At 46.7% G+C, this 56,575-nt stretch carries 59 protein-coding genes, 1 tRNA gene and 1 pseudogene (1 of these 61 cut by a window edge); 37 read left to right on the plus strand and 24 right to left on the minus strand.

The window, feature by feature from the left end:
• The 7 genes and pseudogenes from V7Z69_RS03035 to V7Z69_RS03065 form a co-directional block, all read right to left on the minus strand.
• Positions 1-427: pseudogene (locus V7Z69_RS03035) on the minus strand (hypothetical protein); the annotation flags it as partial.
• 45 nt (positions 428-472) lie between these two features.
• A complete protein-coding gene (locus V7Z69_RS03040) occupies positions 473-1,360 on the minus strand; it encodes a DMT family transporter (RefSeq protein WP_014163650.1) in 888 nt (295 codons plus the stop codon).
• A gap of 6 nt (positions 1,361-1,366) precedes the next feature.
• Positions 1,367-2,041, minus strand: coding sequence for a GntR family transcriptional regulator (locus V7Z69_RS03045; RefSeq protein ID WP_334138486.1), 675 nt, complete (start codon positions 2,039-2,041; stop codon positions 1,367-1,369).
• Between the two features lie 122 nt (positions 2,042-2,163).
• On the minus strand, positions 2,164-2,328 hold the full coding sequence (locus V7Z69_RS03050) for a hypothetical protein (RefSeq protein ID WP_334138488.1): 165 nt from the start codon (positions 2,326-2,328) through the stop codon (positions 2,164-2,166).
• Positions 2,261-2,686: an ATP:cob(I)alamin adenosyltransferase gene (locus V7Z69_RS03055; RefSeq protein WP_334138489.1), complete on the minus strand. Its 426-nt coding sequence runs from the start codon at positions 2,684-2,686 to the stop codon at positions 2,261-2,263. The genes V7Z69_RS03050 and V7Z69_RS03055 overlap by 68 nt, the downstream gene beginning before the upstream one ends.
• Before the next feature lie 3 nt (positions 2,687-2,689).
• Positions 2,690-3,133: a DUF2703 domain-containing protein gene (locus V7Z69_RS03060; protein WP_334138491.1), complete on the minus strand. Its 444-nt coding sequence runs from the start codon at positions 3,131-3,133 to the stop codon at positions 2,690-2,692.
• 31 nt (positions 3,134-3,164) lie between these two features.
• Complete coding sequence (locus tag V7Z69_RS03065; RefSeq protein WP_014163646.1) at positions 3,165-3,584, minus strand: PaaI family thioesterase; 420 nt, start codon at positions 3,582-3,584, stop codon at positions 3,165-3,167.
• Between the two features lie 99 nt (positions 3,585-3,683).
• Between V7Z69_RS03065 and V7Z69_RS03070 the strand changes: the two genes are divergently transcribed.
• From V7Z69_RS03070 to tpx, 4 genes are all read left to right on the plus strand, one after another.
• Positions 3,684-4,466: a carbon-nitrogen family hydrolase gene (locus V7Z69_RS03070; protein ID WP_014163645.1), complete on the plus strand. Its 783-nt coding sequence runs from the start codon at positions 3,684-3,686 to the stop codon at positions 4,464-4,466.
• A 98-nt stretch (positions 4,467-4,564) separates the two neighbouring features.
• Positions 4,565-4,652, plus strand: a tRNA-Leu gene (locus V7Z69_RS03075).
• Positions 4,653-4,875: 223 nt separating this feature from the next.
• Positions 4,876-5,493, plus strand: a complete 618-nt coding sequence (locus tag V7Z69_RS09930) for a phosphatase PAP2 family protein (protein WP_416376409.1) — start codon at positions 4,876-4,878, stop codon at positions 5,491-5,493.
• A 78-nt stretch (positions 5,494-5,571) separates the two neighbouring features.
• Positions 5,572-6,090, plus strand: coding sequence for a thiol peroxidase (gene tpx / locus V7Z69_RS03080; protein ID WP_014163643.1), 519 nt, complete (start codon positions 5,572-5,574; stop codon positions 6,088-6,090).
• Between the two features lie 51 nt (positions 6,091-6,141).
• Here the strand turns inward: tpx and V7Z69_RS03085 are convergent, their stop codons facing one another.
• The 7 genes from V7Z69_RS03085 to V7Z69_RS03115 form a co-directional block, all read right to left on the minus strand.
• Positions 6,142-6,603 (minus strand): Lrp/AsnC family transcriptional regulator, encoded by a 462-nt coding sequence (locus tag V7Z69_RS03085; protein WP_014163642.1) that lies wholly within the window; start codon positions 6,601-6,603, stop codon positions 6,142-6,144.
• Between the two features lie 101 nt (positions 6,604-6,704).
• The gene (locus V7Z69_RS03090; RefSeq protein WP_334138493.1) at positions 6,705-7,892 is read right to left on the minus strand and encodes a cystathionine gamma-synthase family protein; all 1,188 of its coding nucleotides are present in this window, start codon (positions 7,890-7,892) and stop codon (positions 6,705-6,707) included.
• 196 nt (positions 7,893-8,088) lie between these two features.
• Positions 8,089-9,174, minus strand: a complete 1,086-nt coding sequence (locus tag V7Z69_RS03095) for an NAD/NADP-dependent octopine/nopaline dehydrogenase family protein (RefSeq protein WP_014163640.1) — start codon at positions 9,172-9,174, stop codon at positions 8,089-8,091.
• Positions 9,175-9,287: 113 nt separating this feature from the next.
• Positions 9,288-10,292, minus strand: a complete 1,005-nt coding sequence (dctP, locus tag V7Z69_RS03100; protein WP_014163639.1) for a TRAP transporter substrate-binding protein DctP — start codon at positions 10,290-10,292, stop codon at positions 9,288-9,290.
• Between the two features lie 47 nt (positions 10,293-10,339).
• Positions 10,340-11,437, minus strand: a complete 1,098-nt coding sequence (locus V7Z69_RS03105; protein ID WP_334138495.1) for an NAD/NADP octopine/nopaline dehydrogenase family protein — start codon at positions 11,435-11,437, stop codon at positions 10,340-10,342.
• Between the two features lie 13 nt (positions 11,438-11,450).
• Positions 11,451-12,752 carry a TRAP transporter large permease gene (locus tag V7Z69_RS03110; protein ID WP_334138497.1) on the minus strand — a complete coding sequence of 434 codons (1,302 nt, stop codon included), beginning with the start codon at positions 12,750-12,752 and terminating at the stop codon, positions 11,451-11,453.
• Positions 12,749-13,276, minus strand: coding sequence for a TRAP transporter small permease (locus V7Z69_RS03115; protein WP_014163636.1), 528 nt, complete (start codon positions 13,274-13,276; stop codon positions 12,749-12,751). Before V7Z69_RS03115 ends, V7Z69_RS03110 begins: the two co-directional genes overlap by 4 nt.
• Before the next feature lie 242 nt (positions 13,277-13,518).
• On the opposite strand from V7Z69_RS03115, the gene V7Z69_RS03120 reads away from it, so the two are divergent.
• The 16 genes from V7Z69_RS03120 (at position 13,519) to V7Z69_RS03195 (ending at position 29,129) form a co-directional block, all read left to right on the plus strand.
• Positions 13,519-14,235, plus strand: a complete 717-nt coding sequence (locus V7Z69_RS03120; protein ID WP_334138499.1) for a FadR/GntR family transcriptional regulator — start codon at positions 13,519-13,521, stop codon at positions 14,233-14,235.
• 112 nt (positions 14,236-14,347) lie between these two features.
• Complete coding sequence (locus V7Z69_RS03125) at positions 14,348-14,974, plus strand: V-type ATP synthase subunit D (protein ID WP_014163634.1); 627 nt, start codon at positions 14,348-14,350, stop codon at positions 14,972-14,974.
• A 2-nt stretch (positions 14,975-14,976) separates the two neighbouring features.
• Positions 14,977-15,324 (plus strand): hypothetical protein, encoded by a 348-nt coding sequence (locus V7Z69_RS03130; RefSeq protein ID WP_014163633.1) that lies wholly within the window; start codon positions 14,977-14,979, stop codon positions 15,322-15,324.
• A complete protein-coding gene (locus V7Z69_RS03135) occupies positions 15,324-16,415 on the plus strand; it encodes a V-type ATPase subunit (RefSeq protein WP_334138502.1) in 1,092 nt (363 codons plus the stop codon). Before V7Z69_RS03130 ends, V7Z69_RS03135 begins: the two co-directional genes overlap by 1 nt.
• A 34-nt stretch (positions 16,416-16,449) precedes the next feature.
• On the plus strand, positions 16,450-18,363 hold the full coding sequence (locus V7Z69_RS03140) for a V-type ATP synthase subunit I (RefSeq protein WP_014163631.1): 1,914 nt from the start codon (positions 16,450-16,452) through the stop codon (positions 18,361-18,363).
• 26 nt (positions 18,364-18,389) lie between these two features.
• Positions 18,390-18,803 carry an ATP synthase subunit C gene (locus V7Z69_RS03145; RefSeq protein ID WP_334138504.1) on the plus strand — a complete coding sequence of 138 codons (414 nt, stop codon included), beginning with the start codon at positions 18,390-18,392 and terminating at the stop codon, positions 18,801-18,803.
• 10 nt (positions 18,804-18,813) lie between these two features.
• Complete coding sequence (locus V7Z69_RS03150) at positions 18,814-19,128, plus strand: V-type ATP synthase subunit F (protein ID WP_244406314.1); 315 nt, start codon at positions 18,814-18,816, stop codon at positions 19,126-19,128.
• Entirely contained in the window at positions 19,125-19,745 is a 621-nt protein-coding gene (locus V7Z69_RS03155; protein WP_334138505.1) for a V-type ATP synthase subunit E, read from the plus strand. Before V7Z69_RS03150 ends, V7Z69_RS03155 begins: the two co-directional genes overlap by 4 nt.
• Before the next feature lie 83 nt (positions 19,746-19,828).
• Positions 19,829-21,553, plus strand: a complete 1,725-nt coding sequence (locus tag V7Z69_RS03160) for a V-type ATP synthase subunit A (protein WP_416376410.1) — start codon at positions 19,829-19,831, stop codon at positions 21,551-21,553.
• A 1-nt stretch (position 21,554) separates the two neighbouring features.
• Positions 21,555-22,931: a V-type ATP synthase subunit B gene (locus tag V7Z69_RS03165; RefSeq protein WP_014163626.1), complete on the plus strand. Its 1,377-nt coding sequence runs from the start codon at positions 21,555-21,557 to the stop codon at positions 22,929-22,931.
• Between the two features lie 102 nt (positions 22,932-23,033).
• Positions 23,034-23,477, plus strand: coding sequence for a universal stress protein (locus tag V7Z69_RS03170; protein ID WP_014163625.1), 444 nt, complete (start codon positions 23,034-23,036; stop codon positions 23,475-23,477).
• A 135-nt stretch (positions 23,478-23,612) separates the two neighbouring features.
• On the plus strand, positions 23,613-25,331 hold the full coding sequence (locus V7Z69_RS03175; RefSeq protein ID WP_014163624.1) for a DEAD/DEAH box helicase: 1,719 nt from the start codon (positions 23,613-23,615) through the stop codon (positions 25,329-25,331).
• A gap of 167 nt (positions 25,332-25,498) precedes the next feature.
• A complete protein-coding gene (locus V7Z69_RS03180; RefSeq protein WP_014163623.1) occupies positions 25,499-26,092 on the plus strand; it encodes a DUF4412 domain-containing protein in 594 nt (197 codons plus the stop codon).
• A 116-nt stretch (positions 26,093-26,208) separates the two neighbouring features.
• Positions 26,209-27,003, plus strand: coding sequence for a Spy/CpxP family protein refolding chaperone (locus V7Z69_RS03185; RefSeq protein WP_014163622.1), 795 nt, complete (start codon positions 26,209-26,211; stop codon positions 27,001-27,003).
• 33 nt (positions 27,004-27,036) lie between these two features.
• Entirely contained in the window at positions 27,037-27,744 is a 708-nt protein-coding gene (locus V7Z69_RS03190; RefSeq protein ID WP_014163621.1) for a response regulator transcription factor, read from the plus strand.
• A gap of 17 nt (positions 27,745-27,761) precedes the next feature.
• On the plus strand, positions 27,762-29,129 hold the full coding sequence (locus tag V7Z69_RS03195) for an ATP-binding protein (RefSeq protein WP_014163620.1): 1,368 nt from the start codon (positions 27,762-27,764) through the stop codon (positions 29,127-29,129).
• 2 nt (positions 29,130-29,131) lie between these two features.
• Here the strand turns inward: V7Z69_RS03195 and V7Z69_RS03200 are convergent, their stop codons facing one another.
• Positions 29,132-29,467 carry a DUF190 domain-containing protein gene (locus V7Z69_RS03200; RefSeq protein ID WP_014163619.1) on the minus strand — a complete coding sequence of 112 codons (336 nt, stop codon included), beginning with the start codon at positions 29,465-29,467 and terminating at the stop codon, positions 29,132-29,134.
• A gap of 16 nt (positions 29,468-29,483) precedes the next feature.
• Positions 29,484-29,873, minus strand: coding sequence for a fluoride efflux transporter CrcB (gene crcB / locus V7Z69_RS03205; protein ID WP_014163618.1), 390 nt, complete (start codon positions 29,871-29,873; stop codon positions 29,484-29,486).
• Between the two features lie 178 nt (positions 29,874-30,051).
• On the opposite strand from crcB, the gene tsaA reads away from it, so the two are divergent.
• The gene (gene tsaA, locus V7Z69_RS03210) at positions 30,052-30,474 is read left to right on the plus strand and encodes a tRNA (N6-threonylcarbamoyladenosine(37)-N6)-methyltransferase TrmO (RefSeq protein WP_041445798.1); all 423 of its coding nucleotides are present in this window, start codon (positions 30,052-30,054) and stop codon (positions 30,472-30,474) included.
• 23 nt (positions 30,475-30,497) lie between these two features.
• A complete protein-coding gene (locus tag V7Z69_RS03215; protein WP_014163616.1) occupies positions 30,498-31,052 on the plus strand; it encodes a DUF2284 domain-containing protein in 555 nt (184 codons plus the stop codon).
• 51 nt (positions 31,053-31,103) lie between these two features.
• On the opposite strand, the gene V7Z69_RS03220 is transcribed toward V7Z69_RS03215, so the two are convergent.
• The gene (locus V7Z69_RS03220) at positions 31,104-32,369 is read right to left on the minus strand and encodes a serine hydroxymethyltransferase (RefSeq protein WP_334138515.1); all 1,266 of its coding nucleotides are present in this window, start codon (positions 32,367-32,369) and stop codon (positions 31,104-31,106) included.
• Positions 32,370-32,708: 339 nt separating this feature from the next.
• On the opposite strand from V7Z69_RS03220, the gene V7Z69_RS03225 reads away from it, so the two are divergent.
• The 4 genes from V7Z69_RS03225 to V7Z69_RS03240 all read left to right on the plus strand — a co-directional run bounded on the left by V7Z69_RS03225 (position 32,709) and on the right by V7Z69_RS03240 (position 36,913).
• Positions 32,709-33,812 (plus strand): sodium ion-translocating decarboxylase subunit beta, encoded by a 1,104-nt coding sequence (locus V7Z69_RS03225; protein WP_041446116.1) that lies wholly within the window; start codon positions 32,709-32,711, stop codon positions 33,810-33,812.
• Between the two features lie 90 nt (positions 33,813-33,902).
• Positions 33,903-34,733, plus strand: a complete 831-nt coding sequence (locus V7Z69_RS03230) for a transketolase (protein WP_014163613.1) — start codon at positions 33,903-33,905, stop codon at positions 34,731-34,733.
• Positions 34,733-35,713 (plus strand): transketolase family protein, encoded by a 981-nt coding sequence (locus V7Z69_RS03235; protein WP_334138516.1) that lies wholly within the window; start codon positions 34,733-34,735, stop codon positions 35,711-35,713. The genes V7Z69_RS03230 and V7Z69_RS03235 overlap by 1 nt, the downstream gene beginning before the upstream one ends.
• 3 nt (positions 35,714-35,716) lie before the next feature.
• Positions 35,717-36,913 carry a pyridoxal phosphate-dependent aminotransferase gene (locus V7Z69_RS03240; protein ID WP_334138518.1) on the plus strand — a complete coding sequence of 399 codons (1,197 nt, stop codon included), beginning with the start codon at positions 35,717-35,719 and terminating at the stop codon, positions 36,911-36,913.
• Positions 36,914-36,953: 40 nt separating this feature from the next.
• Here V7Z69_RS03240 and V7Z69_RS03245 read toward each other — a convergent pair whose 3' ends face one another.
• The 7 genes from V7Z69_RS03245 to lysW all read right to left on the minus strand — a co-directional run bounded on the left by V7Z69_RS03245 (position 36,954) and on the right by lysW (position 42,852).
• Positions 36,954-37,544, minus strand: coding sequence for a LysE family transporter (locus V7Z69_RS03245; protein ID WP_334138522.1), 591 nt, complete (start codon positions 37,542-37,544; stop codon positions 36,954-36,956).
• A 96-nt stretch (positions 37,545-37,640) separates the two neighbouring features.
• Positions 37,641-38,702 carry a M20/M25/M40 family metallo-hydrolase gene (locus V7Z69_RS03250; RefSeq protein WP_014163610.1) on the minus strand — a complete coding sequence of 354 codons (1,062 nt, stop codon included), beginning with the start codon at positions 38,700-38,702 and terminating at the stop codon, positions 37,641-37,643.
• Positions 38,695-39,819 (minus strand): aspartate aminotransferase family protein, encoded by a 1,125-nt coding sequence (locus tag V7Z69_RS03255; RefSeq protein ID WP_014163609.1) that lies wholly within the window; start codon positions 39,817-39,819, stop codon positions 38,695-38,697. Before V7Z69_RS03255 ends, V7Z69_RS03250 begins: the two co-directional genes overlap by 8 nt.
• Positions 39,786-40,622: a [LysW]-aminoadipate kinase gene (locus V7Z69_RS03260; RefSeq protein ID WP_334138525.1), complete on the minus strand. Its 837-nt coding sequence runs from the start codon at positions 40,620-40,622 to the stop codon at positions 39,786-39,788. The genes V7Z69_RS03255 and V7Z69_RS03260 overlap by 34 nt, the downstream gene beginning before the upstream one ends.
• Before the next feature lie 15 nt (positions 40,623-40,637).
• Positions 40,638-41,690, minus strand: a complete 1,053-nt coding sequence (gene argC / locus V7Z69_RS03265; protein ID WP_334138526.1) for an N-acetyl-gamma-glutamyl-phosphate reductase — start codon at positions 41,688-41,690, stop codon at positions 40,638-40,640.
• 87 nt (positions 41,691-41,777) lie between these two features.
• A complete protein-coding gene (gene lysX, locus V7Z69_RS03270; protein ID WP_014163606.1) occupies positions 41,778-42,692 on the minus strand; it encodes a lysine biosynthesis protein LysX in 915 nt (304 codons plus the stop codon).
• Positions 42,685-42,852: a lysine biosynthesis protein LysW gene (lysW, locus tag V7Z69_RS03275; protein ID WP_014163605.1), complete on the minus strand. Its 168-nt coding sequence runs from the start codon at positions 42,850-42,852 to the stop codon at positions 42,685-42,687. Before lysW ends, lysX begins: the two co-directional genes overlap by 8 nt.
• Before the next feature lie 504 nt (positions 42,853-43,356).
• Between lysW and nuoE the strand changes: the two genes are divergently transcribed.
• The 11 genes from nuoE to V7Z69_RS03330 form a co-directional block, all read left to right on the plus strand.
• A complete protein-coding gene (nuoE, locus tag V7Z69_RS03280; RefSeq protein WP_416376411.1) occupies positions 43,357-43,851 on the plus strand; it encodes an NADH-quinone oxidoreductase subunit NuoE in 495 nt (164 codons plus the stop codon).
• 12 nt (positions 43,852-43,863) lie between these two features.
• Positions 43,864-44,295: a hypothetical protein gene (locus tag V7Z69_RS03285; RefSeq protein ID WP_334138530.1), complete on the plus strand. Its 432-nt coding sequence runs from the start codon at positions 43,864-43,866 to the stop codon at positions 44,293-44,295.
• Positions 44,295-47,435, plus strand: coding sequence for an FAD-dependent oxidoreductase (locus V7Z69_RS03290; RefSeq protein ID WP_014163602.1), 3,141 nt, complete (start codon positions 44,295-44,297; stop codon positions 47,433-47,435). The genes V7Z69_RS03285 and V7Z69_RS03290 overlap by 1 nt, the downstream gene beginning before the upstream one ends.
• Positions 47,436-47,447: 12 nt before the next feature.
• Positions 47,448-49,154: an NADH-quinone oxidoreductase subunit G gene (locus tag V7Z69_RS03295; protein ID WP_014163601.1), complete on the plus strand. Its 1,707-nt coding sequence runs from the start codon at positions 47,448-47,450 to the stop codon at positions 49,152-49,154.
• A 133-nt stretch (positions 49,155-49,287) separates the two neighbouring features.
• Positions 49,288-50,409, plus strand: a complete 1,122-nt coding sequence (locus tag V7Z69_RS03300) for a sensor histidine kinase (protein WP_014163600.1) — start codon at positions 49,288-49,290, stop codon at positions 50,407-50,409.
• On the plus strand, positions 50,394-51,053 hold the full coding sequence (locus V7Z69_RS03305; protein WP_014163599.1) for a response regulator: 660 nt from the start codon (positions 50,394-50,396) through the stop codon (positions 51,051-51,053). The genes V7Z69_RS03300 and V7Z69_RS03305 overlap by 16 nt, the downstream gene beginning before the upstream one ends.
• 144 nt (positions 51,054-51,197) lie before the next feature.
• Entirely contained in the window at positions 51,198-51,674 is a 477-nt protein-coding gene (grdA, locus tag V7Z69_RS03310) for a glycine/sarcosine/betaine reductase complex selenoprotein A (protein ID WP_081468114.1), read from the plus strand.
• A 73-nt stretch (positions 51,675-51,747) separates the two neighbouring features.
• Entirely contained in the window at positions 51,748-53,058 is a 1,311-nt protein-coding gene (locus V7Z69_RS03315) for a glycine/sarcosine/betaine reductase component B subunit (RefSeq protein ID WP_014163596.1), read from the plus strand.
• A 14-nt stretch (positions 53,059-53,072) separates the two neighbouring features.
• Positions 53,073-54,386 (plus strand): glycine/betaine/sarcosine/D-proline family reductase selenoprotein B, encoded by a 1,314-nt coding sequence (locus V7Z69_RS03320; RefSeq protein WP_334138533.1) that lies wholly within the window; start codon positions 53,073-53,075, stop codon positions 54,384-54,386.
• Between the two features lie 112 nt (positions 54,387-54,498).
• A complete protein-coding gene (locus V7Z69_RS03325) occupies positions 54,499-55,995 on the plus strand; it encodes a glycine betaine uptake BCCT transporter (protein WP_014163594.1) in 1,497 nt (498 codons plus the stop codon).
• Positions 55,996-56,052: 57 nt separating this feature from the next.
• Positions 56,053-56,575, plus strand: partial view of a hypothetical protein gene (locus tag V7Z69_RS03330; protein WP_014163593.1) — the 5' portion only. 476 nt of this gene lie beyond the right edge of the window; the window shows 523 of its 999 coding nt (coding positions 1-523); its start codon is at positions 56,053-56,055; its stop codon lies off the right edge, out of view.

A 56,575-nucleotide genomic window follows, 5' to 3' on the forward strand; every position in this document is an offset into this window, starting at 1 on the left:
TGGCAGCGGAGATAGGATATTTACCACCTCCGTAGCTTCCTGTGACTATTATGGGCCACTGGTTCTTTTGGGCGAGTAGGAAGGCTCCCACAGCTCTTTGGACAGTGTAGGGGCCTGGTTCGGTCTCTTCAGGAGTTTTGCCGTATCTGCATCCTCCATCCAAAAGGACTATTACGGGGTTTTGAGGAGCTTCAGGAAGTGACGGAGTGACAGCTTTCTCTAGGGGAAGCAATATAAACCTTTCTCCTATGGGAGTTGCCAGAAACCAAAAAGCCAAGGAAAGGATTAGTAACATTCCTCCCAGGGCTTTTCCCTTATGTTTTTTCAGAAGGCATGAAAGGCCCAATAATGCCAGAACAGTGGAAAAACATCCTGGAGGAACCAACAGACTTTTTATCAACTTGTAGAGAAAGAACTTAATAGCCATTGGTTGGTTTACCTCCTCTTTGGTAGAACACAGCCATTAATGGTTTTATATGGATATTAAAACAATACCTGCTGTCACCAATGATACTCCCGCTAACTTTATTTTTGTAAGTTTTTCATTGAGGACAAAAAAAGCCACCAGTGCGGCTATGAATGGCCTTGCAGAAACTATGCAGGTAGATACTTCCACGCTTATGAATTTGAAACTGTAGGTGAAAAGCAAGTTGCCTATGGTTAGTCCAAGAGCTCCAGCCAGGGCTATTTCCATAATGTTGCCGAAAGAGATGTTTTTGATATCTTTTGTGTTTTTATTTGCAATAAATATTGCCCAAGAGCCTATAGTTACTGAGACTGCCCGCCACCACTCAAGTTGTGGAGCTGATAGATACTCCATCAAAAGCTTGTTTGTGATTATACCGAAGGTCCAACAGCTCATAGCGAGCACTGCAGCAAAAAGTCCTCCAAAAGAGACAGCAGAAGGAATGATAGAACCCCTGCTACTGGAAAGAAGTATCACTCCTAGTACTATCAAGATTGCTGCTGCCAGGATCATTGCGTTGAAGGGTGAGTTCAGGAATATCCAAGATGCCGGGACAGCTAGCAGAGGGTAAGCAGAAGTTATGGGAACACATAGAGAAACCCCTAACCTGTGCAGGGCTGCGAAGTAGAATAGATCTCCTACAACCAACCATATATTTGAGCATATGAATACTATGGCAAAAAGTTTAATGCCAGGGAAAGCAAAGCTTTTTAATCCCATCGTTATGAACAGGAAAATTGCTGCGCTGACTATGTAGCCTATGCATCTTATTGCTCCAAGGCCAAAATAAGAAACATAGTCGATAGCTCTTCTGTAAAACACTGGAGCTATCGACCATGTGAATGCAGCCATGAATGCCAGTGCGAAACCTATAGAAGTGGTAGTAGGTGCCATTTTGGGTTATTTTTCTTTCATGTCAGGATGGTTTCTTAAGTAGGACAAAAGACCTTCCTTGGTGCGAGCCATATGAGCCTTCATTTCCTTTTCTGCCCTTTCCCAATCTTGATCCAGGATGGCGTCGATGATCAAAATATGTTCGTAGGCGAAGGTAGTGAGAGGGGTGCCTTCGACAGAGTAGTGACGACAGAGGTTGATCAGATCCGATATGTTGTTCAACATTTTATGGAGGTACTTGTTGCCCGATGCCTCGTAAAGCATGTTATGGAACTTTCTATCTTCTGTTAGGTAGTGTTTGGTTGGGGTTTTCTCGTTTATTGCCGCAAAGATCTCTCGATACTTTTCGAGAGTTTCACGTGGCGGGTTCTTTATGACGTACCTCAAAGCCATGAGCTCAAGGGTGGCTCTCAAGTCGTACAGGTCCTCTGCGTCTTTTAGTGTGGGGAGGGTCACAAAGGCCCCTTTTCTAGGTTCCAAGGTTACAAGCCCCGTTTGAGCAAGCTGTCGAATGGCCTCCCTTACAGGCGTCCTTGAAACGGCAAGCTTATCTGCTATCTCGACTTCAGAAAGACGCTCTCCCGGTTTTATAAGGCCTTCCACTATGGCTTCCTTGATTTTTTGATACACTATCTCCCTCAGATCCATGTTCTTTGCCGGAGTAAAAGGATTATTAGTCATTAAAAAAGAGCCTCCCCTCAAATATAGCCGTATACATAACCCATTATACAATAAACTTAATGCTTTGTTCTACGGGTTGTAAGTTAAAGTTGCAAGAGGTGTTTTTTTAACGGCTAATTATTTTAGTCGGCGCTGCTCTGTTTCTCCTCCATGTTGAGCCAAAGGGCAAGAGCGAATATGGCGTCAGAGAGGCGGTTTATGAATATGTAGCTTTTATCCTCAATCTTTCCCTCTCGGTAAAGCTTGACGGCCTTTCTCTCTGCCCTTCGGGCAATAGTGCGTGCCAAGTGGAGAAAAGAGCCTACTTTGGAGTCTCCAGGTCTTAAAAAGATATGTTTTTTTTTCGCCTACGATGGTTCCTACGTGAGATATTATTTTCTCTAGGGCCTGATATTCGGGACATGGAACACCTGGGAAAAGTGAGAGATGTCCCATTAAAGTGCCAAGCATGTTTTCTATCTCAAGTAGATGTGCATTTATTTCCTCAAAAGCACAGTGGGCCCTTGCTATACCTATGGCGGCTTGGCACTCATCTAGAGTTCCGTATAGCTCCACTCTGGGGTGATCTTTAGGTACTTTTTCACCGTTGCCCAGAGTGGTGAGTCCTTTGTCGCCCTTTTTCGTGGTTATCCATGGGATATCCATGTTTTATCCCCCACATCCGTGGCAGCCATCGCAGCTGTGGCCGCAACCTCCACCTAGCTGTTCCAGAGCAGAGAAGGCAACTCTCAATATACCATCTAGGATCAGCCCAGGTGGCAAGGATTGGAATGCTTTGCCTTCTACTACTAGGGCTCTACATTCTCCTGAGCTTTCTTGGCATGGGCAGAGCTCCATGTCCACGGGGACTCCGATGATCTCCTCCAGGGGAGTTTCTTCGAAGTCCATTTCTTGGCATGATAGAGTTACCTTGTTTATATCCTCCACTTTGCACTTATCATCCCTGATAAGCTCTAGCTCCAAGTTGAATCCTATGTTTTCGAGTTTCGGATTCATCTCGGAAACAACTTTTTGAAGGGTATCAATGGTCTGGTCAACTGGCTGGCATCTTGGGGCAGTCGCGCTGTAGTGCCTAATGATGATTTTGTTCATTTTTATAATCCTCCTAAGTTTGTTTATTCTGTTATTCTTTTTGCAGCACGAAAAGGGCCTTTGCGTCTACGTGTACTTTTCCCTTCTCGTCAATTATCCGGGCTTTGGTTTGGACTTTCTTCCCTTCTTGGTGATGGACTGTCCCTACGGCTGTATAGGAATCTCCTGCCTTCACTGGCCTAAGGTACCGTACTGATAAGGAAGCTGTGAAACCAAAGGATTTTGTGGTCTTTTTAAGTGCCCAAGACATAGCGTCGTCCACCAAAGCGGCTAGGATTCCCCCGTGCACTATCCCTTCAAAACCGCACCAAGTTTCATCAGGTCGGAAAGGAATGTTGATTTCTTGATTTTCGGGGTCCCAATATATGCTTACGCCAAGAGACCTTGGGTTTTTGCCCCTTTTGTCGCATACGAAGCAACCGTCGTAGCCTGGCATTTTTTCCAAGGGCATCTTCTTCACCTCCAAGGATAATAGATATATTCTAGCAGTACCGATGAATAGATGGTACAGTAAAAAATATATGATGCTAAATTGAAAGGAGGAAAAGCGATGAAAATTTCAATCATACAGATGAATATCGTAAAAGGGAATCCTGACGAGAATTTCAGGACGGTTGAATCGAAGATAAGAGAGGCGGCTTTATCGGGACCTGATGTTATTTTGCTGCCGGAAATGTGGAACACTTCTTACGCGTTGGAGGAGATTTTGGAGATAGGGGACTCCAATGGAAAAAGGACGAAAGATTTGATCTCCTCCCTTGCCAAGGAGTTTAAGGTTAACATAGTAGCTGGTTCTGTCGCGGCGATAAGGTGCAAGAAAGCCTACAACAGATTGATGGTGTTCAACAGGGAAGGAGAAAAAATAGCAGAGTACGATAAGATCCACCTGTTTGGCCTCATGGATGAGGATAAGTACATAACCCCAGGCAAAAAGGTCTGCCTTTTCGAATTGGATGGGATAAAATGCGGGGCCATGATTTGTTACGATCTGCGTTTTCCCGAACTGGCAAGGGAGTTGACGCTAAAAGGAAGCCAAGTCATTTTCGTTCCAGCCCAATGGCCCGAACCTAGAATTCACCACTGGAAAACCTTAATGACAGCCCGAGCCATAGAAAACCAAGTATTTATGGTTGCTGCTAACAGGGTAGGGGTGGAGGACCAGAACGCCTTTGTGGGAGGATCAATGGCGGTGGACCCCTTAGGGCAGGTCCTTGCGGAACTAACTGGTGATGAGGGTATAGTTGAGGCTCATATAGACTTTAGTGTGCTTGAAAAGGCAAGAGAGGCCATACCAGTTTTACAGGACAGACGGCCGGATGTGTATAAACTGTGATATTGTTTTCTTTGTGTGTGGAAGTTGTATTGAAAAGTAAAAAAATTCCCCTTAGAGGTTGACAAAAAGGCCAATGAATAACAAAATATTCTTGCGCTGCCGGAGTGGCGGAATTGGTAGACGCAGCGGACTCAAAATCCGCCGGACCTTGGGTCTGTGGGAGTTCGAGTCTCCCCTCCGGCACCAAAAAGACAGATAGCCCCGGGCATAGCCCGGGGTTTTTTATTTTCAGCATTGTATTGGATGTGTCACATCCATAGTATCAAGGCTGCCTTCAGCTTTGTTGTTTTTGTGTATTCGTTTGATAAAATATGTATCCATATGATATTGGAGGTTGCTAATGGGATATGTAGTCTCCTTAGATCATTACATTGCTATAAAAATGATGGAAATTAGGGACAGTTGGGGCATGGGGTTGTTCAGCAAAATCACCCTGCTGGGAAATTGGCAGATTATTTTATGTGGAACCATATTGGTGGCTTTGTATCTTCTTATTGAAAAAAGAAAGGATCTATTTTTTTCTTTCCTTGTCTCCATGGGGGGGTGTTCTGTCTCCACTGCTTTTGTTAAAGAATTAGTGAAAAGACAACGCCCCTTTGGGATCTCGGACATCTTAGGCTATTCCTTCCCGAGCGGTCACACATCTCATACGGCATGCTTCTACGGTTTTGTGTTTTTTTTATTATTGCAAAAAATAAGAAATCCGCTCTTTAGGGCGGGAGTATTCATTTTTTGGTTGGGAATAGTTTCTTTGGTGGGTTTTAGCCGTTTATATTTGGGTGTTCACTATTTTAGCGACGTTTTGGCAGGGGCCCTTTTAGGGAGCGTTTGGCTCCTGATAGGAATAGGCACGTTGACGTTATTTAAAGCTAAAAGCGAACCTGTTCATAATGCCCATCGTGTTCTTTTGACCCGTGATTCTGGGAAAGTTAGTTCATATTTTGCTTTTTTGTTTTTTGCAGCCTGGTTTGTTTTATATTTGTTCGTTTCTCTCAGCTCTTTTCCTGTGTATGCCCCAGGTCCATAGAATGTATGGCATTAGATTGATAAAGAGAAATGTTATAATAACTGAGCATGTTTATTTAATTTGTCGGAGGTGAGCTTTATGGAGCGCAAAGGTGTCATAACCATGAAAGGGAATCCACTTACTTTGGTAGGGAATGAGTTGAAGGAAGGCGATAAGGCGCCTGATTTTGTGGTGTTAAATGAAAATATGGAAACAAGGACGCTGGATTCGTACAAAGGTAAATACAAGGTCATATCTGTAACGCCTTCGCTAGATACGCCTGTATGTGACTTACAACTTCAATGGTTCAACGAGGATGCCTCTTCGGAACCTGACGATGTGGTGGTCTTGAACATATCCATGGACCTTCCTTTTGCCATCAAAAGATTTTGTGCAGCAAAAGGTATAAAGAATGTAGAAGTCCTTTCGGATCACAGGGAAGCTTCCTTTGGCCAGAACTGGGGAGTGCTTATAAAGGAGCTCAGGCTTCTTGCTAGGTCCATCTTCATCGTAGACAAAAACGACGTGGTTAGGTATGTCCAAATCGTTAAGGAACAGACCAATGAACCTGACTATGAGGATGCCATAAAAGCTTTAAGAGATCTCGTAAAGGAGTAATGCAAAAAAGGGCCGTTGGCGTGCAGCTTCTGCCAACGGCCCTTTGGGGTTCTACAGGCTAAATGTTTTACAGGGTTTATTTATGGCTATAGAAGTGGAAGGCTTGCCAAAATCGTACAGCTTATGGAGAAATTCGTTGAGCTCCTTCATGGATGGGAAGGCGGCTTCCATGTATATGTCTATGTCACCGGTCACGTTCCAGAACTGCCTTACAGCACTTTCTGAGGGGAGCTTTTGAAGCAGGTCTTTTTCCTTCTGTGGGGAATGACACTGCATAGCGATAATGGCTATTATGGGAAATCCTAGCATCTCCTCATCGATCAAAGCAGAGTATCCCCTTATTATCCCCAGTTGTTCCAGCTTCTTTATCCTTTCTCCGACGCTGGAACAAGAGAGACCTACTTCTGCTCCTATTTCTTTTAGGGAGGCTTTGGCGTCCTTGTGCAGTATCTTGATGATCTTTTTGTTTATGTCATCTATGATGCTTGTCGATGAGTTCTTTTTCCTTCCCATGGTTACCTCCATTTGGCTGGATATAAAATGTGAAGTGATATGGAATAAAATTTGGAAGGCCCTGTTTGCTTATGATGGGCCTTCCAAAGGTTACCATGATTTTAGACCTCTTTGAGAGCTGAATCAAGGTCTGCTATGAGATCTTCTGAGTTTTCGATACCAACGGAGTAGCGTATGAGGGTTTCAGGTATGCCGAGGGATTTTCTTTCTTCAGCAGTGCATTCTACGTGGCTTGTCGTAGCTGGGACTCCGGCTATGGTCTCTACGGCTCCCAGGTTTGCAGCTTTGTGAGCCAACTTCAATTTGGGCAAGAACCTCTTTACGGTTTCAAAGGAATCGCCAATAAGGGTAAAGCTCAGCATTCCGCCGTAACCTTTCATTTGACGTTTGGCTATTTCGTATCCTTCGTGGGACTCAAGCCCTGGGTAGAAAACTTTTTCTACCTTCGGGTGTTTTTCCAGGAATTTTGCTATAGCCATGGCGTTTTCGTTTTGCCTTTTTACCCTCAGCTCCAGGGTCTTCATGCCTCTTAAGATAAGATATGCCGACATGGGGTGAAGGGTAGCTCCGGTTATCTCTTTGTAATGGAAAATTTTATCTATCAACTCCTTTTTGCCACAGACCAATCCGCCTAAGGCATCTGCGTGTCCGCCAAGGTATTTGGTTGCACTATGTACGACCAAATCGGCCCCTAGTAACAGAGGATTTTGGTTTATGGGCGTGGCAAAGGTATTGTCACAAGCAACTATAGCTCCTTTTGCCTTGGCTTTTTCTGATAGCCTCTTGATGTCCACGATTTTCATCGTTGGATTTGTGGGTGTTTCCAAGTAGAGTAGGTCGCATCCCTTTTCTATTTCTTCTTCGATTCGTTCAAAATCGGTAGTGGGGCAGAGCACAGCTTCTAGGCCTGCCTTTGGGAAAAACTCCATGAATATTTTACTGGTCCCTCCGTACGTGTCCCTGATACTGACCACCCTTTGCCCCTTGGTGAGAAGACCAAAAAGCAGTCCGCTTATTGCACCCATGCCCGTTGAAAAGCTGGTTGCCTCTTCGGCTCCTTCTAAGATTCGTATTTTCTCCTCCAGAATTTCCACCGTTGGATTTGTGTTCCTGCTGTATATGTGCCCCTCCCTTAAACCTAAAGCTGCCTTTAACCATTCGTCTACGTCTTGGTAGCCAAAGGAAACGCTGTGCACTACTGGTACCTGAGTTGGTTCTCCATTTGCCGCCTGCTTTTCTCCCCCCCATACGGACAGGGTGCCCATGTTCCAAGATTGCTCCCTTTTCATAAATAATCCCTCCCCTCGTATATGCAAAATATATTAAGATAAAAATTTAAAATCCGTATGTTTTCTGTATCCTCAAAGGGACTTGTTGCCGTAAATATTATGGATAGGATGAATTATGGCAGAAAAGTTTAGGTTAAAAAGGCCTCCGCGGTTACTTGCCCACGGAGGCCAACGGGAAAAGGAGGGATTGAGCTAGTTATGAGGTCAGGTTTATTATCTCAGGGATAGAAAGATCCTCTATACCCAGGGTCTCCAATGTGGTTCCAGTAGCAAGGTAATCTTTGTCGTGGAGGAAAGATGCAAGTTTAACAACGAGCTCTGCCACAGGAAGTTCTAACCCGGCTTTTTGGGCCAAAAGCAGTATTGGAACTATGACCCCAGGCACGTCCTCTGTTAGGTATCTGCCGTATACGCTTTGTCCTACCAGGTCCTTGTAAGGGGATTCGTCACTGTTTACGTATTCATATATGGTCTTTGCATCGTTGTCTCCGTAGTACATCTTAAGTTGAGAAAGACAATCCTGAAGGTTGAGACCTAAGGCCTTACCTGCCATTATTCTTTCTTCGTCCAGCTTGTGCATTTTTTCGGAGATGATTGGAGTGATGCCGTCAATGTAATGGCGGAAGGTTTTTCCGTTCTTCTCTATTTCTCCGTAGTTAAGTAGGACGGGGAAGGGGTGCAGGGTGTAGTTAATGTTGTCGAAATCCACCTCCAACAGGTTTTCAGCAGGTAGGTATTTTACATATCCATCAAATATGTCGTTCATCACTGCGAGGATCTCTTCGTTCTTGCTGCTTGGTGAGGTCCCCATCTTCATGGAGAACTTCTTCTTGTAAACCATTACCTTGTTGTATGTGTCTATCCTGCAAGCATAGGGCATGGAGGCGGTCTCAGAAATGGTTATATTCTTTTCTATACCGGCCTCTTTCATCATCTTCCTGAGCCTTAGGCCGCCGAAGTTACCTGGAACGATTACTATGTTTTGGCCGTCCTCCAAATAGGGGATCATTTTCTTGAAAATAGGCTCATGGGCAAACGAAGGAACTATCACCAGAATGAAGGAAGCTCCTTTCACTGCTTCGGCAATGTCCATGGTGGCTCCGAGGAGTTTACCACCAACATTTATATCGCCTTCGAGGAACATTTCCTTTTCTTCTCTTATTTTTTTGAAATCCTCAGTTTCCTCCAGGGGCTCCCACATTATTACGGGGTAATTTTTCGCTGCAATCTGGGCACACCATGCTCTTGCTCCATTTCCACTACCTAAAACGGCGAACTTCAAGGTGGATGTCCTCCTTCCTTAGATAAATACTAAATACCATGATACTAATATCCCACAATTGGCATGGTTAAAATATTTCCCTGGGAAGATGCTTCCCAGGGAAATATTGAAGCTTACTCGACGATATTTTTGAGAACGCTGTCAGCCCACTCCTCGCCGAGGTCCTTCTTTATCTCGGGCCACACTTCGGCTCTTACTTTCTTTGCGATGTTGTTCAATTCCTCGTCAGAGAGGGGAACTATGGTGATGCCGTAGTCTGCTAGGCGCTGCTCGTTGGCGGCCTGATCCTTTTCAGCCTGTACCATTCTTCTGGCTTCAAATTCTTTAGCGGCGTTGAGCACTACTTCCTGTAGATCCTTGGGGAGTTTGTTGAATGCTTCCATGTTCATGTACAGATACCACTGTTCAAAGTGGGTGTTAGCAGGTATGTAGTATTTTATTACGTCTCTGAAGTTGGCGTAGTATCCTTCAGCACCGGAGCCGATTATTCCATCCACTATGCCGGTCTGGATAGCAGTGAACGCTTCGGAGAAGGGTATAGGCGTAGCCTGGTATCCCATGGCGTTGGCCAGAAGCTGGAAGGATTTGAGTGGAGGAACACGAACCTTTATGCCTTTCTTAACGTCGGGATCTCCGGGCGCTACTGGCTCAACATTGAGGGCGATGCCGCCAAAGTAAACGGGATAAGCGGCAAGATACTTTATGTCCTGCTTTGCGAAAAGCTCTGCAGCAGTGTTCATAAGAGGGCTTCCAGAGGCGTAAACTTTCTTTGCCTGCTCCCATGTCGCAACCATATAGGGTAGATTCAATATCTGGATTCTCCTATCGGCTGCAACCCCAGGAGGCTGGCAGGCCATCTCTATGGCGCCGACGCTTATCCTTTCGTGAACGACGGTGTAGTCACCCAATTGGCTGGCGGGGTATATTTCTATCTTAATTTGACCTTTTGAATCTTCAAAGACCTTATCAGCGAACCAATGTACATCTTTGTCAATAGTTGTTCCCTGTGGGCGAACGTGGGATAGTTTCCACACGTACTTAGGCGCTGCCAGAGCCGCTCCTGCTGAGGCCCCGAGGATAAAGGCCAGTGCTACAATTAACCATATGGCTTTTCTCATTTTGTTTTCTCTCCTTTCTCTTTCCTTGGTTTAGCTTATCTGCTACTTTAGTAACCCTTTTCGATGTACCGTATCAGGTCTTTCACCTCCAATCCGTCAAGGCCCAATTTTTTAAGATTCCTTCCCGTTTCTTTGAATGGTTCGTCCAGTAGGGCTGAGCATAAGGTTATGATGCTGTCTATTATGGGAGTCTCTACGTTGGCGGTTTCTGCAAAGTCGGCTAGCGGCACCAGCAAGTTAGGTATGTCTTCTGTGAGGTACCTATGTCTAATTTCTTTAGGGGCGTCGGAGCCGTGTCCTGCGTATACGGGATTTTTAGCTAGAAGTTCATATATGCTTTCTCCTTCAACAGGGTAAGCTGTTTTTATCCACTCAATCGCAGAAAGGAGGTTAAGTCCATAAGCTCTTGCTATCTGCAGCCTCTCTTTATCCATGAGCTCTTGAAGCTTGCCAACGGAGGGCGTAACTCCATCGGTATAAAATCGGAAATCGCCGCCAGTGGACTCTATCCTTCCAGCGTTAAGCAGCACGGTGGTTGGGTGGACTATCATGTTCATGTTTGAGAAGCCTATCTCCAGTACGTTTTTTGCAGCCCTGAGGGGTATAGGGAAGTACTCCTGTATATCGTTAATCATGGCATTAGTTCTCTCTCCAGGGAAAGCGGATACGGCTATAGATTTTTTAAGTCCCCAAACGTTTACTACTCCGGGTTCGACCGCTCTGCATGCGTAGGGGAGTGTGTCTGTCTCACCTAGTGTTACGTTCAATGCGGTCCTTTTTTCACCCATGTAGTTTGCCGCTTCCAAGCTGCCGAAATTGCCTGGAATAAAGATTACTGTGCTTCCTTCCTCCAGGTATGGTACGGCTTCTGCGACTATCGGCATCTGCCCGAAGGAAGGGACCACGATATATACGATCTTAGCCCCTTCCAAGGCCTCTTTCATGTTAGATGTGACAGCCTCTAGTTTTCCAAAACCGTTAATCGCTCCGGTCAGCTTCACTCCTTTTGCCTTTTGAATCGGGGAGAGCTTATCCGCGAAGTCGGGCAGCTCGTAAAGCCTTACTGAGTTGCCCATCATTGCAAGGTGAGCACTCAGCGCTTGTCCCCCATTACCTGCTCCTAAGACTGCTATCTTTTTCTTCACCTATAACTCCCCCTTAAAGGTAACCTAGAAGTCTCGGCAAGAAGAGAGATAGGTCAGGCCAGAAGGACGTCAAAAAGACCACGGGTACGTAACCAAGAAGCAACAAGATCATAGCTGGTTTGACTATCTCCATGAATTCGACTTTACCGATCCTCATGCCGAGGTAAAGGATGCTGGCATACGGTGGCGTAACTCCACCCATTGCCAGATTTACGCCCATTATTGCCGCGAACTGAATGGGATGTATCCCTATGGCCTGTACGAGGGGAAGAAGTAGGGGTGCGATGAGGATGACGCCAGTTATATCGTTTACTATCATGCCCACGAAGAACAATAGGATGTTGATCATAACCAGGAGTACGACTTTGTTCTGGGTTATGTCGAATATAACTTGAACAAGAGCCTGAGGAACCCTCAGCATGACGTAAGTTTGGCTCAACATCAAGCAGAAAAGGATCATGATGAGTATCGCTCCGACGGATGTAGCGGAGTTCCAAGCTATTTCGTAAAAGTTTTTGAGGGTAAGGCCTTTATACACGAAGAAGCCCACCGGAATAGAATAGATGACGGCGACGGCCGCAGCCTCTGTGGGAGTCATGATTCCTCCGTATATGCCTCCAAGGATGATGAATGGCATCATCAAGGCAGGCAAGGCAAGACGGGTTCTCCTTTTTATTTCGTTCCACTTTTCCTTTGGAGGCAGCTTGGGCTCCAGTTTTAGATCAAATTTCCTTGCCCATATGACGTTTATGAGGGCGAAAAGGAAGGTTATCAAAAGACCAGGTCCTACAGTAGCAAGGAAGCACGCAAGTATGGAGGTTTCAGTGACCCAGCCGTAAACTATCATGACGACGCTTGGTGGAATCAGTAAGCCCAAAATTGAGGAATCTGTTACCAGGGCTGTTGCGTATCCTCTGGGGTATCCTTCCTGTTCCATTCGGGGAATCAATATCGGGCCCGTAGCTGCAACTCCGGTGAAGCCGCTACCGGATATGGCGCCGATTATTGCGCAGCTAATGGAGGCCACTACCCCCAGGCCGCCTCTCATTCTTCCGACAAAGACGTTTACAAAGTCAAGAAGGTACTTTGCTATGCCGCTTTCACTCATAAGGGTTCCTGCAAAGATAAAAAGAGGAACGCATAAAAGGACAGGGTTTGTGATCTGTCCAAGTCCCCAAAGCATCATGCCTTTCATTGTTGCTCCGCCCAAGATGCTCATCACCATGAGGCCACCTCCGAAACAGAAGGGCAGAGGCACACCCAAAGTGAGGCACGCAACAACGACCAGAAGAGAAATTATTACGGTGGACATCATGATAGGATTCTCCTTTCAGAGGATTGTGCTTTTTTGAAGAGGTCAAAGTTGTGAACTAGTTCCAGGAAGGTGTAAAAGGAAATTACAACGAGGGCTATGAAGACCATTGCGTCGGAGTATATAGTGGGTATGTAGAGTGTGGGACTTACCTTACCAACCCGCAAGGAATATTTGAGGAAATCCCACCCCCAGTAGGTTAGCCAAATGGCAACTATTAGGGATATGACCGAGGCTATGGATCTTACCAAATAGACAGATTTTTCCTTCTTTAGGAAGACCTCCAGGACCCTAGCCACTATTTGGCTTCTTTCAAGGGAAGCATTCATGGCTCCTATGAAGTAAAGCCAAACGGAAGGAAAAAGAAGCATCTCCTCGATGCCCATAAGAGGAGCTTTGAAGACGTAGCGCAAAATAACCTGAGCGAAGACCATAACAGCTATGGCTACCATTAAGACAGTCAAAAGAAAGCGTTGGGTTTTCTCTACCCATCCAAGAAAACCTGTGTATCCAGAGCTTTCCAACAAGATGACCCCTCCTAACATTTAAATGTTATATAATAATTGTTCAGACAGATGAGTCTGCCTTGTTTCTAGAGGGATTAACACAACATCCTAATGTAGGATATTTACATGATGGTATAATAAGCTTAAGTATTCTGAGTGTCAAACAGTTTGTTTTTGTATAATGAATACAAAAAACAAACTGTGCTTGTGAAATAAGATCTTGCTGATAGTTGTTCATCCTTTTGTTGTGAGGAGTGATGGGTTTGCTGAAACCTGCTGAAAGATCGACACTTTATAAGGAAGTAACAGAACAGATGCTCTTGGCTATAAAAAATGGAGTTTGGAAGGTTGGGGATAAGATCCCAAGCGAGATGGAACTGGCTGAAAGATTCCAGGTTGGCAGAAACTGCGTTAGGGAGGCAACAAAATCCTTGGCGGTGTCGGGTATCCTGGAGGCGAGGCCAGGCCAAGGAACCTTTGTCTCTCCTGTAGCCCTGCGGAAAATAATGGCTTATGAACTCTTCGACTACATGAATGAGGAAAGGGCATGGATAGAGCTTATGCAGGTAAGAGCGGCGCTAGAAAGCGACTTGGCTTACCTGGCTGCTGAGAGGGCAACAGCTGAAGATATAAGAAGACTGGAGGAAATAGTAGCAAAAAGCACTAGAGCAAATGGCAAATATCATCCTTCAGATCAGGAAGAACTGATGGTTCATTCAGACTTTCATGAGGCTATAGCGGAGATAGCGGGAAATAATTTTGCTCTCAAGCTTCTAAGGTCTATAAAAACGGAGATCAACGAACACAGAAAGAAATATTGGGAATTTGATGAAAAGATCTGGGAAAAGATGATAAAGGCCCACAAACAGATTGTGGAGCATATAGCGAACAGGAAGCCAGAAAAGGCAAGGCACCTTATGCGAAAACACCTGTTGGAGAGCATAGAAGATTATAAGAAACTCAAGAAAAACGATAAATAGACCCCCTTTTGGGGTGATCAAGAGAGTTGGATGACCTTTTCTAGCGGTAATTTGGGCTGTATAATGGTTGTATAATAAATTAAAAACAACTCCAAATAAGGGGGTAGCTTGTGTGGCCGTAAAGGTTGTTCCAACGAGAGGAAACCTGTTCAGGCTCGCAAAAAAGCTGAAAATGGCCCAAAAAGGGCACGCATTGTTGGAGCAAAAGCGCCAAATTTTGATGTTGGAGTTGAGCTCCACCATAGCTAAGGCCAGGAAAGTTCAGAAAGAGGTAGCAGAGGTCTTTCAGGAGGCTTATTCTGCTCTTCAGCGTGCAAACATATCTTTAGGCGTTGAGACCGTGGAGGAGATAGCCCATTCTATACCAGAGGAGCGGCGTTTCGTCATACGCCTGAGGTCGGTAATGGGTGTGGAAGTTCCGGAAGTGGACCCCTTAGAGCCCAAAGCGAACCCTGCATATTCTTTTCTGGAGACCTCTAGTTCCATGGATGAAGCCTACCTTGCTTTTTGCAAAGTTCGATCGATTCTCTCTCAACTTGCGGAAGTGGAGAACGCCGTTTACAGGCTGGCCGTTCAAGTCAGACGCACCAATAGGCGTGTAAACGCTTTGGAGAAGGTTGTAATCCCCCTAACCCAAGCTTCGATTTCAGAAATATCCTCCGTTTTAGAGGAAAGCGAGCGAGAAGACTTCGTCCGTATGAAGACTGCGAAGAAACAAAAGATTAAGAGGGAGGGGTAAACATGCCCTCACTGCAGGAAGCTTTAGCGGTCTTGCTTGGTGCCGAGAGTGAAGGCGCAAGAGAAGTAGAAGAGGCCAAGGCCGAGGCAGAGAGAATAAAAAAGGCGGCCAACGAGAAAATAGCAATGGAGCGGCAGCGGAGATTAAATGGAGCTAAGGAAAAGGCCAAAGCCATTATTGAAAGCGCAAGGTCAGCCGCTGAGGAGGAAGCGAAGCAGATCTTGGAGGTTGGAAAAATGGAGAGACAGAGGGCCAGGCGACGTTTCAATGAGGTAGTGGAGGCGGTCGTAGATTCCTTGGTCAAAGAGCATGTAGCAAAAATATTGAAAAGCAAGGAAAGGGAGATATAGTGTCTTTCTTTTCTTTGGGAGAGCGAGTCTCCGCGGGAGTATTCTCCCACGTTTTATACGCCAAGCTTCTCAAGGATGAGGAGATGTGGCAGATCCTCATGTGCGATGATGTGCCTGAAATATTGGAACAACTTGCTAAAACTTTGGGGTACAAGGATGCCGTAAAGTTTATTCGTCCCGAAGATGAAGGTAGGGTACAGTTGGAATCCCGCCTAAAAATAATCCCCCTTGAGCAAGCTAAAACATTTCTACGAACCATGCGAGGAAAATATAAGCATTTCCTGGTTGCGTGGATAAAAAGGTATGAAGCTTCGGCGCTTAAAAGAACTCTCAGGTATCTCCTGACAAGGAGAGGTAATAGGGAAAACCTCAGGATGTGGTTGCTCTCTTTGGGAGATACTTCCCTACCCTTTGATTTGCTTCTGTCAAGCAGGGATTTTTCCGATGCTTTCGAAGCGTTGAAGGGAACCATCTATGAAAAGCCTCTTAAAGAACCCTTGAAGCGTTTGGCCTCTGGAAAGGAAAACATGTTTCACGTTGAGATGGCTATAGATACGACAACGATGACAAACCTTTTCGATGCAGCCTATGCCCTTCCATACTTAGAGCGCCGATCTGTATTGAAGATAATAGGTTTGTACGTGGATCTTACAAACGTCATGTGGATATACAGAGGTCTTAGGTTTTACGACCTTACACCAGAGCAGCGACTGGCGCAGCTTCTGCCCCGCCGTTACAAGTTTACCAGAAGCGCATTGAGGGCTTTGGCTAGATCATCCGATGTTGATGATTTTTGGGGCAATCTAGAAACTTCCGTTTATGGTAATTTGTTTGAGCACCCTTACTCAAAAAGCGATATCTCCTTTGAAAGAGATTGTAAAAGGGCTATCCGAGAGGCGGCCCGAAGAGTCTTCAGGGCCGGCAGGGTTGATTTTGCCACTGTGATGGCCTATCTTACGCTGCTCGAGTATGAGATAGGTGATCTCTGCACTATCATAGAGGACGTTCGGTACGATTATGACCGGCGCCAGGCTGCCCTTTATCTAATTAGGCCCCTGATTCCGGAAGGTGAGATTAAATGGCCGTTGTGAAAATGTTGGCCCTTACCCTGATAGGGCGAAGGAAATGGAAAAGGTAGCCAGTTTGATGGTCCTTTCAGGCGGATTTCAGCCTCTGCCACTTGACATTCTTCTAAAGGACAAGACTATTCGCTCAAAGATAACTTCTACGTCTGATAACCCTTATGATGAGCTCTTGGTAAAGCTTGCTTCCATTTGGCAAGCTGCAGGGGAAAAACCTCCTATTCCAGTGCCAATCCAGGTCTCCCCCAGGTTTAGCCTCGAGATAGCCTCCATGCAGGTTAACAGTGCAGTACGCAGATTGGAGCTTTGGTCTTCAAAGAAAGAGGAACTCGTCGAAAAGCTGGAGAAGCTAGAGGCTTTACTCTTTCTAATGAGAGCTTTGAAGGAACGGGGATTAAACTTGAAGGATCTTTTCGATACCAAGTATTTAGTCCCCCTTTTTGCAAAAACCAGTTCTGAAAACTTCCGCAGGCTGTTGGATTCATCAGAGGAGGCCCCGTTATACATAGAGTCCTTGCTTTCAAGAGGAGGCAACACGTGGTTTTTAGGGCTTACCGTACCCGGTTATGCAGAAGGATCTCAGAAGCTTTTGGATAGCCTTTACTGCAAAAGGTTTCATATGGAGGATTTGCAGCAAGAATTAGGGGAAAATTCAGAGGACTCTATAGTCAAAAGGATCGATAACCTTAAAAGAGCTATAAATGGCCTGGAGAAAGCTTCATCAAGATTACTTGATCGAAACAGAGAATTTTTTGTGAAGCTTTATTCTTCCATTTACACCATGCAGAGGGTGTATGAGTTGTGTCGCGGTAGAGGAGAACTGAAAGACCTATATATCCTATCGGGTTGGATCCCAGAGGATATATTAGAAAGGGTCCGTTCGGATCTGGAGAAAATGGCTCCCCAAACGGTCATGCATGTAGAAGAGATAAAAGCAATGCCTTATTCAGGCATAAAAGTACCAACATTGCTCAAGAATTTGCCCCTTGTCAGTGCTTTTCAAGAGATCGTGGCACTTTACAGTTTGCCCAGCTATGGAGAGATAGATCCATCTTTCTTCGTGGCGGTGACTTTTTGCCTGTTTTTTGGATTCATGTTTGGTGATGTAGGCCATGGGCTGATGCTCTTTCTTATTGCCGTTTTCCTCCAAAAGAGAAAAGTGGCATCTCGTTCCATGGGAATTGTGCTCAAATCGGCAGGAGCTTCATCGGTTCTTTTTGGGTTCTTATATGGAAGTGTCTTTGGAGTAGAAGGGATAATTCATCCTCTATGGATTTCTCCAATGGAGGACATGGGAGACCTCTTGGCTTTCTCTATTGGCATTGGGGTTTCCATTATGACCTTGGGAATGACGCTGAACATGATAACCCAATACAGGGCCAGAGATTTCGGGAGGCTGCTTTTCGATGGGCGAGGTCTGGCAGGTACCTTCCTGTATTTATCTCTTGCAGCCCTAGGTTATGCGACTTTGAAAGGTATAGTACTGCCTGGTCCTAAATGGGTCTATTGGGTCCTCCCGGTCCTTTTATTTGTGGTGATTCTCCTTAGGGACATCTTGGCAAGGGTCGTTCTCAGAGAGAGATCCAAGGAGAAAGAGAAACTTGGCTTGTACGTTTTCGAGGTTTTTCATAACCTTTTGAGCTTTATGAGCAACACGGCTTCTTTTGTCCGTCTTGCAGCCTTCGCATTAAACCACGTGGGCTTATCCCTGGCTGTAATGATGCTTTCAGATATGGTAAGAAACCTGCCGGGAGGATGGATATTAAAGGGGACATTGCTGGTGGTCGGCAACTTGCTGATCGTGGGTCTTGAGGGATTGATCGTCTTCATACAGACGTTGCGTTTGGAGTACTATGAATTTTTTGGGAAATTTTACCGTGGTGAAGGTAGAGCCTTCAGACCGGTTACGTTCGAAGGAAAGGATCTCCTTCGTAACACTAGGCGGACTATCAAATAGATTGAAAAAAATGGGGGGATGTCCATATGGCAGGTTTTTGGGTGTTAGTTTCGGTCTCAGTTGCAACTATTTTTTCAGGGCTTTTCTTGCGTAAGGCCACCTTGGAGGGGAGTCGAAAGGTTATCCTGCGATTTGTGTTAATGGGATTGTTTGCTTCTATTGTTTTAGGGGGTACTTTAGCAGTTTTTCCTGAGGCCTCATTGGCCGCTGCAGGAGGTTTGTCCTCCGGTGCTGGAATGGGTTTCGTTGGGGCTGCCGTTGCAGCGGGTCTTGCCTGTATCGGTGCAGGTATAGCTGTTGCGGTGGTTGGAGCAGCAGCCATGGGAGTCATAGGAGAAAAGCCTGAAATGTTGGGTACTACTTTGATATATCTTGGGTTAGCTGAGGGTATCGCCATATACGGCGTAATTGTGGCCTTATTGATATTGGGCAAAATATGAAAGGTGAAGGATGATGAGGGCCTTCTTGATAAGCGACAACCTGGACAGTTTGATTGGAATGCGCCTGGCAGGAGTAGACGGAGTTGTCGTGAAGGGGCCGAATGAGGCGAATTTAGCTATTGAAGAAGCGATTAAAGACCACGATATAGGTATTTTGATCTTTACGGAGAAGGCTGCAGAATGGGCTTATGAACAAGTGAGACTTCTTAGAGAGAAAGGCAGCCTCCCCCTGATTGTAGAGATACCAGATCGTCATGGCATGAAGAGAGAGGCAGATTTTCTAACCTCTTATGTGCGAGAAGCTTTAGGGGTGAACATAGAATGAGCAGTGAGGAGCTACTGAATAAGAAACTCAATGGTCTAAAGGAACTTATTTTAATGGAGGCCGAGCATGAGAGGGCCAAGATAATAGAAATGGCCAAAAGGGAAGCAGAGGCCGTGGAAAAGGAAGAAATGGAGAAGATAGCCAAGGAAGAGGCCCTGATCCTCAAAGAAGCGGAGGAAAGAGCCGAGTCCATCAGGAGACGGCAGGTTATGGCTGCTGAAAGGGAACGGAAGACGGAGTTCCTTAGACTACAAAACCAGCTTCTCAAAGAGGCAACGACTTTGCTGGAAGATAAACTCAACCATCTAAGGGAAGACCCAAGGTATCCGGAAATACTTGTTGGCCTGGTGTTGGATGCCATTTCTGTTTTAGAGGGAGTAAATGCCATAAAAATTCGTTTGTCAGCGCAGGATGCTCATTTGGGTGAGCATGTGGCCCAAGAGGTCAGAAAGTCACTGCCCAACTTGAAGGTCTCCTTTGATGGAGAGCCTGCACCCATACTTGGGGGAGTTTGGGTTTATTCCGAGGATGAAAAGCGCTTTGTCAGAGCGGACTGGAAGGCACAAGCCCAAGAATTGTCAGCATCGTTGGCAGATAGACTTTTGCCCCTTATTTGAGTGGGTAGACAAGGGGGGAGTGTGGTTTGAACAGCTTAGGCACCATTGTAAGTGTCAACGGTCCAGTGGTTAGGGCTAGGGCAATGCGAACCTTTGGCATGAGGGAGATGGTTCGCGTTGGCAAGCTTAACCTTTGGGGAGAGATAATAAGAATGGAGGGAGAAGAGGCCCTTATTCAGGTCTTTGAGGATACTCAAGGACTTCATCTAGGTGAGCCCGTGATAGGCACAGGTAGACCTCTTTCCGTTGAACTGGGCCCCGGCCTTGTAGGAAAGATCTTTGATGGCATAGGACGTCCCCTTGACACCCTTTTTGAACTTGAAGGAGCCATGCTCTCTCGTGGGGTTAAGACGGTAATGGTTAATAGAGATTCTATGTGGGATTTCACCCCTTTAGTCGAGGTGGGGGAGACCGTTTCAGGCGGCATGTTGCTTGGCGCTGTTCAGGAAACTCCTCTCTTAGAGCACAAAATATTGGTTCCTCCGAATGTGGAAGGTGAAATAACATTCGTGCACCAGGGAGGCACCATTTCAGCTTCTGATATCGTAGCGACTATCAAGGACCCATATGGTAATACGGTTGATGTGCCTGTAGTGCAAGTTTGGCCTGTAAGGAAACCCCGCCCCTATAGGGAGAGGCTTTTGCCTAACGAACCACTTGTCACGGGACAGAGGATAATTGACGGCCTTTTCCCCATAGCTCGAGGCGGAGTGGCAGCGATCCCTGGAGGCTTCGGGACGGGTAAGACGGTTACCCAGCACCAGCTTGCCAAGTGGAGCGATGCTCATTTGGTTGTTTACATTGGTTGTGGTGAGCGAGGAAACGAGATGACGCAGGTTTTGGAGGAGTTTCCTCAATTGAAAGACCCTCGTTCAGGAAGACCCCTTATGGAACGGACCATTCTGATTGCCAACACGTCAAACATGCCTGTTGCTGCTAGAGAGGCCTCAATATACACAGGAATAACAATAGCGGAGTATTTCCGAGACATGGGTTACCACGTTGCTTTAATGGCCGATTCAACCAGCCGTTGGGCAGAGGCCCTCAGAGAGATATCTGGGAGGCTGGAGGAGGTGCCTGCTGAAGAGGGTTTCCCAGCTTATTTGCCTACTCGCTTAGCTGAATTTTATGAAAGAGCTGGTCGGGTCATCACGTTGGGAGGGAACGAAGGAAGTATAACGATAATAGGAGCAGTATCCCCACCAGGAGGAGATTTTACCGAACCTGTTACTCGAAACACTAAACGCTTTATAAGGTGTTTTTGGGCATTGGACAAGAGCCTGGCGGGGGCAAGACATTTTCCTGCCATAAATTGGCTGGAGTCTTACAGTGAGTATGCCAGGGAAGTGGAAGACTGGTTTGCTGCTCACGTGGATCCTAAGTGGGGAGAGTACAGGGACAGGGTGAGGGAGCTTTTGGCGGAGGATGAGAAGATTCAACAAGTTATACGTCTTGTGGGTGAGGACGTACTACCTGATGAGCAGAAGCTGATAGCGTTCACGGCCTTTTTGCTTAAAAATGGATACCTGCAGCAAAGTGCTTTCAGCGACGATGCTTACTCCCCACCTGAGAAGGGTTTTGCCATTTTAGACTTGATACTTCATTTTTACGAAAAGGCTTCTGAGCTCGTGAAAAGAGGAGTGCCTCTTTCCCTGATAAGGGGAGGTAAACCGGTACTTGAGATAACCCACATAAGGGAGAGGACTTCAGAGGAGATAACAAATGAGATCTCTGGTCTGAAAAAAGAACTTGACGCTTTCCTGGACAAGGTGGGAAGCGAAAGAAAAGCTACGAGAGGAAGGGGCTAATATGCCAGTAGCTGAATATATCGGGGTTAAAGCTATTAACGGACCGTTTGTCCTGGTCGAAAACGTGAAGGGAGCAGGATATGGTGAGATAGTCGAGGTGATAGGGCCTGATGAAGTTACCAGAAAAGGAAGAGTCGTGGTGCTTGATGAGCGAGCTACCCTGATTCAGGTCTTTTCAGGCACTGAGGATCTGGTCCCTGAGAGTTCTCGGGTTCGCTTTTTAGGAAAGGAGCTTGTTATGACGCTCTCCCCATCTATATTAGGGCGCACGTTCAACGGACTTGGAGAGCCCAGGGATGGTTGTGGCCCCGTGTTCGGAAGTGTGGTGCGCAATGTTAATGGTTGCCCCATAAACCCTATGGCCAGGGTCTATCCCAGGGATTTTATTCATACAGGCATATCCGTCATAGACGTTCTAACCACCTTGGTCAGAGGACAAAAGCTTCCTATTTTTTCTGGTAATGGGCTGCCCCATAACAGGTTGGCCGTTCAAATTGCTACCCAGTCAAGACTTTTGGGGGCGGAGAACTTTGCCGTGGTTTTCGTAGGCATAGGGATAAAACATGACGACGCAGCTTTCTTTGAGAGAAACATTATGGAAAGGGGTCGAACCAACAACATAGTGACGTTCTTGAATTTGGCTGATGATCCCGTTATCGAAAGGGTTGCTGCTCCCAGGTTTGCTCTTACCGCGGCGGAATATCTTGCTTTCGACCTAGGCCTTCACGTGCTGGTCATAATGACCGATATGACAAATTATTGTGAAGCCCTCAGGGAGATTGGCGTGGCCCAAGGGGAAGTTCCGAGCCGTAAAGGTTACCCCGGGTACATGTACAGTGATCTAGCCTCTTTGTACGAGAGGGCGGGAGTGCTCAAAGACAGCGGTGGAAGCTTGACTCAGCTTCCTATCTTAACCATGCCTAACGATGACATAACTCATCCCATTCCAGATTTAACAGGTTTTATTACGGAAGGGCAGATCGTGCTTTCAAGGGAGTTGGATGGCAAAGGTATCTATCCCCCAATTGATGTAATAGCTAGTCTCTCTCGCCTGATGAAGGACGCCATAGGCAGGGATTTTACTCGGGATGACCACCCAAATGTGGCAAGCCAGTTGTTTGCCTCTGTAAGCAGGGTGGAGGAAGTGCGGTCTTTGGCTAGCGTAGTTGGTACAGAGGAGCTAAACGAGCAGGATAAGGCATCCCTGAAGTTTGGGGAGCGCTTTGAAAGGGAGTTCTTGAACCAGGGGGACCGAGAGGATAGGGATATAACAAAATCTCTGGACCTTGCCTGGAGCGTACTTTCAGAATTGCCCAGGGAGCAGCTTGTGAGGGTCACATCGGAGGAGTTGCGACTTCACATAAAAAAGTGGCTGTGACTTCTCGGAGATGAGGATTTTAAGTCAATATTTACTTTGCTAAAATATAGATGTATTATTACATCAGTAGGATGTATTGTTTGCAAAGGGAGGGGATACTGAATGAAGAAGATAGTTGTTGCTGTTGATGGTAGTCAAACCAGTATAGATCTCCTCGAGCACGCCCTAAAATACGCAGAAAAGGAAAAGGACGTATCTTTGTTCGTCCTACATGTGATAGAACCGTCCGAAGGGAAGACTGTTTGGTACAGTCACTACCCAGTTCATTTACTGCCTTCGGAAGAAGAGGTGAAAGAGAAGATCGAACAATTAGTGGCTGAAGCGTCAAAAAGAGGGAACGTCTCAAAGGATCTGCCGGTCACCGTTGTAGTGAGAAGCGGAGTCCCTTATGAGAGCATTTTGGACTATGCCAAGGAGATTGACGCATCAATGATAATGATAGGCCACAGGGGGCTTTCCGACCTGCAAAGGTTTTTTATCGGCAGCGTGGCGGCGAAGGTAGTTTACCATGCTCCCTGTAGTGTGTACGTTTATGTCCCCAAGTGATTTTGCTTTCTCCTTGACAAAAAAATGGGAAAGAGGATAATAGCCTAGTTAACATTGGGAGGCATGAAAAGGGGCACCCAAAAGAGGGTGCCCCTTTTCATGTGAAAAGAATACTAGGAGGAATTGATTAATTCTATGATTAATGCGAAAACGCAATATTTTGATGTGCTGAGAGAAGAATTAAGGGCAGCTATGAAAGAGAAAGGGTTTGTTGCCTTCACCCCTGTCCAAGAGCAGGTAATGGCTATGGATGACCATGACCGTGACATGATCGTAAGGTCTAAAACAGGTTCTGGCAAAACCTTGGCTTTTTTGCTTCCCCTTTTGAACGAAGGGACTTGGAGCAATGGTACCCCTAAAGTTTTGATTTTGTCTCCGACGAGGGAGCTTGCACAGCAGACGGCAAAGGAAGCCCGGTGGGTTGGGAGAAGATTGGACCTTGCTTTGGCTGTGCTCGTTGGCGGAATGGACATGGCTACCCAGATCAGGGACTTGAAGTGCGGAGCATCCATGGTGATAGGCACTCCAGGACGAGTCCTGGATCATCTTAGAAGAGGTAAGTTGGACCTCTCCGGACTAGAAACCATTGTTTTGGACGAAGGGGACCAGATGCTGGATATGGGTTTCCGAGAAGAACTTGAGTCTATCATGGACAGTGCCCCGCAGGTAGAGCGTATTTGGCTTTTTTCAGCCACTATGCCTGAGGAGATAAAGGCCCTTGCAAGGAAATACTTGAAAGATCCTCAAATCTTGTCTGTTGGAGAAGAGGGGCGCCATTCTGATATAAGCCACAAGGTTTATAGGGTGCCTAGGGACAAGAGAATAGAGGGCCTTATAAACACCCTTTTGTGGGAGAATCCGTCGAAGGCCTTGGTTTTTTGCCGCACTAAGGCTGAGACCGCTGATATCGCTGCAAGATTGTCAAAAGAGGGATTTAATACTCGGTGTTTGCACGGAGACATGTCTCAAAGGGACAGAAACCTCACGTTGAAGCTTTTTAGAGAGGGCTTGGTCAACCTTTTGGTAGCCACCAATGTGGCAGCCAGGGGACTGGATATTCCTTACATTGAGAAAGTGTTCCAGCTGGGGTTGCCAGATGACCTGGAAACCTTTACCCACAGAAGTGGTAGAACTGGCAGGGCTGGCGAAAAGGGAGAAAACGTCGTAATTTTGAATTTGAAAGAGGCAGAGAGATTCAAGGTCATGCTGCAAAGAACCAAGGTAAAAGCCGAGTGGCTTGATGTGCCTGATAAAAGCGAGATTTTGGTGATGTCTCGCTACAGGAAGCAGCTTGACTTGATGGAGGAGGGCCATTCACCTACGGAAGATTTTCTGGAATGGGCAGAAGAGCTTTTGAAGGAAACGGACCCTACACTTTTGGTGGCTAAACTGCTTATGGAGGTAGCCAAGGACACCCCCTGTGGATATGAGCTTCGGAACGAACTTAACACAGAGAGAAATAACCTTAAAAAGGTTCGCAAAGGTGCCAGTTTCGATGGAAAATCTAGTAATGCCCATTGGAATAAATCTAAGGCGACCGCGAAGATGGTAAAGATTGGGCTTAACCCATCGGTTGACTGGAACGTGGGGAAAATTTTGGGATGCCTTTGTAATGCCCTGGGAGTAAGAAGCTCCGAGGTCGCAGGAATTAAAATTAGGGGCCAAAGTGTGCATGTAGAGCTTTCCCCTTTAGCTATAAAAAATTTGAGGAAACGGGAGTTGGATTTAGCCCGTTGGGGATTTTCCAAAATAAACCCAGTGGAAGATAGTCATACTGCTAAAGCTCCCAAGAAAAGAGGTTCTGGGAGGACAGTTAAAAGCTCGAGGACAGGATCCAAGAAAAAGACCTTTTAGCTTTTAATAAGCATGTCATGAATGAAAACATTGAGAAAGGGGGTTACCTATAGGTAGCCCCCCTTTCTGTAAATGCGTTAAACTGCAAAAGTTTTAGTTGTGGAGTATAATATAAAAATGTAAACATGAACCATAATCACTTGAGATGAGAAAAGGGTGAGAGAGTCATGAAAAAGAGGATATTAGCTTTCTTGGCTTTTGGGATTGTATCAGTTCTCATGGTTGTTTGTCTTGCTGGACCTTCGATGGCAGCCGAGTTCAGTGCATCCATGGCTATAAGCAGCGCGCAGGGAGGAGAGATGACAGGCAATGTCTACGTGAAGGGAAACTGGATGCGTCAGGACCTCAACACACCTACGGGAGTCCAATCGGTAATAGTTAATCCTGAAAATAACGTGATGTACGTGTTGTTCCCGGAGCAGTCAGTTTACATGGAAATGGAAAATCAGCAGGTAACCCTGGACGAAAGTGAGACCTTAGAGACCAAGCTGGCGGACGTGGCGGATGTCAAAAAGTTGGGTAAGGAAAAAGTTCAAGGTTTTACATGTATAAAGTACCTGGTCACTTATCACGACCCGAATGCAGGCAAATCTACTATATGGGTATCTGAAAAACTCAATTACCCCTTGAAAATTTATTCTGAATCTCCTCAAGACACAGTTACCATAACCTACTACGATGTGGTGATAGGCAAAGTAGACCCTTCTCTTTTCGAAATCCCTGATGGCTACGAAAAAATGGACATGAAAATGCTTTATTGAGCTCTTGTCTTTCACAAATGGGCCTCTGTCTTTACAATTCTTAATAAAAATGAACGCCATCTTTACGGTCATCTGTATAAAATGTGCCTTGAGAATATTGGAGGAGGCGTTAGATCATGAGAAAAACTGTAGGTGTATTGTTGTTGATTTCACTGTTACTTTTAAATAGCCAGTCCCTTGCTTTTGCACAAAAAGCTAGCCATGGGAAGCCCTTTGCCGGTGGGCCCGAGGGGGTGATGGATCCTTTCATCTTAAACTCACTGAACCTTACGGAGGAACAAAAAAGTGCTCTGTGGGACCTATTGTTTGACGATAAGAAGGTTTCTTGGGGACGTGAGAATGTAATGGAGGACGTTCTTAAGCTAACCATCATAGATAAGCCTGTAGATAAAAAGACAGCTTCAATGATAAGGGAAAGAATAGAGGCCCATCTTTTGGAAAGGTACAAGAAATTACATAAAGTTTACTCCATACTTACTCCTAATCAGAGGGTTATGCTCAAGGCTAAGTTGGATGAAGGTATGAATGGTCCAGGATGGGGTAACAAAAAGGTAAAAGTGAAATATCTTAACAACAAAAATGGCATGGAGCACTTCTTTTTCATGAGCAAGTTGAATCTGTCCCCCGGGCAAAAAGACAAGATCAAAGTCATTGTGCATGAGACCTCGGAAAAGGTTCGGATGAACCGCACTAATTTGCGGAACCGTTTTGATAATATGTTCCGTCTTGTATGGAAGGATAAACCCGATTGGCATGCTCTGCGTTTGGAGAGCAAAACAGCATCCAAAGAAATGACCGAAAACCTTCTTGCATGGCAGAAGGCTATTCTGGATATTAAAAAAGAACTTACTCCTAGGCAGAAAAGAGAGCTCATGGATTACTTTAGAGGCATGAACTTTTTTGATCTTTAGGGATGGCTAGTTTTTCTTGAAGGGCGGCTGAAAATGGGAAGGATTCTTCTAGTAGAGGATGATGTGGAGCTTTGTGAGCTTCTGCATGAATACTTTGAATCTGAAGGCTTGAAGGTCGAATGGGTTCACGATGGTGGAGAAGGTCTGAAAAGGTCCTTCTCCAATTTATATGACATGATCATTTTAGACCTAATGCTACCTGGGATGGACGGGCTTGAGGTTTTGAAAAATTTGAGGAAGAAATCGAACGTTCCGGTCATAATTCTTACCGCAAAGGGAGACGATGTAGATAGGATAGTTGGACTGGAATTGGGCGCAGACGATTACGTCCCTAAACCTTTCAACCCTAGAGAGCTGTTGGCCCGCATACGGGCGGTTTTGAGAAGGGCGAAGGAGACCAAGGATCATAAACTAGGATCGTCTGAAGAGACAATATCTGTAGGAGACTTAAAACTTTACCCTTCCTCCAGGACTGTCCTTTTGAATGGTATGCCGGTAGAGTTAACATCTACAGAATATGAGCTTTTAGAATTCCTGGTAAGTTCCGCTGGGAAACTTGTAAGCAGACAAAAATTGGTTCAGAAAGTCCTTAAAAGAAGCTATTCTCCTTTTGACAGAAGCGTGGATGTTCATATAAGCAATTTGAGGAAGAAACTGGGACCTTACAAGGACGGACAAAAGAGAATAAAGACCGTGCGAGGCGAAGGGTACATTTTTACTTTGCCGAAAGACAGTGGATAATCTTGAGGAGCTAGAACATGTTCAGAAAACTTTTTTTGTGGTTTCTCTTCGGTATGCTCTTGGTCATAACAGTCAGTGCCTCCCTTACCATCTTTATGGCGAGAGAGGGAATAATCTTGACTGGGAGGGAAGATATCCTTTCAGCTGCATTGGAGAGTCATGGACTCAGGTGCCTTGAAATATACCAAGAGGAAGGCCCTTTGAGCTTAAGAGATGAGCTCAAAAAAATATTCGATCAAACTGGCTTTTTCATTCACATACTGGATGAAAAGGGGAGGCCTTTGTGGAATTTCCCTCACTCCGGTAGGGTAAGAGATTTGTGGCTCGAAGCAAAAAAAAGCGGTCGAGAGGTGATCAACAGGAGGGACTTAGTAGCTGTCTTCAAGGAGATAAGGACAGAAGATGGGAAAAAATATATTCTCATAGGAGTCCTTCCTAAGAGGCCTCTGTTTCCGGGTTTCATAAGGAACCCGAAGGCCCTTCTCATACTCGTTGTCGGTTTCTTGTTCTCAGTGATGCTTCTTGCATATGTTCTGACCAAGCACATCACAGGCCCCGTACTGCAACTGAGCGAGGTCGCAAAGGCCGTTACGGAAGGGAATTTTTCTGTAAGGGTAGGGGATGACGTCAAGAGGCGTAAGGATGAAATAGGACAATTGGGACTGGCTTTCGATGAAATGACCTCCTATGTAAATGAACTTTTGGAAGCACAAAACAGGCTCCTGCGCGATGTGTCCCATGAACTTAGATCTCCGCTGGCCAGGCTTATGGTTGCCTTGGAGTTGGCCCGTAAGGATTTGCCGGAATCCAACCAGAGGTTCCTGGATAGGGTGGAGAGAGAGGCTTCAACCTTAGGGGAAATGATAGGTCATATCCTATCTGTTTCTCGGCTTGAGCAGGAGATGGGGAAAAAGATGTTTTCAGAAAACGACCTAATAAAGCTTGTAAAATCAGTTATAGAGGATTCCAGGATAGAGGCTGAAAAGGACGGTAAGGAGATCCTTTTTAGATCCCAGTTTGAGCGATTAATTATTCCGATGCGAGTGGAAATGTTAAAAAGTGCTATAGAGAACGTTTTACGAAATGCCATAAGGTACACTCCTGTAGGTGGTCAGATCCAAATAAAAGTAGAAGATGGCGATGACTACATGATAAGGGTTAGCATAAGAGATCAGGGAGAGGGAGTTCCTATAGATCAGATAGATAAATTGTTCAAGCCTTTTTACAGGGTGGAGACGTCCAGGAACAGAAAGAAAGGTGGAGTAGGATTGGGGCTAGCTATTGCCAAGAGAGCCTTGGAATATCATGGAGGAAGGATAGAGGCAGCAAATGCCCCTGATGGAGGCTTAGTTGTGACCATGTGGCTTCCGTTGGCGAAGAAATGATCTTACTCTCCCCTTCTGTAATAGAGGACTTGTACCTTTTCCAGGGTGACCAATCCTTCTGTAATCATCTCATCCAGGTGGGGCAAAAATGCTTGAATTCGTTCTGGAGTATCCACTATCTCTATGACTACGGGCAAATCCTCAGAGAGCCTAAGTATCTTTGCTGAATGTAGTCTGCTGTGGGCGCCAAATCCTAGTATGCCCCTTAGGACGGTGGCACCTGCCATGGAAAGTTCCTTCGCACGGTTTACTATGGCTTCATAAAGAGGTTTTCCCTTGTATTTGTCGCTTTCTCCAATGAAGATGCGCAGCAATTGAGCTTCTTGGGGTAACTCCATGATATTTTTACCTCCATTAAATGAACTTGCCTACGATGATACCGCATAACATGGACAACAGTCCTATTCCATTTTGTAGAAGGAGGTTGGCGATCGCCCATGTGAGCTGATCATCTCGCAAAAGTTGAGCGGTTTCAAGCATGAAAGTCGAAAAGGTTGAAAAGGCTCCAAAAAATCCGACGAAGATTATAGTTCGAATTTCTCCCGCAAGCTCCAGTTTTTCCTGAAAGAGGGTGAAGAGGGCCCCTGCCAAGAAGCAGGCTATTATGTTTACCATAAAGGTTCCCATGGGGAATAGAATGGTCATGTTCTTTTGAATCGCTCCGGATAGGCCATATCTGCACAGGGCCCCTATTCCTCCTGCGATCACAAGCCACAAAATTTTCTGATAAAAAGTCAATGTCATAGGGTGCACCGCCTGTTAAGATCTTTAATTGTGTCGTATAGTTATGGTATATAAACCTTGTCCAATCTGCAAGTTATCAAGGCTCTTGAGCTGCTTGAATTCTTGATGCAAATTTGAGTTAGGTTAAGGCAAGTTTACCCAAGGATCAGAAAATTACGTGAAGGAAGAGTATGTTGCTATGGATTTTAAGCTCGTGCCCATAGGGGAGGTTTGTTCTCCCTTCAAGTCTTGTAGTGATGTTCCGCGACAAGCGGAAGATTGGCTGCCACCAGTCAAGATAAAAATATATGAAGAGTACCTTAGGGGGCTGTATAGGCTTAAAACAGGGCAGGTGCTATATATTTTGAGTTGGTTGCACTTGGCGGATAGGAAGATGTTGGAGGTCCACCCCAGAGGGGACAGATCGGTTCCACTTCATGGAGTCTTTGCGACTCGCTCTCCCCACAGGCCTAATCCCATAGGCTTGCACGTGGTGACGCTGAAAGAGTTAAAGGAAGATGGGATTATTGTTCATCCATTGGAGGCTATAGATAAGACGCCCATTTTGGATATAAAACCCTACAAGCTCCACTGGCCTCGTGGTGATGAAAAAAGAGCATAAAAGACAATAAAGGAGGCTTTCATATGAAGGGCTCAATCTTTGTAGAGAGAGTACCATTAGTTGATAAAGTTTTACATGAGCATGGATTCAGTGATTATAAATGGATCCGTCCTAGTGATGTTCCAGTATCTCAGTGGGTTAGAGTCAAGTGCATGTACGGCTGTCCAGATTATGGGCGCAATGCTTCATGCCCTCCCAACGTTCCTTCAGTCTCTGAGTGCAGTAGGTTTCTGGCCGAATATGAGAAGGCAGTTCTGATACATCTTTTCTGCGACTCCACGCTGGATGGCATGCGAGAGTGGGTGGTGAGGAATCAAAAGGAACTTCTCAAGGTAGAGAAGACCATATTTGTAGAAGGAATGGAAAAGGCTTTCTTGCTGTCCTTCGACAATTGCAATCTATGTGGTACCTGTGCAGGGAATGTGGTTGAGTGCAGATTCCCCTACATGAGAAGGCCCACCATGGAGGCCTTTGGCATAGAAGTGTTCACCCTGGTCAAAATGTTGGGGTATGGGATATCTGTCAAAAAGGACACAAAAGAGTCTACAGATAGATTTGCCCTTCTCTTGGTCCAATGACCTTTCTATTGCAATAACATGAAGAGGAGGGGCCTTAAAGCCCCTCCCAAATTAACTTTTCAAGGCCGCTGCGATCTCCTGAGGAGACATATAAAGGGGGTGCTTAAGGCACAAATCTATTACCATTTCTCTGTAAGAATTCATATTGGCCTTGTTCTTTTCTCTCAAAACCTTTCCTATTATGGAGGCCACGGTCTCGATCTCTTTTTCTTGAAAGCCCCTTGATGTGACGGCCGCTGTCCCTATCCTGATTCCACTTGTAACAGTGGGTTTTTTGTCATCAAAGGGTATCATGTTTTTGTTCACCGTTATGCCAGCCTTTGCTAGGTATTCCTCTGCTTCTGAGCCCGTCAAGTTCCAAGGCCGCAAATCTACCAACATAAGATGATTGTCTGTCCCTCCAGAGACTATACGAAGGCCCATTTCCTGGAGCAGGGAAGCCATCTTGCGGGCATTGGCTTGAACTTGCTTGGCATATTTTATGAACTCATCGGTTGATGCAAGTTTAAAGGTCACTGCCTTTGCAAGGAGGTTCTGCAGTATAGGGCCACCTTGGGTGCCGGGGAATATGGCCTTGTCTATTTTTGAAGCGTGTTCCTTGCGACACAATATGAAGCCGCCTCGAGCCCCGCGGAGCGTTTTGGTCGTGGTGCTAGTCACTACGTCAGCCCACGGGACAGGGGAAGGATGAACTCCTGCAGCTACCAACCCTGCAATGTGAGACATATCCACCATGAGGAAGGCACCTACTTCGTCGGCTATTTGCCTGAAAGCCTTGAAGTCTATGAAGCGGGAGTAAGCGCTGCAGCCGGCGACTATAAGTTTAGGGTTGTGAGCTTTAGCTAGATCCCTTACCTGATCTAGGTCTATCTGTTCTGTGGTTTTATCCACTCCATAAAATACGGCGTTGTAGAATTTGCCAGTTATGCTGACTTTGCTGCCGTGGGAGAGATGTCCTCCATGCGCTAGATCCATGGAGAGTATGGTGTCTTTGGGTTCAAGAAGGGCCATATATGCGGCCAAATTAGCGTTTACGCCCGAGTGGGGTTGCACGTTTGCGTGCTCAGCGCCGAAGAGAGCTTTGGCTCTTTCAATTGCCAAACTCTCTATCTCGTCTATAACTTCGCATCCCCCGTGGTACCTGTTTCCCGGGTAGCCTTCTGCATATTTGTTGGTCAACACGCTTCCTTGGGCTTCCATTATGCATTCTGGAACGAAATTCTCCGAAGCTATCAGTTCTATAGTGGTGCTTTCTCTTAACATCTCTTGGGCAATCAACTTGGAGATCTCAGGGTCTACCGCTTGGAGCTTGTGCACTTTTGCCTCACCTTCCTTGCAGATATTTAAAATATAATAACCCATAATATTGTATATGGTAAGGGAATATTTCAAATAGATATGGTTGGCAATGCTCAGAAAATATTGATAAAATAAGCAGTAACAGAAGATAAAAAAGGACTTTGGTTTGCAAAGCATCTCTTAAAGCCAAAGGGGAGTAGCTTAAAGACAGAATCACCAACACGGCCCAAAGGCCTGGTTCTGTCGGCATCTTTGTGTGCTAGCGAGACCTTCGGCGTGGTGAGTACCATGCAGAGGGTCTTTTTTTGTGGGATCCTCTTGAGATTAGGAGGGATTATTGTGGACTGGTTTTCTGTGATGGCTGCAGGTTTTACTTGGAAGCAGCTTGTAATGATAGGCGTAGGTTTCTTGCTGATGTGGTTCGCCGTGAAGAAAGAGTATGAACCCAACCTGCTTTTGCCTATGGGTTTTGGAACCATACTGGTAAACCTTCCATTATCGTCTGCCATAACACAATTGGTTGATGGAATTCCTCATGAGGGGGCAATAAGTCTTTTGTTCAATTGGGGGATAGCTACGGAAATGTTCCCTCTTTTGATATTCATAGCAGTAGGGGCAATGATAGACTTTACACCCCTTTTAGCTTCACCGGTAATGTTTTTGTTTGGCCTGGCAGCCCAGGCAGGTATTTTCCTCACTCTAGGCATAGCCTTGCTTTTGGGTTTCGACTTCAAGGAGGCGGCTTCCATAGGCATAATAGGAGCTGCAGATGGTCCTACGTCAATCTATGTGGCCAACAGGTTTGCTTCTCATTTGCTCGGCCCCATCTCTGTGGCGGCCTATACCTACATGGCCATAGTCCCCCTGATACAGCCTCCGGTCATAAAGGCCTTGACGACAAGGGCCGAGAGAAAAATCAAAATGAAGTACTGCCACAAGGAGATTTCTTATCGCACGAGAGTTCTTTTTCCCATAGTCGTTACCATAATAGCTGGAATCGTCGCTCCGGCTTCGGTTTCCTTGATAGGGTTTCTCATGTTCGGCAACTTGATAAAAGAATGTGGAGTGCTCGAAAGATTGGCAAAAGCAGCTCAGAACGAGCTGGCCAACCTAGTTACACTCCTTCTTGGTTTTTCCATCGCTGCAACTATGACGGGCGACCTTTTCGTTAGAAAGGAAACTTTGGTTATAATTGGCTTGGGCCTGGTGGCTTTCGTGTTAGATACAGCATCAGGAGTGCTTTTCGCAAAGTTCGTCAATTTGTTCTTGAAGAACAAGATCAATCCCATGGTGGGAGCGGCAGGGATTTCTGCTTTTCCCATGTCGGCTAGGGTTATTCAGAAGTTGGCGAAAGAGGAGGATCCTTCAAATTTCGTATTGATGCACGCGGTGGGCGCCAATGTGGCAGGCCAGATTGGTTCAGTCTTGGCAGGTGGCCTGCTTCTTATGTGGCTTGGATAATTTGCCGTGTTGGATAAAATGTGTTACTTGGTTTTGGTGAGTTTATGGGTTTGAAAGAATAAAACAAATATCTATAAGGGAGGTCAAACAATGGAAGAGAGTAAGAGAAAGCGGCTTCAAGAGCTCGCTCGAACTATTCGCTGCGATATCATAAAAATGCTTGAAGCTGCGGGGTCTGGGCATCCAGGAGGTTCTTTGTCGGCTGTAGAGATAGTTACTGCATTGTATTTCGAGGTAATGAGGCACGATCCTCAAAACCCCCAGTGGCCAGATAGGGACAGGTTAATTCTTTCGAAAGGCCATGCATGTCCAGTGGTCTACGCCGCCCTGGCCGAAGCTGGTTACTTCCCAAAGGAAGAACTGCTCACCTTGAGGAAGTTCGGATCAAGGCTTCAAGGACACCCTGACAGGAAGAAACTTCCTGGTTTGGAAGCATCCACAGGAAGTCTTGGTCAAGGATTGTCCATAGCGGCTGGGATAGCCTTGGGATTCAAGATGGATGGAAAAAGAAACGATGTGTATTGCTTGATGGGAGATGGGGAGCTCAACGAAGGACAGATTTGGGAGGCAGCGATGACGGCATCACACTACAAGCTCGATAACCTGTGTGGAATAGTGGACCATAACTGCCTTCAGATCGACGGTTGGACGTGTGAAGTCAAGAACATGGAACCCCTTGTGGATAAGTGGAAAGCCTTTGGCTGGAACGTCCTGGAAGTTGACGGCCACAATATAGAAGAGGTAGTTGCGGCCTTTAGGCGGTTCAAACACACTCATTTCAAGCCTACTGTGATAATAGCCCATACCATTAAGGGTAAAGGTGTGTCCTTCATGGAGGACAACGCGGCATGGCACGGTAAGGCACCTAACAGAGAGCAGGCAGCCTTGGCGTTGGAAGAGCTCTGCGGGGGGTGTTGCTAATGACTATGAAACTTGCTGAAAACATATATGAAAACGTGGATCAGATCCCCACTAGGTTTGGATATGGTGATGGGCTGCTCAAATTAGGAGAGATGGATGAGCGCGTGGTGGTGTTGGGGGCGGACTTGAGCTCCTCCCTGCGGGTGGATCTGTTTAGGGATGCATATCCTGATAGGTTCATACAGACTGGAATAGCGGAACAGGACATGATGTGTCTTGCAGCGGGACTGTCCCTTGCCGGTAAAATACCCTTTGTAAGCACTTATGGTGTTTTCTGTACTGGCAGGGCATGGGACCAGCTCAGAACTACGGTTGCCTACGGCAATTTGAACGTCAAAGTGGGTTCGGGACATGGAGGGATCTCTGTAGGAGCAGACGGAGCAACTCATCAGGCTTTGGAGGATATAGCCATCACGAGGGTTATTCCAGGCGTTACTGTGATAGTTCCCTGCGACTATCATGAGACAGTGAAAGCAACCATAGCTGCTGCCCAAATAGAAGGACCGGTAGTGATAAGGTTCGGAAGAGAGAAAGTGCCTGTAATAACCACTCCCGAGACCCCCTTCCAGGTAGGTAAAGCTGAGATATACAGGGAAGGCGAGGACGTTACAGTTGTAGCCTGTGGAGTAATGGTTTACGAGGCGCTCATTGCGGCGGAATTACTGGCCCAGGAGGGCATCTCGGCTCAGGTTATAAACTGCCACACAGTTAAGCCCATCGATAAAGAAACGTTGATAAAGGCTGCACAAAAGACCAAAGCGGTGGTGACGGCGGAGGAACACCAAGTCATGGGTGGATTCGGTAGTGCAGTAGCTGAGGTGCTCTCTCAAAACGTGCCCGTGCCCATGCGCTTTGTGGGTGTTCAAGATACTTTTGGACAGTCGGGAGATCCAGATGTTTTGATGAAGGCTTATGGTTTGAAGGCCGAAAATATAGTTCAGGCTGCAAAAGAAGTTATAAAAATAAAAAGAGGTGGATAAAGCATGTCTAGGTATCTGGCTGATAGGATGTCCAAGCTAGGGACAGAAACAGCTTTTGCAGTTGGCGCCGAAGCCGCGGAAATGGCTTCGAAGGGTATCAAGGTTTACCCTTTTCATCTTGGGGACCTCAACATTCCTACGCCTAGGCACATAAGGGAGGCGGCTTTAAAGGCGTTGGAGGATGGCAAAACAGGGTATTGTCCCACTCCTGGTATAGCCCCACTGAGAGAAGCTTTGGCAGAAGACGTAGGTAAAGCCAGGGGGTTGAATTTGGGTGTCGCAAACGTCAGCGTTCAGCCTGGAGGCAAACCTGTGATAGGCAAGTTCATAATGGCTTTTATGAACCCTGGAGATGAAGTGCTTTATCCCAATCCAGGTTTTCCCATTTACGAGTCCATGATACGCTTCCACGGTGGTGTCCCCAAGCCTTATGGCTTTATTGAGGTGGAGGACGGTTTTGCGCTGGATTTTGAGGCGATCGAAAAACAGATAACCCCCAAGACGAAACTCTTGATTTACAATAACTATCACAATCCCACTAGCGCTTCCTCTGATGAAGCGGAAATGCAGCGTCTGGCTGAGCTCTGCTTGAAGCACGACTTGCTGGTGTTGAGCGATGAGGCATACTTCGATATTCTCTATAGCGGAGAGGGCAAGAGCATTGCCAGTATCCCAGGCATGTTCGAACGTACCATTATCCTTTACACTTTCTCCAAGAAGTTTGCCATGACCGGTTGGAGACTAGGGGCAGCCATAGGTCCAGAGGATCTTATAAGCCATATATCGAGGTTCAATGTCAACGATGAGTCTTGTACTGCTCATTTTGTCCAGTGGGCTGGAGTGGCTGCCCTCAAGGGACCCATGGACGAATTTTACTCTATGATGGAGACCTTGAGGGAAAGACGGGACGTAGCTGTGGATCTTTTAAATAGTATGAAGGGTGTAAGGGTCAGCAGGCCCAACAGCACTTTCTATCTTTTCGCCAATGTAACTGAGGCAATGGACAACCTGGGGATGAAGACGGTTGAAGAGTTCCGCAAAAAGATTTTGGACGAAACAGGAGTATCCTTCACGACAAGAAACCACTTTGGTTCCCCTCTGCCGGACGAGAAGCAGTATTACATAAGGCTGGCTTACTCTGGAATAAGCGTAGAAGATATAAGGGAAGGCCTGTCTAAAATGAAGGAGCTTTTGGGGTAAAAAATGCATGAAAGTGGCAAGGCTTGACTCCTTGCCACTTTCATATTAACCCGACCATTGCAAAAGCTACGTAAAGCAGCAACACCCCCATGGTTGCCTTGAAGATCCTTTGATGTCTAGAGAGGAATTTTTGAAAAACTGTTCCCCCCAAAGCCCACAGGGCGTTGGCTGCGACTGCCACGAACGCCAGAGCTAGGGCAGAAGCCGTTATAAAGGGTAAAGATTTCGAGTAAGGAATGATGAAGGAAGATGTCACCGTAAGGGCATAAAGTATGCCCTTTACATTTAAGAACTGCATGGTCGCTCCGGCATAGAAGGAGCAAAGCTTCTCTAAAGAGGGGGTTGCTTCATTCATGTTTGCTGTCATTATCTTGTAAGCCAAAAAGAGGACGTAACCAGCACCTAGCACCTTTAAAAACGGAGATACCAAAGGCAAGGTCCTTTCCAAGAAAATATTCAAATATGAGGCGCATAAAAAGATGGTTGAAAAACCTACGAAAACCCCCAACATGTACCTGGTAGCCGCTTTAAATCCTAAAGTTGCCGCAAACGACATGGCAAGCAGATTGTTGGGGCCAGGTGTGAAGGACACTATTATGACGTATGTCACGAAGGCTAAAATCTTATCCATGCCACAACCATCCAGTTTCTGACATTTAAGTGCTATTATGCATTATTAGATCATAGTATATACATTTTGTCACGTTCAAAATGTTGTGGTCGCGTTTTATTTCATCTCCAAGAATGAATGGATTCCATCTTTGAGTATGTTGATAGCTGTAATATATTCTTTTAAATCTATTTTTTCTCCTTCTGTGTGTTCCAATAAACTATCCCCGGGGCCGTAAACGGCCATGGGGCAACCCCATGGAGCCACAGTGTTGAAATCACTGGTTCCGCTTTTTGCAAGGAGCCTAGGTTTGTAGCCGTTGATCCTTATTGCCCTTCTGAGTGCGACCACCATGGGGTCGTTTTTGTCCACTTGGTGAGGTCTAGCCATATCGACGAAAGAAAAGTCTACATCGAAGTAAGAACAGATGGATTCTATTTGCCTGGCTACGTCATCCAGGAGTTTACATGGCGGAACCCTTACATCCAGAAGAACTTCAGCGGTCCTTCCGTGACTTTCCTCGCCCTTCATGTAGGTCACGCTGCTTGAAATGTTGGCAATAGATTCTCTGTCTTGATTCTGGGTTTTAGGAGAGAGGGTTTCGATTATTTTTGCTACGGTAAGGATCACCTTGGTCATGGGGCCCGAACTCCAAGAGCGGTGAGCTCCTTCATCCCTTGAGCATATCCTGGTGAGGATTCTTCCTCTGTAGGAGGTGGCTATCCCACAGGTTCCCGTTGGTTCTCCAATTATGCACCCTTGTGGAGAGTGAAGATTTAGCCGGAATTTAGCGCCTCGAGAGTCTTCTTCTTCTCCTGTCGCGCCTATCAAGGTTATGGTCCAACCTTCGGGGAGAGTGCAAGAACCTCCCGCAACGGCCATAGCGCATAGTGGGCCTTTGGCGTCTACTGCTCCTCTTCCTATTAAACATCCTTCACTCATGGAAAAGGGAGGGCCCCCAGGTACGGTGTCTATGTGTCCCAATAGTATCAATTCCTTTTCTCCTTCCCCCCTGTGAGCAACCACGTTGCCCATTTCGTCTACGTAGGATTTTTCCCATCCAAAGGCGGGAAGGCTGGCAGAAAGGGCATTGGAAGCATCCTTTTCGTGACCGCTGATGCTAGAGATCTTTACTATGGCTGCCAGTAGTTCTATTGCTTTTTTCTCCAGTTCATGCATGGTTTGCCAGCACCTCCTCCAAGATGGATGTGGCTTCTTCAAAATGCTCTTTTTCTGCCACGAACGGCGGCATGAAGCGCAGGACAGTAGGCCCAGCGGGAAGGGCGAGCAAACCTTTGCTCTGCAGGTCCTTTATTATTGAAGAGGCCTTGCATCTCAACTGCACACCTACAAGGAGCCCTTGGCCTCTTATTTCCTCGATCAAGGGATTTTTTATGGACGATAACAGGAAGCGAAAATATTCGCCCTTTTCCGATGCTTGCTTTGGATATTTTTCTTCTTTCAAAAGCTGTATCGCGGCAAAGGCGACGGAACATACCAAGGGGTTACCACCGGCAGTGGAGCCGTGGCTTTGGGGAACGAAGTCGGAAAGTTCTTTCCTCCATAGAGTTAATCCCACAGGCAGACCGCCTGCTACGCCCTTTGAAAGGCATATTATGTCAGGGTTCAGGCCATAAGTGGAGCTTATGGATATTTCCCCGCACCTGCCAAAACCTGTTTGGATTTCATCGGCGACGAGCAGTGCTTTCGTCTTTCTGCATTGTTCCGATATAGCTTCTCCAAGGGAAGCGTCAAGAGGGTAAACTCCTCCCTCGCCTTGGATTGGCTCTACGAACACAGCTAAAGTATCTTCATCTATTTTAGGAGGTAGATCTTGAGGGGCGTAGTGTTCTACGTTGAATAAGAATGAAGTAAAGTTTGAGCGGTACTTGGGGTTAAAGGTCAAACTCAACGCTCCCAAGGTCCTGCCGTGAAACCCTCTTCTAAGAGCCAATACTTTAGATCTTTTGGGTCTGTTTAAGGCACATATCTTCAGCGCGCTTTCTATTGCCTCAGCGCCGCTGTTGGCCCAATAAATTCTGTAGTCCGGGAGAAAAAAGCTTAAAGCCTCGCAGGCTTTCTTCCTTTCCTCGCTTTCAAAGCCTCCTCCTATGGTCCAGGGCCTTTCGGAAGCGTCCTTAAGCGCCTTCACCAAGGCTGGATGGTTATGTCCGAAAAGGGCAGCACCATGTCCCATGAAAAAGTCCAAGTACCTGTTGCCGTCTTTGTCGTATATCTCTGTTCCACTTCCCCTAGTCAGAGTTAGACCGCGATTTCCGTAGATTTGGCTCTCCAAAGGTGAGTCCCCCCTCCTGATATGGCGTTGGTAATTGGGAGTTCAATTCTGCTGTCAGCGATTACAGCTTCCTGCAGCCCTCCTTCAAGGGCTTCCTTGCATGCCAAGAGTTTCCTTTTCATGTTTCCCTTCGCTGCGTTTTCAGCTACATGCCACTCGTCTAGGGAGATGTCCTTTATTAGTGAGTCTGGATCATCTACATTTTCGAGCAGTCCAGGGGTGTTCGTCAGAAGCACCAAAGTGCGTGCATTGCATGATGCTGCTATGCTACCGGCCAATCGGTCGCCATCGATATTAATGTACCTTGGCACGCTTTCGTCCCTGGCCAGAGGAGGAAAAACAGGCAAAAATCCTCGTTCTATAATGGCATGGATCCCGTCGTTGTCGATTCTGGTTATCTTTCCGCTTCGATTGCCTCTCAGTAATATGGTTCGGTTTCCCTCTAGAGCTCTTATTACATCTTTTACTTTACCGAGGACTAAAGTGCCGTTCATCGGATTGATTGGCACAGTTGGAACCCCCATGGCTCCAAGGAAAGAGCATATTTTGGCAGTCTCTGAAAAGGATGCCTTCTCAAACAAGACCATCTCTCTGTCGGTGACGAATCGGCTTCTGTAGCCTGATGGGCTAACTACATACCTGGGCTCCAATCCCGCTGCGCTGCAAAGGGCATCCATTGCCCCGCTTACACCATGGCATAGCACCCATCTTTCACCTCTTTTGACCCTACTAGCGAGGTCCAAAAGAGTATTGTCGTGATTATTGCCTTTTGCTCCTCCAATTTTTACTACTCCGTCCAACATGGATTATCCCTCCTATTAAGCTGGATAAACGGGCTGCATTTCGAGCCCTTCGGTCTCAGGTATGCCAAGCATTAGGTTTGCCGACTGTACAGCGCTGCCTGCAGCCCCTTTCATTAGGTTGTCGATGGCCGAAACAACCAGACAGTGGGTGTCGTCTTTTAGAGCAAACCCGACTAGAGCCTTATTGCTTCCCCATACGAGCTTGGGGTCCGGGAAGCGAAGGTGTGAAGGCCTTGCTGGACATAGCTCCACGAATGGCTCCACAGAATAAGTAGTTCTATATATTTTCCATAACTCCTTCTCTGAGAGTTTCGTGTTCAACGTCACGTCTGCGCAGGCCTGAACGCCCCTTACCGCTTCCATGGTAGAAAGCCGCATGGAAAGTTTCTCCAGTGGCAGTTCTAGCTCCTGGGAAACTTCTGCAAGGTGACGATGGCTGAAGGGTTCGACGATTCTAGCGGACCGGCTTCGGAAAGGATGATGACTTCCTGTAGAAGGCCTTGCTCCCGCCTCTGAAGACCCAGCCCTTACGTCCAGGTGGACGGACTCTATGAGGCCCGCCCTTGCCAAGGGGAGGATTGCCAATATGGACGCAGTAGCGTTACATCCTACACCCGAGGTGAGGTTCGCCGAGATGATTTTGCCACGGTTAAGCTCTGGCAGGCCGTATGCGGCGCTCTCTAGGAGGTCCGGTCTTGGGTGATCCAAGCCATACCAATGCCTATAGACCTCTGGGTCGTTGAGCCTGAAGTCGGCAGATAGGTCCACGACCTTTAGCCCCGCTTCAAGGAGCTTGGCCACCTCGTTGGCGGACGAGCCGTGGGGGAGTGCTACAAAGGCTATGTCCGCCTCATTTATAGGAGCTTCGTCGTAAGAGACGAAATTCATGCCTTGGAAGTATGACCTGAGATGGGGATGAGTAACCCCGATGGGGGTCCCCCTCTTGCTCTTGGATATCGCTGCTGTTACGGAAATCTGACTGTGCCTGGCCAGTATGCGTAGGAGTTCTCCTCCAGTCATGCCTGCGGCACCTAGTATTACAGCTTTAAATTTTTGATTCTGATGCATTGTCATCTCCCTTTCCTCAGGAAATAAAAAACCCGCAGGTTATCTCCTGCGGGTTGGATTTTTTAAGTTGCCACTTTGACGTGTTAATTAAGATTCTGTATGTTCATCCAACCCGCTTCCTTTATAGGGTGCGCGCTTGTCCTTTTTTATTCCGCATTTGGTGCGCTTTATTTTTATATCCTGGGCATACTGAATGACCTTGGCAGGAATATCGCAGCCGGTTGTTTCTATGGAGTTGCGGAATTCAGCACTGTCGTTTACTTCGTTTACCAAATAGCCCTGCTCGGTGATGAAAATGTCCACAGCCATGAAGTCTGCAGGGATGGCCTCATATACTCGCCTCAAAAGGGCATCCATATCCTGATCTATTGGATAGTTTTCAGCCGATGCACCTCGGGCTGTGTTGGTTATCCAATGAGCGGATCTTCTGCTTATGGCGCATAGAGGTTCTCCACCAAGCACGAAAGCTCTGATGTCGAAACCTGGCTTTTCTACGTACTCTTGGATATAGAACACGTGATGCAATGCTCCCAAGTGTTCCTTGTGTTCTATTATGGACTGGGCTGTTTCTTCGTCTTGCGCTTTGGCTATCAACCTTCCCCAACTGCCGGTTGATGGTTTGAACACTACGGGAAAACCTATTTCTCTTGCTGCAGCCAAGGCTCCTTCAGCGGAGAAGGCGACGCGGTACCTCGGCTGAGGAATGTTGTGCCTAGTGAGAACGGAGCTTGTAGCTATTTTGTCACCACATAAGCTCATTATCCCGGAGGGGTTTATGGTTCTTAATCCATAACTCTCCAGCATCCTCGCAATGGCAAGGTTTTGGAAGTGGCTGATGCACCTACATATAAATATATCCTCCTCGTTGTAATCCATGGGTAGAGAAAGGTCTCTTATGTTTTCCAGCGAGTACGGGACCCCCAACCTTTCTGCCCTCTCTGCCAAGAGCTTTTCCTCGGTCCTGAGTCTCGTGAACAGGATCCTTACGCGTCCGTTATTCACCCCAATCTTCCTCCACTTCTGGAGCTTCTGCCAATTCCAGCGGCTCCACGGAGAGTACCTCCAATTCGGTGCCACAATCAGGACAGCAGACTATTTCTCCCACTATGATGTTCTCATCCAACAAGATGTTTCCGTCGCAAATTACACAATTTCCTTGCATGTTCATCTCCTCCTTTTGCTTGTAGGTCAAAATAAAAATAGGCCCGTCCCCTAAGGGACGAGCCTATTTGTTAGCCCGCGGTACCACCCTAATTGAATGCCTGTGGCATTCCTCTCTGGGACCTTTGACGGAGTCCACCCGGGCGACGTACTCCAGGGATGATATCCCCTTTCCGTCCCAGCTCCATGGGTTTTGGGCTTTCGCACGGATCCGAGTTCCCTCTCAGCCGATGAGGAACTCTCTCTGTGGAATCCTGGTGTGCTAAAGCGCCCCACTTCATCGCCTTTGCGTTATTTGGTTCATACCACTCGTTTGATTGACCTAAAGTTTATTCAAGTTTTTGGGGTTTGTCAATAGGGCGAGGAGCTTTTTGCAAAAAATATTTTACTAGATTGTACTTATATCCCTGCGGCCCACGACCACTAAAACAATTTGCAAAATTTTAAAAATATGATACTAATAAAGTATCCATATAAAAGGATAAAGTTTGCAAGTTTTATGGAGGTGGTCCCGTTGAAAACAGAAATCGAAGCGGAAGATAAGATTTCTGACCTGAAGCCCCTTAAAAAAATCGTCAAAATGGGTCAAAGAGAAGGTTGGGGACTGATCAAGATCCTTCAGCAAGTACAGGTGGAGTATGGCTATTTGCCCAAGGATTTATTGAAAAGAACTGCAGAAATGCTCAAGCTGCCTTATGGAAAGGTCTTTGGTGTAGCCACATTTTATGCTCAGTTTCACTTGACGCCCAGGGGGAGACACATAATACAGCAGTGCGACGGGACGGCGTGTCATGTGAAAGGGGGAGTTAGGGTAGGTAGGTTCTTGCGTGAAGAGTTGGGGATAGGACCTGGAGAGACCACAGAGGATCTTAAATTTACTTACGAAGTTGTTTACTGCCTTGGCTCTTGTGGTCTAGCCCCAGTGGCCATGGTGGATGGAAGGGTGTACGGAGAGCTTTCGGTGGATAAGATGAAAAAAATTTTGGAAAACCTCGAATAAGAGGTGATGAGAATGGTTTGTAGACTAAAAACCCCCATGGATTTGAATAAATTGTTTCACAAGGCCCGAAAGGCAATCATCATCAGAGAGGAAAGCCCCCTAAAGGTGAAAGTTTTTGCTAACTCTGAGAGGGATTTCGAACAGGCCAGACGTATAGCCCGGGTTTTCATAGATCAAATGGAGAGAAAAGAGATAGCCATAAGAGTGAGCTTGGGGATTTGGGATGGGCCTGAAGAGCTTCAGCCAGTGGTGGAGGTAACGATGCCCCCATTGGGTGTTACAAGGTACGGAAGAGTTACAGAGAATTTAGCCAAGGAAATTATTAGAAAGCATATCATGGGTAAAAAGGTGATGTGGGAGCATTTGATAAGTCAGGACATGGCGCCAACTCTGTCTAAAGCAGACAGAAGATATGCGAATTGCCTGCCAAAGGGGAGATCGTGATGGCCCAGAGACTGTACAGATCCCATGTACTGTGTTGTAGAGGAACTAGCTGCACTTCTGGTGGTTCAAGTGAGATATTGGAGGCCATGCAACAAGAGGTACAGAAGCACAACCTTCAGGATGAGGTGCTGGTGACCTTTTCAGGGTGCCACGGGTTGTGTTCCATAGGTCCCATAATGGTTATCTATCCGGAGGACATATTATACTGCCACGTTAAGAGGGATGATGTGCCAGAGATAGTGGAAAAGACGCTGAAAAAGGGGACAGTGATAGAAAGGCTTTTGTTCAATGACCCTGCCTCTGGAGAGCTTATCCCTGAATATCATAGCATTCCTTTTTATCGTAACCAGCAAAGGATAATCCTCAGAAACTGCGGAGTTATAAATCCAGAATGTATAGAGGAGTATATAGGTAGAGGAGGCTACCAGGGGTTAACCAAGGCTTTATTTGAGATGGATCCGGAGAGTGTAATAGAGGAGATAAAACGCTCAGGACTAAGGGGAAGAGGTGGTGGGGGCTTCCCAACAGGCCTCAAGTGGCAGTTTGCCAGGAACGCTCCTGGGAACCCAAAGTATGTCATCTGCAACGCCGATGAAGGAGATCCAGGAGCATTCATGGACAGAAGCATCCTTGAAGGGGATCCCCACTCGGTGCTGGAGGGAATGATAATAGCAGGATACGCCATAGGAGCCCAAAAGGGTTTCATATACTGCAGGGCCGAGTACCCCTTGGCCATCAAGAGGTTGAACATTGCTATAGAGCAAGGAAAAAGGATGGGATGCTTGGGCAAGAATATATTGGGGTCTGACTTCAGCTTCGATATAGAAGTAAAAGAGGGAGCTGGAGCCTTCGTGTGTGGAGAGGAGACGGCATTGATAGCCTCCATAGAGGGTAAAAGAGGAGAACCCCGACCAAGACCTCCATTTCCTGCAGAGAGAGGACTTTGGGGTAAGCCCACGAACATCAACAACGTTAAAAGCTACGCGGCGGTAGCCCAGATAATCCAAAAAGGCGCAGAGTGGTTTTCTAGCATTGGAACTAAAGATAGCCCAGGCACGGCAGTCTTTGCCTTGACAGGGAAGGTGAAGAACACAGGATTGCTTGAGATCCCAATGGGTACTACTTTGGGGGAGATAGTTTTCGACATAGGTGGAGGTATCAACAAGGATCGTAAATTCAAAGCAGTTCAGACTGGTGGCCCTTTGGGGGGGTGTCTGTCCAGCGAATTTTTGAACCTTCCAGTGGATTTTGATTCTCTCGTCTCCGCCGGGGCTTTAATGGGTTCTGGAGGAATGATAGTTGTAGATGAGACGACATGTATGGTTGAGTTGGCACGGTTTTTCCTTCAGTTTTCTGTGGCAGAATCTTGCGGGCAGTGCACGCCGTGCCGGGTAGGAGGCAAAAAACTCCTGGAGATCCTCGAAAGGATTACCCGAGGGGAAGGCAAAATGGAAGATCTGGTAATGATCGAGGATATATCCAGGACCATGAAGGAGGGTTCTTTATGTGCCCTTGGACAGGGTACTCCAAATCCCGTTTTGGCCACCCTGAGATTTTTCCGTGATGAGTACGAAGCTCATATCGTCGATAAAAGGTGTCCAGCTGGTGTGTGTTCCAAGCTATCGGCTTCGCCCTGCCAAAGCGCCTGCCCGGCGGAGGTCAAGGTCCCCATTTATATTTCAAAAATAGCGGAGGGCAAATACGATGAAGCAGCTCGCATTCATAGACAGTCCAATCCTTTCGTTTCCGTCTGCGGTAGGGTGTGTCCTGCTTTTTGTGAGGACAAATGTCGCAGGGGGGAGCTGGACGAACCCGTGGCGATAAGAGACCTGAAGAGGTTCATGGCTGACCACTCAACAGGCAGATGGGTCCCAGAACAGCTGGAAGAGGACAAAAAAGAGAAGGTGGCCATCGTAGGTGGAGGGCCAGGAGGGCTTACTGCTGCGTTGAGGCTTGCACAGCTCGGATATAAGTCTACGATTTTCGAAGCTTTGCCCGTTTTGGGAGGAATGATGAGGATAGGCATACCTTCCTACCGTCTACCCAGAGAGGTGCTGGATAAGGAGATCGAATCCATCCTAAGCACAGGAAAGGTCGAGGTCAAAACTAAAGTTGCCTTTGGAAAGGACGTTTCAATAAAGGATTTGATGAAGGACCACCAAGCGGTTTTGCTGTCCATAGGAGCCCAGGGGTGCTACAAACCCAACATTCCAGGGAAGGACCTTTTGGGTGTAACCACAGGCATGGAGTTGCTTAAGGCCATGAACCTTGGTGAGGACATGTCCTTCGTAAAGGGAAAGAAAGTGGTGGTCATAGGCGGAGGTAATGTCGCCATGGACGCTTCCCGATCACTGCTTCGCCTTGGAGCTGAAGAGGTTCATCTTGTGTATAGAAGAGAAAGGAAGGATATGCCTGCGCTGGAGGAGGAAATAATGGCGGCCGAGGAAGAAGGCGTCTCCATCAGTATGGGTACCCGGCGGTGGAGGGGAAGGCGCAGCGTTTTGGAGGAAGAAAAGGTTAAGTTTCATTGCTTGACCATGCCCGTCGAGTTCGTTGGTAGTGGTGGAAAGATCGTGGGGGTTAAGTGTGTTCGCCTTGCCCTTACAGATAAGGATGGAAGGGCAAGGTTCGATTCCTCTGCCAGGAAAAGACCCTTCCCCATTGAAGGAAGCCATTTCTTACTGGAAGCTGACATGGTGGTGTGTGCCATAGGTCAGAAAGTAGAGTGGGAGCTTTTGTCAAAAGAGGGTATAGCTACCAATAAGGATGGAACCATAAAGGTAGATCCAAGAACTTATATGACATCCCTTGAAGGGGTTTTTGCCGTTGGCGATGCTGTTTCAGGCCCCGCCAGCGTGGTGCAGGCAGTAGGCCAAGCAAATAAAGCAGCAAGGGCCATTCACAGGTTCTTGAGAGGGCTGCCTTTACACGAAGTGCCCACACCTCCAGAGCGGCCGGAGCCGATGAAGTATGAAATGAGTGAAGAGGACGGCAATAGGCCAAGGATGAGAGCATCCATAGTTTCGCCTGAGGCCCGAGTGCAGGACTTCAGGGAGGTGGAGCTAGGCTTTCCTAATGAACAAGTGGCAATCCTGGAAGCAAGGCGATGTCTGCGCTGCGACCTTGAGGAGGCCGAATGAGGGGGGATAGTTATGGCAAGAACCATAGAAATCATGATAAATGGCCGCAGGATGGAGACGCTAGAGGGTAAGACCATTCTTGAGGTCTGTCAGGAAAAAGGGATATATATACCGACCTTGTGCCACCTCGAAGGCCTTACCTCGCGAGGTTCATGCAGAATGTGCCTGGTAAGGGTTGAAGGTGCCAAAACTTTTCTTCCTGCTTGTACTACCGAGGCTAAGGAAGGAATGGTGGTGATCACGGAGGATCAAGAGCTGGTGTCCCTCAAGAAGTCCATACTTGAACTTTTGTTCTCCGAAAGAAATCACTTATGCATGTTCTGTGAGAAGAGCGGTGACTGCAAGCTGCAGAGCCTGGCATACAGATTCGGTCTGGATCACGTAAGATATAGCTTTAACTGGAGGAAATTTCAGCTTGATGTAGGACGAAAATACTTTCTTTTCGACCAGAACAGGTGCATTTTGTGTAGAAGATGCATAAGGGCTTGTGAAGAGATCGCAGGACATGCAGTTTTGACTGTAAAGGATCGAGGGCCTGACCTTATGGTTTGTGCGGATCTAGACCTTCCGTTTGAGCAATCAACGTGTGTGTCATGTGGTACGTGCCTTCAGGTTTGTCCCACGGGTGCCCTTTCAGACAAGTACAGTGCCTACGTGGGTAGGGAAGAACATTTTGACAGAAAGAGGACCGTTTGCACGTTTTGCAGCATAGGATGTTCTATAGACGTTCTTTCGAGAGACGGAGTGCCTGCAAAAATAGAGGGAGTATGGAATGAAGGTCCCTCAAGTGGGATTCTTTGTGTCAAAGGTAGGTTCGAACCATTTTATGAGGATCGACCAAAGATTAAAGACCCAATGATAAGAAAGAATGGACAACTTGTGCCGGTAGATTGGGATGAGGCGGAAAGTCATATTCTGGAAAACCTCAAGCTGCTTGGTGGCGTGGAGCATTGTATTGGATTGATTTCATCAAGGGTAACCAACGAGGCGGCAAAGGTCTTCAAAGCATTTTTTGGACAGAATGGATACCTGATAGAGGGTTCTGGAGCTCCGGAAGGAAACGCAACCCTGTCCGATATTGATGCTGCTGATGTGGTAGTGGTCGCGGGGATCAATCTAGAAAAAGATTGTCAAGTTGCTTCTTCATTTGTGAAGAGGGCGTTCAACAGGGGAGCAGAGGTTGTCGTGATAGGATCGGCAGGGAAAAACGTGGATAAAAGAGCTACCAAAAGATACAGAAACTGGAACGAGAAAGTCACGACAGCGCTTCAGGAGGGGGCAAACCCAGTGCTCCTCTATGGAGGCGGAGTAGATTCCCAACAACTACGTAGGATCCGTGAGCTTTGTCCTGAGATTAAATGTGTGGGGCTCGCAAATGGAGTAAACTCAAGAGGTTTGGAGAGGGAAGGAATACCTCTGTGGGAAGGAAAAGAGATAGAAAAAGCGGTGTACGTGATTGCTTGCGACGAGACTTTGGATGAGAGGCTAGAGTTCAACTTGAGGAAAGCAGAATTTATTATAGTGCAGTCTGCTTTCGAGACTTCTCTTACAAGAAAAGCTCATGTGGTGCTTCCATCCCCTTCGTGGCAGGAACGTTCTGGAACATATATCAATACAGAAGGAATGGTCAGAAGATTAGAAGGAGCAACTCTTAAGGCGGGATCCACAAAACCTGATGAATACATGCTTTCGCGTCTCTTGGAACGTCGGATGGGTTAAACAACAAAATCTAAATACGACGTAAAGTCCTAGTCCAATACTATTGGGCTGGGACTTTTCTTTTGCTGAATTATATGTATATTGATTGATGCCTGGCTTTTAAAACCGTTTTGAAAACTTGGGAGGGGTGTTTTTGAACGAGAAGGATAGGTCAAATGACAAAAGGAAAGATAGCAGGAAGTCTAGAGAAGAGCTTCTTTACCATGTTCTGGTGGAAAGAGCCATGGAGCCTTTTGCCAGATATAAGGTGATTTGTTCTCAAGGTGAAGGATGTGATGTGGAATTCATGGACATCAACCCTGCATATGAACGTGTAATGGGAGTAAAAAAAGAAGATGTTGTAGGCAAAAGATTCCGCGATGTGTGGCCCAATGCCGAAGATTGTTGGATGGACATCATCGTGCAGACAATAAAAACCGGAAAGTCCGTAAGACACGAAGCCTGGAGCAAAGATACGGGACGGTATCTTGAGGCCGTAGCGTTCCCCCTATTCTCAGATGAGGTTGCAGTCCTGTTTCTTGATAGAACCAATTGGAAAAAGGCAGAGCTTGAGCTCAAAGAAAAAGAGAGAGTGCTTTTGGAATACAGGCAAAACCTTAGAGAGCTAGCGACCAAGCTCTCTTTGGCGGAAGCGGACACTAGGCGCAAGATAGCTGTGCGCATCCATGACAGGATTGGATATGCCTTGATAGATATATTGAACCGACTTAGAACGCTTGGAGAGGGCAATCTAGACGAGTTAGAGGATATTAAAGCTGCTGTCGAAGGATTGTTAGAGGAGAGCAGAAATCTTACCTTTGAGACAGCCTCACCTCTTCTATATGAGGTGGGTCTTGATGCCGCAATAGAGGAGTTGGCGGAAAAGCTTCTTAGAGACAACGGTATTGATTTTTCTTTTCAGGTAAGCCAAGGTAATTACGATGTCGATGAGAGGATATGTATTTTGCTTTACGAGATGACCCGGGAGCTCCTAGTAAACGTTATAAAACACGCGGAGGCGTCTTTTGTCGATATAAGGGTTCACAGAACGTCGGAGAAGATAATGATAATAGTAGAGGATAATGGAAGAGGTTTTTCCCCTGAATCTATGAGCCAATGGGGTAAAAGCAAGGGATTTGGTCTCTTTAGCATAAAAGAAAGGCTTCTGCCCCTTGGGGGTAAAATAAAAGTGCTGTCTGAGCCAGGTAGGGGTACGGGAGTTTACATAGAGGTCCCATTAGGAAAGGAAGGATTATCTAAATGGCTGACAAATTGATAAGGGTTTTCCTTGCAGACGATCACAAGCTCTTCTTGGCGGGTCTTCAGGATCTTATAAGCAAGGAGAAGGACATGAAATTAGTCGGAAGTGCAAATACGGGGCTAGAAGCTGTGCATATGGCCTTTGAGCTTCTTCCGGATGTGATAGTTATGGATATAACCATGCCGGACATGAACGGTATACAAGCTGCTCGAAAAATATTGGAGAAGCATCCTCAAATAGCGATTGTCGCGTTATCCATGCACTGCAACAAGGGTTTCGTTGCTGAAATGGTAAAGTTAAAAGCTGCAGGTTACGTATTGAAAGATAGTGCGCCGGAGGAGCTCATGAAGGCCATTCGCGTAGCGGCAGCCGGAGGGGTATATTTGAGTCCACCTGTGGCAAAGATACTGGTGGAAGAATTCAGGAGGCTATCCAAGACTTCCGGGTTCTCCGTGGTGCCAGAATTGTCGGCCAGGGAGACGGAAGTTTTAAAGCTTTTGGTGAAAGGTCTCAACTCTAAGGCCATAGCCGAAGAACTAGGAATAAGCAAGAACACAGTGGATACCCATAGGAGGAGAATACTGGATAAGCTGGGTTGTGAGAACATAACAGAACTCACCCGCTTTGCTCTTCGTGAAGGTTTAATAGATTTAAACTGAGCCACAGTACGACAGGATTGTAACGTTTTTTGTGATTGCTGGTAAATCTTTCCCTCATGGCGCGTCCTCCCCTTTTTCTTTTAAACTCCATATGCGTAGTTCATTGTTTGTGCCGAAAATAACAAACTGGGGAGGTGTTGCCACATGGGTAAGCTGGAAGGGAAGAAGCTACTCCTTCTAGGTGAAAGAGATGGAGTGGCAGGTCCCGCCATGGAAGAGGTCCTTAGGGACAGCGGCGCTGAGATCGTGTTTTCGGCGACGGAGTGTTTCGTCTGAACCGCCGCCGGAGCAATGGACCTGGAGAACCAGCAGAGGGTGAAGGATGCAGCAGAGAAATACGGTCCTGAGAACGTCGTAGTGGTGCTCGGAAGCAGTGATGCAGAAGGAGCGGAGATCTACGCTGAGACAGTGACCAAGGGAGATCCCACCTTTGCAGGTCCATTGGCAGGAGTCCCGTTGGGGCTTGCGGTATATCACATTTTTGAAGAGGAAATAAGACAAGAGGCCGATCCCGCAAAATGGGAAGAGCAGATAGCCATGATGGAAATGGTCTTGGATCCAGATGCTCTAGCCCAAGCTGTAAAGAGAATGCGGGAGGAGGGCAGTAAGTATACCCTATGATAGATTCCAAGCCGTGTCTCCGTTGCTTTTGCAGGAGGCCCGGCTTTTTATATGCGAAAGGAGAGGTTCGCTTATGAAGCTTGAGATGGGTAAGTTTTATATCAAGGACATTGTGTTCGGCGACGAAACCAAGGTGGAAAATGGTGTCCTTGTGGTGAACAAAGAAGAAGCTTTGAAAATTGTTAGGGAGGACGAGCATATCACATCCGCCGACCTTCATATCGTTCGTCCTGGCGACAGAGTAAGACTGTGTCCGGTTAAGGAAGCTCTAGAGATCAGATGCAAGGTAGAGGGTGGAACAGGTATTTTCCCTGGCGTTACAAGCCCTCTAGCTCGTGCGGGCATGGGTAGGACTCATGTTCTCTCTGGTTGCAGCTTGTTAGTGGTTGGAGAGCACTGGGGTGGTTTCCAAGATGGGCTGATAGATATGTCAGGTAAATATCAAAACCAGTGTATTTTTGGTATGATGCCAAACCTTGTCCTCGTCGCCGATACCGATGAAGAGTTCGAAAGGCACGAACAGCAGAAAAAGAATAGAGCCTTACGCTGGGCAGGAATGCGCCTTGCAGAGCACATAGGCCAGTGTGTCAAGGATGCTACCCCCGATGAGGTCGAGGTGTTCGATTTGCCTCCTGTGAACCGCAGGCCCGCCGAAGTTCAGGCTCTTCCCTCGGTAGTGTACGTTATCCAGCCTCAGACTCAGATGGAACAGTTGGGCTACAATACGTTAATCTACGGCTGGGACGGGAACAGGATGTTGCCTACTTTCATGCATCCCAATGAGATACTTGATGGCGCCGTGGTTTCGGGGAGCTTCATGCCAGTTTCTTCGAAAATATCCACATACGAGTGGTGCAATCACCCAACCATTCATAGGCTTATGAAAGAGCACGGGAAAACCATCAATTTCTTAGGGGTCATCATGTCTACCTTGAACCCCAAGATGGAGGAGAAGGAGCGTTGCGCGAAGATGGTGGCGCAGATGGCTGTCAACCTAGGTGCAGATGGTGCCATTGTCTGTGAAGAAGGATATGGTAACCCAGACGTGGACTACATCCAGACCATAGTGGAGCTTGAGAAAGCAGGCGTGAAAACTGTGGGGATTTCTGATGAGTGCACCGGAAGGGACGGAGCGTCTCAGCCATTGGTGGCCTTGGATGAAAGGGCCGATGCCTTGGTAACCACAGGAAACGTGTCGGAACTTTATCATTTGGAGCCTATGCCTGTGGTCCTAGGAGAACTTGAGGCCTTAGCTCGTGATGGTAACTCCGGAGGCTGGGAGGGCTGCATAGAGGAAGACGGTTCTGTATGGATGGAGAATAACGGCTACTTCTGCTCTAACCACATCAGCGGCTTCTCCAAGAAGACCTGTGCGGAATTTTAGGGAGGTATGTAATTATGTTGAAGGCAATCCATTACATTAACCAGTTCTTCGGTCAGGTGGGAGGGGAAGATGCCGCGGATTACAGGCCGACCTTCCATGATGAGTTAGTGGGATGTTCCAAAATGCTCAACGAGATGATGGATGACGTGGAAGTTACTCATACCATCGTGTGTGGAGATAACTACATAGCAAGCAACACAGAAGAGGCTTTGAAAGAGATAATTGATTGGCTGAAGGGGCAAGAGTTCGATATCTTCTTTGCTGGGCCTGCGTTCATGGCGGGACGTTACGGTGTAGGGTGCGGAACCGTATGTAAAGCAGTAAAGGAGACCTTCGGAGTACCGGTTATCACCTCGATGAACGAGGAAAACCCTGGGGTAGAGATGTTCCACAAGGATGTGTACATTTTCCGCGGTGGGCGAAAGGCCACTTTCATGAGGGAGGATCTGCAGAAAATGGCCTCCTTTGCACAAAAGATAGCTAGAAATGAAGAACTCCTACCAGCGGAGATAGAAGGTTATTTCCCAAGGGGAATTCGCAGGGAGATATTCCATCCTGAGGGGGTACAGGCTGCTGACAGAGCGGTGGACATGCTTCTCAAGAAGCTCAAGGGCGAGCCTTTCAAAACAGAATTGCCAATTCCCAAGAGGGAAAAAGTTCCTGTAGCTCCTCCTATAAAGGACTTGAGCAAGGCAACTATAGCTCTTGTTGGGTCCAGTGGTGTAGTTCCTTTCGACAACCCAGACAGGATTCAGACGGCCTCCGCAACCAAGTGGGGCAAGTACAACATTGCTGGATTGGACCATCTGCCCAAGGGCAAGTTCAAGACCATACATGCAGGATATGACCCAGAGGCTATATGCGAAGTTCCTGATAGGGGCATGCCGGTAGATGCCATGAGGGCTTACGAAAAGGAAGGCAAAATTGGCAAACTTCACGACTACTACTACGTGACCGTTGGGACGGGGACTACGCAGGCGTATGCTGCCAAGTTTGGTAGAGAAATAGCAGCGGAACTCAAGGAAGCGGGTGTCGATGGAGTTCTTTTGGTGGCAACCTGAGGAACCTGTACTCGTTGCGGTGCAACGATGGCAAAAGAAATAGAAAAGGCAGGTATCCCCATAGTGGTACTTTGTAACCTCTTAGATGTGGCCAAGTCTGTTGGCGTTAACAAGATGGTTCAGACTGTCTCTGTACCTTATCCTCTAGGTGATCCAGAAATGAGCCCCGAAGAAGAATGGAAGCTTAGATACCACAGAGTAGGGGTTGCACTTGATGCTTTGACCAAAGAAGTTGAAGATCAGACGGTGTTCCCTACTAAGATATAGTGTGAACTGAGGGAGGCCTATAAGCTGGTCTCCCTCTATATTTAGACGTAGTGCTTGGACAAGAAAGTTCAAGTGTTTCCTTCTGTGAAGAGAACGAGAGGAGGAGATTTCCTTGGATAAAGGGAAGGGGTTAAACCAGGTATATTTGATTTCCATGGGTGTTACGTTCGCAGCCGTCATTTGGGGCTTAGTAAGCCCGGACAGTTTCGGAAATTTTGCCAACACTCTCTTTAATGTTCTTGTAGAGAAGTTTGGTTGGGGTTACATGCTTGCCATGAACATTTTTGTAGTCTTTCCTATCTTTCTTGCACTAAGCAAGTATGGAAAGGTAAGGCTTGGTCCTGAGGATTCCAGACCTGAATTTTCCAATTTTTCGTGGTTTGCCATGCTGTTTTCCGCAGGTATGGGAGTTGGCTTGGTTTTTTACGGTGTAGGAGAACCAGTGTTTCATTTTCTGAACCCGCCTACAGCGGAGCCTGGGACAGCTGCAGCGGCAGCTGAAGCAATGAGAAAGGCCTTCTTTCACTGGGGAATACATCCATGGGCCAACTATGCAGTAATAGCGCTGCCCCTCGCTTACTTTCAGTTCCGAAAAGGCTATCCAGGGCTTATAAGTAGCCTCTTTATTCCTATTGTTGGTGAAAAAGGCGTGAAAGGAACCTTTGGCAAGGCCATAGATATTTTGGCCATCTTTGCTACCGTAGCAGGCATTGCCACGTCCCTTGGCCTTGGGGTCCTCCAGATCAACAGTGGGCTCAATTATCTTTTTGGAGTAAGCTCCAATTTAATGACCCAGCTTGTCATAATAGTTGTTTTGGCTCTGCTATATACGGGTTCTGCTGTGACAGGAATAGAAAAAGGGATAAAATTCATAGCTGACTCAAATCTTTATATAGCCATGACCTTGCTTGGAGGACTCTTTTTGGTGGGGCCGTCCATAACCATATTAGAGAATCTAATGTCCAGCTTTGGAGACTATTTGAGCAATCTCATAAGGGACAGTTTCATGCTAGCTCCTTACGATAAAGATTATAAGTCCTGGCTTAATGGTTGGACTATTTTCTATTGGGCATGGTGGATAGCATGGGCCCCCTTTGTTGGCTCCTTTATTGCCAGAATTTCTAGGGGACGAACCATAAGAGAGTTCGTGCTTGGTGTGCTAATAGTTCCCGCCTTGGGAAGCTTTACTTGGTTTGCCGTCTTTGGTACGTCAGCATTAAACGTTGACCTTACGGGGATAGGGGAGCTGGCCGCCAGAGTTGCTAAAGATATATCCACAGGAGTCTTCGAGATGTATAAGTATTATCCATTGGGTGGAATTATGTCCATAATAATGGTGGTTTTGATTTCTACGTTCTTTATTACGTCCGCCAATTCAGCGACCTTTGTCCTTTCCATGTATTCCACCAGAGGAGACCTCAATCCCCCAAAGAGCAAAATGGCCGTATGGGGTGTTCTCCAAGCTGCATTGGCATTTGTTCTTCTCATGACTGGTGGATTGAAGAACTTGCAGATAATATCCATCGCGGCGGCAGCACCTTTCGCCATAGTTATGATTTTGGCATGTTGGTCCATGTATAAGGGCCTTTCTCAGGATTATGTAGAATAAGAATATGTTTGGCCGGGTTTTTGCGCCCGGCCAAACACAGCATAAAGGAGCAAGCCCATGAGAAGAACCTTGCTACTTTTTGACGAAGACAACCCCTTTTGGAATGCTGAATTGGTTTTTATGGCTCAGGAAGATCCCAAAGAGCTTGAAGTCCTTTATTCAGAGGGGCTCTTGGAGGCGACTTCTTTGGGGAATTACCGCCTTTCCAGTGAAGGAAAGAGGGTTCTTTTGTGTTACGGCAGGGAATGGGGAGTTCCTATATCTTTGCCATCAAAGGATGTACAAGAGGCGGACGCTATATGGTCCACTAGGCTCCGGCTCCTTTTGGACAAAAGTTTTGTTGGCAGGTGGAGCCTTAAGGAGTATAAACACAATGTTGTTTTGAGCTACTTTCCCGGACTTGCCAGAGAGGAGAGTTGGGTCTTAGATGAGAAAGGGAGGCTGCATTGGCTTTATGCGGATAGTCCCATGATGCAGGCTTTCTTGAAGCGTTATCCTGAAACAGGAATAAAAGTCAGAGGGAAAGAGCCCCCAGATGCGAAGGAAGTTATACAGTGGTGCAAAAATAGATCCATGCCGG

The sequence above is a fragment of the Thermovirga lienii genome (assembly GCF_036847465.1).
GTDB classification, from domain to species: Bacteria; Synergistota; Synergistia; order Synergistales; family Thermovirgaceae; genus Thermovirga; species Thermovirga lienii.

Excerpts from the sequence above, each read along its gene's own strand:
- V7Z69_RS03140 (WP_014163631.1), top strand. The coding sequence starts at position 16,450 with ATGGAAAAGGTAGCCAGTTTGATGGTCCTTTCAGGCGGATTTCAGCCT.
- V7Z69_RS03165 (WP_014163626.1), top strand. The coding sequence starts at position 21,555 with ATGCCAGTAGCTGAATATATCGGGGTTAAAGCTATTAACGGACCGTTT.
- V7Z69_RS03315 (WP_014163596.1), top strand. The coding sequence starts at position 51,748 with ATGAAGCTTGAGATGGGTAAGTTTTATATCAAGGACATTGTGTTCGGC.
- V7Z69_RS03070 (WP_014163645.1), top strand. The coding sequence starts at position 3,684 with ATGAAAATTTCAATCATACAGATGAATATCGTAAAAGGGAATCCTGAC.
- V7Z69_RS03290 (WP_014163602.1), top strand. The coding sequence starts at position 44,295 with ATGGCCCAGAGACTGTACAGATCCCATGTACTGTGTTGTAGAGGAACT.
- lysW (WP_014163605.1), bottom strand. The coding sequence starts at position 42,852 with ATGCAAGGAAATTGTGTAATTTGCGACGGAAACATCTTGTTGGATGAG.
- V7Z69_RS03170 (WP_014163625.1), top strand. The coding sequence starts at position 23,034 with ATGAAGAAGATAGTTGTTGCTGTTGATGGTAGTCAAACCAGTATAGAT.
- V7Z69_RS03065 (WP_014163646.1), bottom strand. The coding sequence starts at position 3,584 with ATGCCCTTGGAAAAAATGCCAGGCTACGACGGTTGCTTCGTATGCGAC.
- V7Z69_RS03240 (WP_334138518.1), top strand. The coding sequence starts at position 35,717 with ATGTCTAGGTATCTGGCTGATAGGATGTCCAAGCTAGGGACAGAAACA.
- V7Z69_RS03260 (WP_334138525.1), bottom strand. The coding sequence starts at position 40,622 with ATGTTGGACGGAGTAGTAAAAATTGGAGGAGCAAAAGGCAATAATCAC.
- V7Z69_RS03060 (WP_334138491.1), bottom strand. The coding sequence starts at position 3,133 with ATGAACAAAATCATCATTAGGCACTACAGCGCGACTGCCCCAAGATGC.
- V7Z69_RS03190 (WP_014163621.1), top strand. The coding sequence starts at position 27,037 with ATGGGAAGGATTCTTCTAGTAGAGGATGATGTGGAGCTTTGTGAGCTT.
- V7Z69_RS03200 (WP_014163619.1), bottom strand. The coding sequence starts at position 29,467 with ATGGAGTTACCCCAAGAAGCTCAATTGCTGCGCATCTTCATTGGAGAA.
- V7Z69_RS03045 (WP_334138486.1), bottom strand. The coding sequence starts at position 2,041 with ATGACTAATAATCCTTTTACTCCGGCAAAGAACATGGATCTGAGGGAG.
- V7Z69_RS03285 (WP_334138530.1), top strand. The coding sequence starts at position 43,864 with ATGGTTTGTAGACTAAAAACCCCCATGGATTTGAATAAATTGTTTCAC.
- V7Z69_RS03305 (WP_014163599.1), top strand. The coding sequence starts at position 50,394 with ATGGCTGACAAATTGATAAGGGTTTTCCTTGCAGACGATCACAAGCTC.
- dctP (WP_014163639.1), bottom strand. The coding sequence starts at position 10,292 with ATGAGAAAAGCCATATGGTTAATTGTAGCACTGGCCTTTATCCTCGGG.
- V7Z69_RS03195 (WP_014163620.1), top strand. The coding sequence starts at position 27,762 with ATGTTCAGAAAACTTTTTTTGTGGTTTCTCTTCGGTATGCTCTTGGTC.
- V7Z69_RS03145 (WP_334138504.1), top strand. The coding sequence starts at position 18,390 with ATGGCAGGTTTTTGGGTGTTAGTTTCGGTCTCAGTTGCAACTATTTTT.
- V7Z69_RS03235 (WP_334138516.1), top strand. The coding sequence starts at position 34,733 with ATGACTATGAAACTTGCTGAAAACATATATGAAAACGTGGATCAGATC.
- V7Z69_RS03110 (WP_334138497.1), bottom strand. The coding sequence starts at position 12,752 with ATGATGTCCACCGTAATAATTTCTCTTCTGGTCGTTGTTGCGTGCCTC.
- V7Z69_RS03040 (WP_014163650.1), bottom strand. The coding sequence starts at position 1,360 with ATGGCACCTACTACCACTTCTATAGGTTTCGCACTGGCATTCATGGCT.
- V7Z69_RS03215 (WP_014163616.1), top strand. The coding sequence starts at position 30,498 with ATGAAGGGCTCAATCTTTGTAGAGAGAGTACCATTAGTTGATAAAGTT.
- V7Z69_RS03130 (WP_014163633.1), top strand. The coding sequence starts at position 14,977 with ATGCCCTCACTGCAGGAAGCTTTAGCGGTCTTGCTTGGTGCCGAGAGT.
- V7Z69_RS03295 (WP_014163601.1), top strand. The coding sequence starts at position 47,448 with ATGGCAAGAACCATAGAAATCATGATAAATGGCCGCAGGATGGAGACG.
- V7Z69_RS03185 (WP_014163622.1), top strand. The coding sequence starts at position 26,209 with ATGAGAAAAACTGTAGGTGTATTGTTGTTGATTTCACTGTTACTTTTA.
- V7Z69_RS03225 (WP_041446116.1), top strand. The coding sequence starts at position 32,709 with ATGGCTGCAGGTTTTACTTGGAAGCAGCTTGTAATGATAGGCGTAGGT.
- V7Z69_RS03250 (WP_014163610.1), bottom strand. The coding sequence starts at position 38,702 with ATGCATGAACTGGAGAAAAAAGCAATAGAACTACTGGCAGCCATAGTA.
- crcB (WP_014163618.1), bottom strand. The coding sequence starts at position 29,873 with ATGACATTGACTTTTTATCAGAAAATTTTGTGGCTTGTGATCGCAGGA.
- V7Z69_RS03085 (WP_014163642.1), bottom strand. The coding sequence starts at position 6,603 with ATGGGAAGGAAAAAGAACTCATCGACAAGCATCATAGATGACATAAAC.
- tsaA (WP_041445798.1), top strand. The coding sequence starts at position 30,052 with ATGGATTTTAAGCTCGTGCCCATAGGGGAGGTTTGTTCTCCCTTCAAG.
- tpx (WP_014163643.1), top strand. The coding sequence starts at position 5,572 with ATGGAGCGCAAAGGTGTCATAACCATGAAAGGGAATCCACTTACTTTG.
- V7Z69_RS03245 (WP_334138522.1), bottom strand. The coding sequence starts at position 37,544 with ATGGATAAGATTTTAGCCTTCGTGACATACGTCATAATAGTGTCCTTC.
- V7Z69_RS03150 (WP_244406314.1), top strand. The coding sequence starts at position 18,814 with ATGATGAGGGCCTTCTTGATAAGCGACAACCTGGACAGTTTGATTGGA.
- V7Z69_RS03055 (WP_334138489.1), bottom strand. The coding sequence starts at position 2,686 with ATGGATATCCCATGGATAACCACGAAAAAGGGCGACAAAGGACTCACC.
- V7Z69_RS09930 (WP_416376409.1), top strand. The coding sequence starts at position 4,876 with ATGGGGTTGTTCAGCAAAATCACCCTGCTGGGAAATTGGCAGATTATT.
- V7Z69_RS03160 (WP_416376410.1), top strand. The coding sequence starts at position 19,829 with ATGCGAACCTTTGGCATGAGGGAGATGGTTCGCGTTGGCAAGCTTAAC.
- V7Z69_RS03175 (WP_014163624.1), top strand. The coding sequence starts at position 23,613 with ATGATTAATGCGAAAACGCAATATTTTGATGTGCTGAGAGAAGAATTA.
- argC (WP_334138526.1), bottom strand. The coding sequence starts at position 41,690 with ATGCATCAGAATCAAAAATTTAAAGCTGTAATACTAGGTGCCGCAGGC.
- V7Z69_RS03230 (WP_014163613.1), top strand. The coding sequence starts at position 33,903 with ATGGAAGAGAGTAAGAGAAAGCGGCTTCAAGAGCTCGCTCGAACTATT.
- V7Z69_RS03090 (WP_334138493.1), bottom strand. The coding sequence starts at position 7,892 with ATGAAAAGGGAGCAATCTTGGAACATGGGCACCCTGTCCGTATGGGGG.
- V7Z69_RS03180 (WP_014163623.1), top strand. The coding sequence starts at position 25,499 with ATGAAAAAGAGGATATTAGCTTTCTTGGCTTTTGGGATTGTATCAGTT.
- V7Z69_RS03155 (WP_334138505.1), top strand. The coding sequence starts at position 19,125 with ATGAGCAGTGAGGAGCTACTGAATAAGAAACTCAATGGTCTAAAGGAA.